This is a genomic window from Pseudomonas sp. B611 (genome assembly GCF_055407965.1).
On sequence record NZ_JBUZST010000002.1, the window covers coordinates 622903 to 676970 of the forward strand.

The following is a 54068-nucleotide window of genomic DNA, read 5'->3' on the forward strand; positions in this document are numbered from 1 at the left end:
TAACCCAGCGAGTCGAGGTTAGCCAGCATGGCGGCGGACAGGGGCAAAGTATTAAAAGCGGTGGCGATGGTGGTCACGGGGCTGGCTCTGCAAAAACAAAATGTCGCGCAGTGTACCAGCCCTGTGGGATTTTCCCCGCAAGTTCTAGACGAGAAGCCGCTTAATGCTCGATGTGCTGCTCCGGGCTGGCCACGCGTTTGCCGTCTTTTGGCGACAATTGCAGGAAGATCGCCGCCGCCAGCATGGCCATGATGCCCACGGTAAGGAAGGTCAGCTGGAAGGCGCCAAGTACGCTTTCCACGCCGTCGTTACCCGTTTCAGCAGTAAACCCGCCGAGCAACGCACCGGCACAGGCTACCCCAAGGCTCAGGGACAATTGCGCCACCACCGACAGCAGGCTGTTGCCGCTGCTGGCCTGGGCGTCGTCGAGGTCGATCAGGGTCACGGTGTTCATCGCGGTGAATTGCAGCGAGTTGATCGCCCCCAGCACCGCCAACATGCCCAGCAGCAGCGGGTAGGGCGTGTGTTCCGTGACCAGGCCCATGCTCGCCAGCATGATGCCCAGCGCCAGGGTGTTGCCGGTCAGCACGATGCGGTAACCCAAACGCTCGATCAGCGGCCGCGCGATGGACTTGGCAAACATCGCCGCCGCCGCCAGCGGCAGCATGCTCATCCCCGCTTCCGACGGTGAATAACCCAGCGCCACCTGCAATAGCAGCGGCACCAGGAACGGCAACGCGCCGCTGCCCAGGCGCGCAAACAGGTTGCCGAGGATGCCCACGGCAAAGGTGCGGGTCTTGAACAGCACCGGCGAAAACAGCGGGTTATCGATGTGCCCGGCGCGCAGCCAGTACGCCGCCAGGCACGCCAGCCCGCCGAACAGCAGCAACATCACCCGCAGGTGCGGCAGGTGCAGTTCGCCCAGGCCTTCCATGGCGATGGTGATCAGCACCATCGCCGCGCCAAACAGCAAGAAACCGATCCCGTCGAAGCGCGTGCGCTCGCTGCCGCGCAGGTCGGGGATGAACTTCCACACGGCGTAGCAACCGATCATGCCCACCGGCAGGTTGATCAAAAAGATCCAGTGCCACGTCAGGTACTGCACCATCCAGCCGCCCATGGTCGGGCCGAGCAAGGGGCCGAGCAGGCCGGGGATGGTGATGAAGCCCATGATCCGCACCAGTTCCGAGCGCGGGTAGGCACGCAGCACCACCAGCCGCCCGACCGGCAGCATCAGCGCACCGCCCAGGCCTTGGATCACACGCGCGCCGATCAGCATGCTCAGGCTGCTGGACAACGCACAGAGCAGCGAACCGATGCTGAACAGCATGATTGCGCCAAAGAAGATTTTCTTGGTGCCGAAACGGTCGGCGATCCAGCCCGACGCCGGGATCAGCAAGGCCACGGTGAGCATGTAGGCGATCACCACGCCTTGCATGCGTAGCGGGTTTTCTGCGAGGTCGCGCGCCATGGCCGGTAACGCAGTGTTCAGAATCGTCCCGTCCAGCGACTGCATGAAGAAGGCAATCGCCACCACCCAGGGGAGCCAGCGGGCGGTCTTGGCATCGAGCGGGACGCGATTCGGCATAGAAAACCCTTTTTGTTAGCAGGCTATGTGTTGGCGATTATGCGCCATCCGTCGCGCCTTTTCCCACCAGGAAATCCAGCAACGCAGCGTGCACGGCCACGGCGGCTTCGCTGGATTCAAGATCGAGCAAGTGGCCGGTATGTTCGGCCACGGCAAAGCTGCTGCGCCCTACATACTCCTTGAACAACTGCGCTTCGGCGGCCGGCGTGTATTCGTCCAGGGTGCCGTTGAGAAAGTGCACCGGTGTTTCAATCCTCTTGAGCGCTGGCAGGTAATTGCCATCGCCCAAGGCCAGCACCTGATGAATATGAAAACGCGCCTGGCGGTATTCGGTGGTGGCCATTGTGGACAGGTGCCGATGGTTGTTGCGCTTGAGCCGAGGCGACAGGTATTTGCCCACCGTCTCGTTGAGCAAATCGCCAACCGCAGACTTGTCATCCGCCTCGATCAACACCCGCACGCGCTCCACGTAATCGAGCATGGCCGGGTTGAGGTTGGGCGCCAGGGCCATCACCACCGAGCTTTGGATCGACGGCGGGTTATGGGCCAGGGTCAGCAGCGTGGAGATGCCGCCCCAGGAGGCCGACACCAGATGGTTGACCTCGAAGCGCTCCACCAGGGCACGCAGCATCTGCACTTCGTCGTCCTTGGTCACCAGGTCGAGATCGGTGTTGTGCTCGCGGGAATAGCCCGAGAAGGGCAGGTCGAACAGCAATACATTGAAATGCTCGGCCAGGCACTTGCTGGTGCGGGCGAACGAGCGGGTGGTGGACAGCGCGCCATTGACCATCAGCACGGTGTTTTTTTGCGGGTCGTCGCCCAGTTGCTCGACGTGAACGTTGTAGTGCTTGAACAGCTTGTTGATGACGAAACTACCGTGGTCCATGTGAACGCTCACTTCCTGTGGGTGGCGGTATGCCACTAACCGTTATAGCGAGGTTTTTTGCGGGGGACAACAGAGCACAGGGGAACAAGTGCGAGATGGGATTTCCCGGTAGGAATATGGGAATTAAGCGACCTGAAAACACCGCAAAACTAATGTGGGAGTGGGCTTGTGTGGGAGCGGGCTTGCTCGCGAATACGGTGGGTCAGTCAACTCATTCAGTGACTGACACACTGCTTTCGCGAGCAAGCCCGCTCCCACACAAGCCCGCTCCCACAGGGGGATCTGCTGGGTTTAGAGGGTCAAGGTCAGGCGTTTGACCAAGGCGCCTGGCAGCAAGTTGGATGAGGTATTGCGCTGGCTGTAAGTACTCGCCGACAGCAGCAACTCCCGCTCCGCCGTCAGCGCTTCCAACTGCGAACCCAGCAGGCTGAACACACTGTCATCAAAGCGCATCGTACTCACCGGCGCCTTGATCTCGCCGTCTTCCACCCAGAACGTGGCAAAGCGCGTCATGCCGGTGAGGCGTGCGGCCGGCAGGTCGGAGTAGTTCAGGTACCACAGGTTGCTGATGTACAAGCCCGTGCCCAACTGTTTGAGGATGTCGGCCTGGGCCAGGCTGCCCGCCGCCATCTGCAAGGCGCTCGGCGCTTCGTCACTGCTGGCGCCGTTGGTGCTCAGGCCGTATTCGGCGGCGCTGCGGGAGTTGATCAATTCGCCCGCAGCCTTGCCGGCATTGATCAGCGTCACGTCGCCGCGCGGGTAGCCTTCGCTGGAAAACGCTTCGCTCAACGAGCCGCTGACTTGCTCGCTCACCGTCACCAGCGGGCTCAGGGACTGTTCACCCCCATACAGCTTTTGCAGCGAACTGCTTTTGCTGGCGATGGCCTGGGCGGAAAAACCACCCCAGGTGATGAGGTCGATGATTTCTTCCAGCGCCGCCGGTGCGAGGTAGGCGCGGTAGTGCCCCGGCGCCAGTTTATGTAGCGGGCGGCCGAGGAATTCGAGCTGCTCGCGGGCTTGCTGGAAGCGCGCGGCAAATTCGCGGCTGTCCCAGGTGTGCCCGGCGTAGCTGGCTTTTACCGCTTCGCCATTGGCGTGGAACAGGCTGAAGTCGAAGTTGAAACTATTGGCCTGGTGCCAGCCGAACGCCCCCGATGAACTGGCGAAGCCACGGCTGATGGGCCCGGCGGCGTAGAAACCGACCAGATCGACACCTTCTGCGGCGCGACTGATGTCTTCCAACACCTGGGCCAGCTCCGGCAACGGCTGGGCCTGTTCGTTGCTGCTTTGCCAAGCGTTGTGGTTGAGCAGCAGGTACGGGTCTTGTGGCAGCAGCGGCAACGTTTCGCGCAACTGTTGCAGGCCATCGGCGAGGCGCTGGCGATCCAGGGCCGGCTCGCCAGCCAGGGTGATGCCGAGGTCGGCGTGGCGCCCGTCGTTGATCAACTTGAGGTTGATGCTGGCCTGCTGAACCTGCCCGGCCTGGCGCACCTTGGCGTGGTTGAAGCGCACAAACTCGGACGCTTCTGCGGCGTAGCCCAGGTGAAATTGCTCGTTGTCGGTGATGGCCTGCTTGAGCCATTGCACCAGTGCCTTGAAGTTGTCCATCAGGCATCCCCTCCAAATACATCGACGTTGCTGAACACACACGCAGGCGAGGCATGCCCCACGCGGATCACCTGATTGGGTTCGCCTTTACCGCAGTTCGGCGTGCCCAACACCTCGAAGGTGCTGGCATCGCCGACGGCGCTGAGGTTGCGCCAGAACTGCGCGGAAATCGCCCGGTAGTTGGGGTTTTTCACCACGCCTTTGAGCTCGCCGTTTTCGATCAACTGGCCCCATTCGCAGCCGAACTGGAATTTATTGCGCGCGTCATCAATGGACCACGAACGGTTGGTGGACATCAGGATGCCGTTCTCGATATCGCCCACCAGTTGCTCGAAGCTCTGGTCGCCGGCCTCGATATTCAGGTTGGCCATGCGGTCGATCGGCGCGCGGTTCCAACTGCTGGCGCGGCTGTTGGCGACGCCGCCCATGCCCGAACGGAACTGCGACAACGCGCCGCCCAACGGTTTGAGCAACAGCCCTTCGCGAATCAGGAATTGTTTGCTGGCGGCGCTGCCGTCGTCGTCATGGCCGTAGCTGGCGAGCTGCTCGGGGATCTCGGGGTCGAAGGTCACGTTGAGCAGCGGTGAGCCGTATTGCAGCTGGCCGAAGTCGCTGGCTTTGACAAAACTGGTGCCGGCGTAATTGCGCTCATCGCCCAAGATGCGGTCCAGTTCCAGCGGGTGGCCGATGGATTCGTGGATCTGCAGGATCATCTGGTCGGGCATCAGCAACAGGTCGCGCGGGCCGTTGGGAGTGTTCGGCGCCAGCAGCAATTGCAGGGATTCGTCGGCAATGCGCGGCGCGGCGCCGGCCAGGCCGAAGCGGCTGATCACGCCAAAGCCGCCTTGCTGGCCGAAATTGCTGCCGCCCAGGGTGCGGGTCTGGCTGTCATGGCCGTCGTAGGCGGTGACGTTGACGCCGGGGAACACAAAACGCTGGGCCTGGCGCAGTTCGGCGCCGGCACTGTTGAGGTAGATCTGTTCGACGTGGGTCAGGCCGAGGCTGACTTCCCAGTTCACCAGGCGCTCGTCTTTGGGCACGGCGGCCGACTCGTCGCCCAGCAGTTGGTAGCAGTCGCTCAAGGACGGGAAGGCTTGCTCGAGATCGGGGGACAGGTAATCAGCCACATCGCTGGACACTGGCTGGTCGCGCAGGTCGAGCAGGGCGTGGGGTTTGATCAGCCGTGCTTGTTGCTCGGCGCGCTCAAGGGCGGCTTGCAGGCCAGTCAGGGAAATGTCGTTGGTCGCGGCATAGGCTTCCACACCGTTGAGACGCACGGTGAGCATGGCGCCCTCGTCGTGGTTCAGGTGCGGCGGTTCGGCGACGTTCTTGCGCACGGCCAGGTAGTGGCCGGATTCGCGCACGTAGCGCAGGGAGAAGAATTCGGCGCGGGTGCGCAGGGCACTGAAGTGCTGTTTGAGTGTGGCGTGGGCGTCGAACATCGGGACCTCCTTGAGGGCAGCGCAGCCGCAGAGGCTAGCATAGGTGATCGTCCCCACGCTCTGCGTGGGAATGCCGCCTTTGACGCTCTGCGTCTGCTCTGGAAGGTCGTGACGCGGAGCGTCACCGGATGCATTCCCACGCGGAACGTGGGAACGATCCGTTGCAGTTACTGCGCGGTAGGGCCCACTTCACGCATCGGCTTGCCACGCACCGGTGCATCGCCCGCCACGTAGTAGTCGGCGGTGCTGCGCGGCAGCGGCTGGCGGCCACGGATCTTGTCGGCGATTTTCTCGGCGATCATGATCGTCGGCGCGTTCAGGTTGCCGGTGGTGATGATCGGCATGATCGACGCATCGACAACACGCAGGCCTTGCATGCCATGCACGCGGCCTTCGCCGTCCACTACCGCCATGTCGTCGGTGCCCATCTTGCACGAGCAGGACGGGTGGAACGCGGTCTCGGCGTGTTCACGGATGAACTTGTCGAGTTGCTCGTCGGTTTGCACGTCGATGCCCGGGCTGATTTCGCGGCCACGGTATTGGTCCAGCGCCGGCTGTTGCATGATTTCCCGGGTCAGGCGGATGCCGTCGCGGAATTCCTGCCAGTCCTGCTCGGTGGCCATGTAGTTGAAGAGGATGCTCGGGTAGTCCCGTGGGTTCTTCGACTTCAATTGGATGCGACCACGGCTTGGCGAACGCATGGAACCCATGTGCGCCTGGAAACCGTGCTCTTTCACACCGTTGCTGCCGTTGTAGTTAATCGCTACCGGCAGGAAGTGGTACTGGATGTTCGGCCACTCGAATTCTTCACGGGTACGGATAAAACCGCCCGCTTCGAACTGGTTGCTGGCGCCGATACCGGTGCCGTTGAACAGCCATTCGGCACCGATGGCCGGCTGGTTGTACCAGAGCAGCGACGGGTACAGCGACACCGGTTGGGTGCACGCATATTGCAGGTACAGCTCAAGGTGGTCCTGCAGGTTTTCGCCGACGCCGGGCAGGTCGTGGACCACGGGGATGTCGAGGCTTTCCAGCAGTTTGGCCGGGCCAACGCCGGAGCGTTGCAGCAGTTGCGGCGAAGCGATTGCGCCGCTGCACACCAGCACTTCTTTACGGGCGCGGGCTTCAACGCGCTCTTCGGCAGCGCCGATCAGGTAACGCACGCCAACGGCACGTTTGCCTTCAAACAGCACTTTGTCGGTGAGGGCGTGGGTGACGATGGTCAGCGTCGAGCGCTTCTTGGCCGTGTCCAGGTAACCGCGCGCGGTGCTGGCGCGCCGGCCTTTAGGCGTGACGGTACGGTCCATCGGGCCGAAGCCTTCTTGCTGGTAGCCGTTCAAGTCCACGGTGCGCGGGTAACCGGCCTGTACGCCGGCTTCAACCATGGCGTGGAACAGCGGGTTGTTGCCGGCTTTTGGCGTGGTCACGCTGACCGGGCCATCGCCGCCGTGCCAATCGTTGGGGCCGATATCGCGGGTTTCCGCTTTGCGGAAGTACGGCAGGCAGTCGAGGTAGGTCCAGTTTTCCAGGCCTGGCAGTTTTGCCCAGCCGTCGTAGTCCATCGCGTTGCCACGGATGTAGCACATGCCGTTGATCAGCGAGGAACCGCCCAGGCCTTTGCCGCGACCGCATTCCATACGGCGGCCGTCCATGTGTGGCTCTGGATCGGTTTCGTAGGCCCAGTTGTAGCGGCGACCTTGCAGCGGGAACGCCAGTGCCGCCGGCATTTGCGTGCGGAAGTCGAAGCGGTAGTCGGGGCCGCCGGCTTCCAGCAGCAGGACGGTGACGCCTTCGTCTTCGGTGAGACGGGTCGCCAGGGTGTTACCGGCGGAGCCGGCACCCACGATGATGTAGTCGTATTCTTGGGACATTGGATGCACCCTCTTTGGAGATAGTCAGGACAGGCGAGTGCTTCGCACTCATCGCAGGCAAGCCAGCTCCCACATTTGATCGGGTTCACATAGAACAAAATGTGGGAGCGGGCTTGCCCGCGAAGGCGGCCTCGCAGGCAATACAGGACTCGGGTCTTAGAACACCGAGGCGTAATCGCCCAGCTCAACCTGTACCGATTTGATGCGGGTGAAGTTGTTCAGCGAGCTGATGCCGTTCTCACGGCCCACACCCGACTGCTTGTAGCCGCCCACCGGCATCTTCGCGTCGGACTCGCCCCAGGCGTTGATCCAGCAGATACCCGCTTCCAGCTGATGAATCACGCGGTGCGCGCGGTTCAGGTCCTTGGTCACCAGGCCAGCGGCCAGGCCGAAGTCGGTGTCGTTGGCGCGGCGGATCACTTCTTCTTCGGTTTCGTAGGTCAGGATCGCCATAACCGGGCCGAAGATTTCTTCACGCACGATGACCATGTCGTCGGTGCAGTCGGTGAACACGGTCGGGGCCACGAAGGCGCCTTTGGCGAAGTCGCCGTCGGTCAGGCGGTCGCCGCCGCACAGCAGGCGTGCGCCTTGCTCTTTGCCCTTGGCGATGTAGCCCAGCACGCTTTCCATGTGTTGGAAGCTGACCAGCGGACCGAAGTTGGTGTTTTCGTCTTCCGGGTTGCCGACGCGAATGCGCGCAACACGCTCAGCGATCTTGGCTTCGAACGCCGCTTGCAGGTGCTTGGGTACAAACACGCGCGTGCCGTTGGTGCAGACCTGGCCGGAGCTGTAGAAGTTGGCCATCATCGCGGTGTCGGCGGCGCGGTCGAGGTCGGCGTCGTCGAAGATGATCAGCGGGGACTTGCCGCCCAGTTCCATGGTCACGTCTTTCAGCGAAGAGCTGGAAGCGCTGGCCATGACCTTCTTGCCGGTGTCGGTGCCGCCGGTGAAGGAGATTTTTTCGATGCGCGGGTGCTCGGTCAGCCAGGTGCCGACTTCACGGCCGCTGCCGGTCAATACGTTGAACACGCCTGCTGGAACACCGGCTTCGGTGTAGATCTCGGCCAGTTTCAGGGTGGTCAGCGAGGTGACTTCGCTTGGCTTGAAGATCATCGCGTTACCTGCCGCCAGGGCTGGCGCGGATTTCCACAGGGCGATCTGGATCGGGTAGTTCCACGCGCCGATACCGGCGACTACGCCCAGCGGCTCGCGGCGGGTGTAGACGAAGGCAGTGTCGCGCAACGGGATCTGCTCGCCTTCGATCGCTGGCACCAGGCCGGCGTAGTATTCCAGCACGTCGGCGCCGGTGACGATGTCGACGTATTTGGTTTCGGAGAAGGCTTTACCGGTGTCCAGGGTTTCCAGGGCGGCCAGTTCGTCGTTGCGCTCGCGCAAGATGTCGACGGCACGACGCAGGATGCGCGAACGCTCCATGGCGGTCATGGCGGCCCAGATTTTCTGGCCTTTTTCGGCGCTGACCACGGCACGTTCAACGTCTTCCTTGGTAGCGCGTTGCACTTGGGCGAGAACTTCACCGTTAGCCGGGTTGATGGCTTCGAAGGTGGCATCGCTGCCAGCGTCGCTGTAGCCGCCGTCAATGTAGAGTTTTTGCAGTTCGAAACGGGCCATAAAGTCCTCGCAAGTGCATAAGTGGTTGGCGTTGACCGCCGCACCGTAGGCCGGTGCGGCAGCGTTCAGGGGTTGAGCGGTTTATGTGTGCTCTAACTCACCTGCTTGGCCAATTGGAAATCCATGTATTCGTAAGCGATCCGTTGCGCCTGCGCTGTGTCGAAAGCGTCTCCCGACAGGGCGCCGCGCAACCACAAACCGTCGATCAGGGCCGCCAGCCCTCGGGCTGCTTTGCGTGCGTGCGGCAACGGCAGCACTCGGCGGAACTGGCAGCACAGGTTGGAATACAGACGTTGATCGTTGATCCGCTGCAACCGGTGCAATGACGGGTGGTGCATGCTGGTGGCCCAGAAGGCCAACCAGGTTTTCATTGCCGGGCCGTTGACCTGGCTGGCGTCGAAGTTGCCCTCGATGATCACCTGAAGGTGCGCCCGTGGGCTGTCGTCCGTCAGGGCCAGTCGGCGTTCGTGGACGTTGTCGATCAGCGCGTTCATCAAATAGCGCATCGTCGCTGCAATAAGGCCGTTCTTGTCCTTGAAGTAGTGACTGATGATGCCGTTCGAGACGCCGGCCAAACGGGCGATCAGCGCAATGCTGGCATCTCCCATCCCGACCTGATCGATGGCCGTCAAGGTGGCTTCGATCAATTGCTGGCGGCGTATGGGTTGCATACCGACCTTGGGCATGTAGCACCTCTCCTTAGGCCTGCCGACGGGCGATGAACGTCTGTCGGCTTGATGGCCAGTCTATTTTGTTTTGATTGAACGTTCAATCAACAAAGAATAAGATCTGCGACAAATGGTCGCTGCCTACAGAAGTTTCCTGCCTGGGAGCCGCGACAAATGACACCTGCAAAAACCCTTGAAACGCCCTGTCTACCGGTTCGGTAGGGGGCCAGGGATTTTCGGGGTGTCTTTATAACACCCGTCCGTCGCCTGCCCATAAAGCGATGTCCCGGGATAACCGCTGCCTTGTGTTTCTCTCTCGCACTGCCCGGAGCATCTGCGCCATGAGTTCTGCCTCTCTTATAAAGACCCCGCCAGAAAAGGTGCGGGTCAACGGTTGGGTGTTCTACACCTCCACCGCGTTGATTCTGTTGTTGACGGCCATCCTGATCATCGCCCCGCAGGAGGCCGGGCGCATGCTCGGCGTCGCGCAAGCGTGGCTGTCGAAAAGCTTTGGCTGGTACTACATGGTGGTCATCGCCGCCTACCTGGTGTTTGTGGTCGGCCTGGCGTTTACGTCCTACGGCAAATTGAAACTGGGCAGCAAGGACGACACCCCGGACTTCAGCTACGGCGCCTGGGCCGGCATGTTGTTCTCGTCGGGTATCGGCATCTCGCTGCTGTACTTCGGCGCCTCGGAGCCGTTGGATCACTACTTCAACCCGCCCGAAGGCGCGGCCGCCAGCAATATGGCTGCACGCCAGGCGTTGCAACTGACGTTCCTGCACTGGGGCCTGCACGGCTGGGCGATCTACGCCTTGGTCGGCCTGGCCGTGGCGTACTTCGCCTACCGTCATAACCAGCCGCTGGCCTTGCGTTCGGCGCTGTACCCGCTGGTGGGCGAGCGTTGGGTGAAGGGCGCGGCCGGCCACGCGGTGGACGGTTTCGGCATGTTCGTGACCCTGCTGGGCCTGGTGACCAACCTGGGGATTGGCGCGATGCAAGTGTCGTCCGGGTTGGAAAACCTGTTCGGCATGGAGCACAACAACACCAACCTGCTGATCGTGATCATCGTGATGAGCACCGTGGCGACCATCGCTGCCGTGTCGGGTGTGGAGAACGGCATTCGCCGCCTGTCCAACCTCAACATCGTGCTGTTCAGCGGTTTGCTGATCTTTGTGCTGTTGTTTGGCCCGACCCTGCACCTGCTCAATGGCTTGGTGCAGAACACCGGTGACTACCTCAACGGTATCGTGCTGAAAACCTTCGACCTCTATGTGTACGAAGGCGACGCGGCGAAGACCGAAGGCTGGATGGGCCTGTGGACCCTGTTCTATTGGGCGTGGTGGATTTCCTGGGCGCCATTCGTCGGTATGTTCATCGCGCGGATTTCCCGTGGTCGCTCGGTGCGCGAACTGGTGGCCGGCGTATTGCTGATCCCGCTGGGCTTCACCCTGGCGTGGCTGTCGATCTTTGGTAACTCGGCGTTGGACCTGGTGCTCAACCACGGTGCCGTGGAGTTGGGCAAGACGGCGCTGGAACAGCCGTCGATGGCCATTTACCAACTGCTTGAGTACTACCCGGCGTCGAAAGTCGTCATCGGCGTGTCGATCTTTGTCGGCTTTGTGCTGTTCCTGACCCCGGCGGATTCCGGCGCGGTGATGATGGCCAACCTGTCGTGCAAAGGCGGCAACGTGGATGAAGACGCGCCGCACTGGCTGCGGATCTTCTGGTCGGCCGTGATCACCCTGGTGACCATTGGCTTGCTGTTTGCCGGCAACTTCCAGGCCATGCAAACCATGGTGGTGCTGGCGGGGCTGCCGTTCTCGGTGGTGCTGGTGTGCTTTATGTTCGGTTTGCACAAGGCGATGCGCCAGGACGTGGCCATCGAACAAGAGCAGGCGCAATTGGCTGAACGTGGCCGTCGTGGTTTCAGCGAGCGCCTGACCGCGCTGGACCTGCAACCGAGCCAGGGCACGGTGCAGCGTTTCATGGACAAGCACGTAACGCCGGCGTTGGAAGAAGCCGCTGTTGCGCTGCGTGAGCAAGGGTTGGAAGTGCAGACGCTGCTGGGCAAATCCAAGCGCTGCATCGGTGTGCGCATCGAGATGGAAGAGGGCAATCCGTTTGTCTACGAAGTGAGCCTGGACGCTTACTCGTCGGCCTCGACCGACTTGCCTGAAGAAGAGCGCACCCGCTACTACCGTGCCGAGGTGTACCTGCACAACGGGCCTCAGGAATATGACCTGATGGGCTTCGCCCAGGAACAGATCACCCGGGACGTGCTCGATCAGTTTGAAAGCCATCGGCAGCTCCTTGGCCGGGTCTATAGCTGATAGTTAAAGCCTGGCAGTGTCCTCACTGACACTGCTGGGTCTAAATGTGGGAGCGGGCTTGCTCGCGAATGCGGTGGGCCAGTCAACACATCTTTGGCTGACCCACCGCATTCGCGAGCAAGCCCGCTCCCACATTGACCCCATTTCTTCAGTGGGGTTTGTGGGGTGGCTTACCCCAGGTTCTTGCCTAGCAGGGCATGGTACAGCTCGCTATCCCCCAAGATCCCCACCACCTTGTTGTTGTCATGCAACACCAGCTTGTTCCCGGTTTGATACCGAATCTGCAACGCATCGCGCATGCCGATATTCGAATCCACCAGCGTCGGCACCCGGCCCAAACCTTCCACCGCTTGCCCCGGTGCCCAGTTCTGCAAGTTCATCACCGCGCCATTCTGGCGGGCACCCTTGATGGTGTTGCCTTCGGCCAGGTCCAGCCACGAATCGCCGCCCGGATCGAGGCACACCGAACCGTTGATGCGTTTGCAGTTGTCCAGGGTGCGCATCAGGCTGCGTCCGCACAGCACATTCAGCGGGTTGGTATGGGCGACGAAGGTGCGCACATAGTCATCCGCCGGGTTCAGCACGATCTCTTCCGGCACGCTGTACTGGATGATCTTGCCGTCTTTCATGATCGCGATGCGGCTGCCCAGTTTGAGCGCCTCGTCGAGGTCGTGACTCACAAACACGATGGTCTTGCTCAGCTTGCGTTGCAGCTCCAGCAGCTCGTCCTGCAAGCCTTGGCGGATCAGCGGGTCGAGGGCGGAGAAGGGTTCGTCCATCAGCAGGATATCGGCGTCCATCGCCAAGGCGCGGGCCAGGCCGACGCGCTGCTGCATGCCGCCCGACAGCTCGTCCGGCTTCTTGTTGCGCCATTGGGTCAGGCCCACCAGCTCGAGTTTTTCATCCACCAGCTTGCGTCGGTCTTTTTCCGGGCGGCCTTGCATCTCCAGGCCGAAGCTGATGTTTTCGCGCACCGTGAGCCAGGGCATCAGGGCGAACTTCTGGAACACCATGGCGATGCGTTTGGTGCGCATCATTTTCAGCTCGGCCGGGGTGCAAGAGGCGATGTCGATCTGGCGACCTTCATGCTCCACGAACAGCTGGCCACGGCTCACGGTGTTGAGGCCGTTGATGCAGCGCAGCAAGCTGGATTTGCCCGAGCCCGAGAGGCCCATCAGCACGCAGATCTCGCCTTTCTCGATGTCCAGGCTGGCTTTTTCTACGCCGACAATCTGCCCGGTCTTTTTCAGGATTTCGTTACGGCTCATGCCCTGGTCCAGCAGCTTGAGCGCTTCGCGTGGGTCTTTGGAGAAGATCACGTCGACATTGTCGAATCGGATAATGCTCATGCATCACCCCCTACTTTGGCGTCGGGTTGTTTGCAGATGCGGTCGAGCATGATGGCCAGCAGGACGATTGCCAGGCCGGCTTCAAAGCCCAGGGCGATGTCAGCGGTGTTGAGTGCGTTGACCACGGGTTTGCCGAGGCCGTCGGCGCCCACCAGGGCCGCGATCACCACCATCGACAACGACAGCATGATGCATTGGGTAATGCCGGCAGCGATGCTCGGCATGGCGTGGGGCAGTTCAATGCGTGAGAGCAGTTGACGGCGCGAGCAGCCAAAGGCTTTGCCGGCGTCGAGCAGCTCTTGGGGAACGTCGCGGATACCCAGGTAGGTCAGGCGGATCGGCGCGGCAATCGCGAACACCACCGTCGAGATCAAGCCAGGCACCACACCCAGCCCGAAGAGGGTCAGGGTAGGGATGAGGTAGACGAAGGTCGGTACGGTCTGCATCAGATCGAGCACCGGCCGCATCATTGTGTAGAACAACGGTTTGTGCGCGGCAACAATGCCCAGCGGCACACCGATGACCACGCAGACCAGGGTGGCGAACAGCACTTGCGCCAGGGTCTCCATGGTTTCCTGCCAGTACCCCAGGTTGAGGATCAGCAGGAAGGAGGCGATGACAAAGACGGTCAGGCCCCATTTGCGTTGAATAAAGTGAGCCAGCAGCGCAATCAGACCGATCAATGCCAGCGGATTGAACCAGGTCAGCGCAAATGTCACGCCGTGGATCATCGTTTCCAGGGTCGATGCGATTGCGTCGAAGTAGTTGGCGCCGTGTTGGGTCAACCATTCAACGAAGGCAGCGATGTACTGGCCTAGTGGGATTTTCTGTTCAGTCAGCATGGTAGTGAATGTCCACATGCGAAGAGGGAAAACATCCCGGGGCAGCGTACCGCCCCGGGGACAACGGTGTTACTTGGCGAGATAGGCTTTAACGGCGTCCAGTCCAGGTTTGCCATCCACAGTGGTAACACCGGCGAGCCAGGTGTCGAGGACTTGCGGGTTCTTCTTCAGCCAGGCTTTCGCCGCGGCGTCGGGCTTCATCTTGTCGTCCAGGACGTTACCCATCAGGGTGCTTTCCATGTCGAGGGTGAACACCAGGTTTTTCAGCAGCTGGCCAACATTGCTGCATTCCTCGGAGTAGCCCTTGCGAGTGTTGGTGTAGATGGTCGCCTGGCCGTAGTTGGGGCCGAACGAGTCGTCACCGCCGGTCAGGTACTTCATCTTGAAGCGGGTGTTCATCGGGTGCGGTTCCCAGCCGAGGAACACGATGGCCTGGTCACGCTTGGAGGCGCGCTCGACCTGGGAGAGCATCCCGGCTTCGCTGGATTCGACCACTTTGAAACCGGCGGTTTTCAGGCCGAAGGCGTCTTTGTCGATCAGCGTCTGGATGGTGCGGTTGCCGTCGTTGCCCGGCTCGATGCCGTAGATCTTGCCGCCCAGCTCGTCCTTGAATTTGGCAATGTCGGCGAAGTCTTTAAGGCCTTTGTTGTACAGCGCCTCGGGGACCGCCAGGGTGTACTTGGCGTTCTCCAGGTTGGCGCGCACGGTTTCCACGGTGCCGGCATCACGGTACTGCTTGATGTCGTTTTCCATGGTCGGCATCCAGTTGCCGAGGAAGATATCCATGTTCTTGCCGTCGGCCAGGGACTTGTAGGTCACCGGTACCGAAATCATCGTGGTGCGCGGTTTGTAGCCCAGGCCCTTGAGGACTTCGCTGGTGGTCGCGGTGGTGACGGTGATGTCGGTCCAGCCGACATCGGAGAAGTTGACGGTCTGACATTGTGCCGGTTCTGCAGCGTGCGCCAGGACTGGCAGACTCAACATGGCGGCCAACAACAACTGGGGTGAACCTTTCATAGGGCTAGACTCCTGTGTTTTTTCTGGCGGCCTTCGCCGCGCTTTATATGTGTTGCGGTTGGTACGTGCGACAACAGCTCTGGCACGGTGCCTTGCAAACGAGTCGAGACTGATCATGTACCAGTGAAAATCTGACGCCTACAGGGGGCGTCGTATCCAGTACAGGGATGGTCGTATCCAGTGTCGGTGACGTCGCTTACAGATTTTTCCAGAGGTAAAACTGCTGTTTTTACCCATCTGCACCGCAAAAAACGGCCAAAACCAGGGATCGCACGGCAGCGACGCTGGTGAGCATGGTCACGTCGGTGTGAGACGCCGTGATGACGAACAAAAGCTTGATGATGCCGCCATCTGGGCGATCTGAGCGTAGCACCTCGTTCAAGCCTGGCCGTGCTTATCGAGGAGTTCTACCGCAATGGCTATCAGCGTTTTCGACCTGTTCAAGATCGGCATCGGGCCTTCGAGTTCTCACACCGTCGGCCCCATGCGTGCCGCGGCGTTGTTCGTGCAAGGCTTGCGCGAACGCGAGTGGCTGGAGCAAGTACGGCGCGTCGAAGTGCAGCTCTATGGCTCGCTGTCGGCCACCGGCATCGGCCATGGCAGCGACACCGCCACCATCATGGGCCTGATGGGCGAGTGGCCCGACGCTATCGACCCGTCGCAAATCGGCATCCGCATCGCGACCCTGCGCGAAACCGACACGTTATTGCTCGACGGACGCCTGCCGGTGCCCTTTGTGTGGGCCCGCGACATGCAACTGCTCGACGAAAACCTGCCGTTCCACCCCAATGCCATGACCCTCGTGGTGTACGGCGACAACGGCGAGCTGCACCGCGACACCTACTATTCGGTGGGTGGCGGTTTTGTGGTGGATGAAGCCCAGGCACAAAGCGGCGTGGCCGACATGGACCGCACCGAGCTGCCTTACGACTTTTCCAGCGCGGTGGAGCTGTTGCAGCTGTGCAAGACCCACAATCTGCGCGTCGCCGAGCTGATGCTGGCGAACGAAAAGGTCTGGCGCTCTGAAGAAGAAATCCGCAGCGGCCTGATGAAGCTCTGGCGCGCCATGCAAGATTGCGTGGAGCAGGGCCTCAAGCACGAAGGCATCCTGCCCGGTGGCCTCAACGTACGCCGCCGCGCGGCCAAGTTGCACCGCAGCTTGCAGGAGCTGGGCAAGCCCAACGTGATCGGCTCGACCTTGAGCGCGATGGAATGGGTCAACCTGTTCGCCCTCGCGGTGAACGAGGAAAACGCCGCCGGTGGACGCATGGTCACCGCACCCACCAACGGCGCGGCGGGGATCATCCCGGCGGTGCTGCACTACTTTATGAAGTTCAGCGAAGAAGTCACCGAAGCCAACGTCGTGGACTACATGCTCGGCGCAGCGGCGGTGGGCATCCTGTGCAAGAAGAACGCGTCGATCTCCGGCGCCGAAGTGGGTTGCCAGGGTGAAGTCGGTTCGGCCTGCGCAATGGCCGCTGCCGGGTTGGCGGAAATCCTCGGCGCGACGCCTGAGCAACTGTGCAACGCCGCTGAAATCGGCCTGGAGCACAACCTCGGCCTGACCTGTGACCCGGTGGGCGGGCTGGTGCAAGTGCCATGCATCGAGCGCAATGCGATTGCGGCAGTGAAGGCGATCAACGCGGCGCAGATGGCTTTGCGCGGGGATGGCCAGCACTTTATCTCGCTGGACCGGGTGATCCGGACGATGCGCGATACCGGGGCGGATATGCATGACAAGTACAAGGAGACATCGCGGGGTGGGTTGGCGGTGAGTGCTGTCGAGTGTTGAGACCGAGTCGCCTGCATTCGCGAGCAAGCCCGCTCCCACATTTGACCGAGTTCCAACATGAGAATGCGGTCAAGTGTGGGAGCGGGCTTGCTTGCGAATGCGATAGTCCAGACAACACTGCTCACAAAGTGAACGCCCAAGCCAAAAGCGCCACCTTTTGGCGCGTCGCAAACAGATAAGTAGCTCCCAAACGATTTCCTGCCTAACCATCCGTTACCCGTGCCAGCGGTGACAGACTCGTCCCACGCCCGCAAAGCGCCTTCCCACAAGTGCTACCGATCTGCTCACACCCCTTGAGTAGGCCTTCTCCTACGTCCTTTTTCGGCCATACGCGCACTTGCGACACGGGCTTATATAGACGCGTCAAAACGTCGTTTTTAGGAGTTATTGGACGGCCATTCAATTTTAGGCATGGCAATTGCTCTATCAATTCAAAGCCTCTCGCCTCGCCGGTTGAAGAGCGCAATAACAAGAGCCTCGCCTGAGGCCATCACCCGCTTTGTGTGAGGAGATACTGTGATGACGTCGTTCAACTCCGGGGCTCAACCCCAGAACCGTGCGCCTCAATCCATCGGCTTTTTGCTGCTGGACAATTTCACGCTGATTTCCCTGGCGTCCGCAGTCGAACCCCTGCGCATGGCCAACCAGCTGTCCGGCCGCGAGCTGTATCGCTGGACAACCCTGAGTGTCGATGGCAACCAGGTGTGGGCCAGCGACGGCCTGCAAATCACCCCCGATGCCTCCATGCACAAAGCCCCGGCCCTGGACACCGTGATCGTCTGCGGCGGCGTGGGGATCCAGCGCACCGTCACCCGGGAGCACGTGTCGTGGCTGCAAAGCCAGGCGCGTCAATCGCGCCGCTTGGGCGCGGTCTGCACCGGCAGTTGGGCCCTGGCGTGCGCCGGCCTGCTCGACGGCTTTGATTGCAGCGTGCACTGGGAGTGCCTGGCGTCGATGCAGGAAGCCTTCCCCCGAGTGGCCATGAGCACACGCCTGTTCACCCTGGACCGCAACCGCTTCACCAGCTCCGGTGGCACCGCGCCGCTGGACATGATGCTGCACCTGATCAGCCGCGATCACGGGCGTGAATTGTCCGCCGCGATCTCCGAGATGTTTGTGTACGAACGTATCCGCAACGAACAGGATCACCAGCGTGTGCCGCTCAAGCACATGCTCGGCACCAACCAGCCGAAGCTGCAGGAAATCGTCGCGCTGATGGAAGCCAACCTGGAAGAACCAATCGACCTCGACGAACTGGCGGTGTACGTCGCCGTGTCGCGGCGCCAGTTGGAGCGGTTGTTCCAGAAATACCTGCACTGCTCGCCGTCGCGTTACTACCTGAAGCTGCGCCTGATCCGTGCGCGGCAGTTGCTCAAGCAAACGCCGATGTCGATCATCGAAGTGGCGTCGGTGTGCGGGTTTGTCTCCACGCCGCACTTCTCCAAGTGCTACCGCGAATACTTCGGCATTCCGCCGCGGGATGAACGCGTGGGCTCCAACACCACCCAGCAGGTGGCGATGATGCCGATTCCGCAGGCACTGGTGTTGTCACCGTTGTCGGGGCCGTTGTCGGCGTTGAGCCAGGCGCGCAATGAGTCGACTTTCGCGAGCGTAAGGCTCTAGACCTTGTGGCGAGGGAGCTTGCTCCCGCTGGAGTGCGCAGCGCTCCCAAGTTTTTTGGGGCCGCTTCGCAGCCCAGCGGGAGCAAGCTCCCTCGCCACACAGTCAGTCTTCAGGCTTGAGAGTTCTGCTTGAACTGCACCAACGCGGGCAACAACTGCTTATCAATCGCCTGCCGCACCGCCGGCAAGATCGTCGCACTGCCGGTGTACATCTGCTCGACCATCCCTTTCAGCGCCTTGGCTCGCGCTTCGCTCAAACCGCGTACCGCACACTCGCAAGCCTGCTCGGCGGTAGAGCCGCTGGAAACCTCAAAACCCAGTGAGCGCAGTTGGCCCAGCAGGTCATCCTGATCAATCAAATCCGCATGCATCATGACGTTTTATCCTGGTGAAGGGAGCGGGGTCTGACCTGGATTCTGGTAGCCGCTCAACCGGTCGGCAAGGGCAGATTGCGCGAATGCCTCAGATGGCTATGGGCATGTCGTTTTCGGGCCATTTGCCGACAGAAGTAATAGGCACACTGAGCTCAAGCAAGCAGCTTGAAGGTTTGGTCACCCTCGGGATGTACAGCTCACACAAACATTCTGCCTCGATCTTGTCACGGCTTGATCGGGGCTTTTTTTATGCCGATGACCCGGCCGAGCAGGGCAGGGCGCGGCAGCTCGGCCTGCTCCTGGCTGATCGCCAAAAGGCGTTGCAATGACGCCTCGGTAAACGGCGCCGCATGCGGCCCGGCGAGGTCGACGTGGAGCAGCATCTGCTCGTTGCCGGCCAGCTCCTTTTCATCCCCGACTAAATGCAGGCTGTGATAGAGGTGCAGGCGCTTGGCGTCATGGTCGATCAGTTGGGTATGCACCTCGACCTCGGCGCCGAGTTTCACTTCGTGCAGGTAGTTCAGGTGCAGTTCCAGGGTGAACAGCGAATGGCCGCTGGCTTCGCGGTTTTCGCTGTCGAGGCCGAGGGTGTCCATGAGGGCGTCGGTGGCGTAGCTGAAGATCAGCAGGTAGAACGCGTCGCGCAGGTGGCCGTTGTAGTCGACCCAGTCGGGGTGGATGTTGGTGGTGTAAGTCGTCAGTGCAGGCATGTCTGGGGTCCCGGATATTTACTCGGTCAAATGTGGGAGCTGGCTTGCCTGCGATTGCGATGGTGAATTCAAAACCGCTATCGCAGGCAAGCCAGCTCCCACACAGATCAAAAGCTGTTATTCAGCGAAAGTCATACCGTGTTTGGCCTTGGTGGTTTTCACCGCCTCCAGCACCGCCAGCAGGCAATCATCACGATAGCGCTCCAGCGCCGAAATGCTGTGTTTGCCTAGCTGATCGCTTGTGCCCTCCACCACATCGTCAATCAACTTGTCGGTCAGCTCTGGCGCCGGCAAATACGTCCACGGCAACTGCAAGGCCGGGCCGAACTGTGCCATGAAATGGCGCATGCCCGCATCGCCACCGGCCAGGGTGTAGGTAAGGAAGGTACCCATGAACGACCAGCGCAGCCCGGCGCCAAAACGGATGGCGTCGTCGATTTCGCCGGTGGTCGCCACGCCGTCGTTCACCAGGTGCAGCGCCTCGCGCCAGAGGGCTTCGAGCAGACGGTCGGCGATAAAACCAGGGACTTCCTTGCGCACATGCAGCGGGCGCATGCCGAGGGATTCGTACACCTTGATCGCCGCCTGAATCGCCTCCGGCGCGGTGTTTTTACCGCCCACCACTTCCACCAGCGGCAACAGGTAGACGGGGTTGAACGGGTGACCGACCACGCAGCGTTCCGGGTGGGTCGAGCCTTCGTAGAATTCACTCGGCAACAGGCCGGAGGTACTGGAGCCAATCAGTGCGTTCGGCTTGGCGGCGGCGCTGATCTTGCTGTGCAGTTCCAGCTTCAACTCCAGGCGTTCCGGGGCGCTTTCCTGGATGAAGTCGGCGTCTTTTACGCACTCCTCGATGGTGGCGACGAAGCGCAAGCGGTCCTGGGAGGCACCGGGTGCCAGGCCTTGCTTCTCAAGGGCGCCCCAGGCGTTGGCGACGCGTTTGCGCAGAGCGGCTTCGGCGCCGGGCGCGGGGTCCCAGGCGATTACATCCAGGCCGTGGGCGAGGGCGCGGGACACCCAACCGCTGCCGATGACACCGCTGCCAAGGGCGGCGAAGGTTTTGATTTCGGTGATAAAGCTCATGACGACGTTCCTGAATAATGTGATGTACCCCTGTGGGAGCGGGCTTTGTGGCGAGGGAGCTTGCTCCCGCTGGGCTGCGTAGCGGCCCCAAGATTTTGGGAGCGCTTCGCACTCCAGCGGGAGCAAGCTCCCTCGCCACAAAGCCCGCTCCCACAGAGTTTTGTGGTGTTTTGGGGGTTAGCGGCGTTTGGTGAGGCCCATCTTCACGCGGCCTTCGGCTGGGGTCAGAACCCGAGCACCCAAACGGCTGAGGATTTCACTGGCGCGTTCCACCAGTTGCCCATTGGTCGCCAAAACGCCTTTGTCCAGCCACAGGTTGTCTTCCAGACCGACCCGCACGTTGCCGCCCAGCAGCACCGCTTGCGCGGCCATCGGCATTTGCATGCGGCCGATGCCAAAGCCGGCCCACACGGCGTCGGCGGGCAGGTTGTCGACCATGGCTTTCATGGTGGTGGTGTCGGCCGGCGCGCCCCACGGGATGCCCAGGCACAGTTGGAACAGCGGGTTGTCGAGCAGGCCTTCCTTGATCAGCTGCTTGGCAAACCACAGGTGGCCGGTGTCGAAGATTTCCAGCTCGGCCTTCACGCCCAGCTCCTGGATACGTTTGGCGCCTGCCCGCAGTTGGGCCGGGGTGGATACGTAAATGGTGTCGCCATCGCCGAAGTTGAGGGTGCCGCAGTCCAGGGTGCAGATTTCCGGTAGCAACTCTTCGACATGGGCCAGGCGCGTCAGCGGGCCGACCAGGTCAGTGTTGGGGCCGAACTCCATCGGGTTCTCGCCGGCGCCGATCTCCAAGTCGCCGCCCATGCCCGCCGTGAGGTTGACGATGATGTCGATGTCGGCCTCGCGAATGCGCTCCATCACTTCGCGGTACAGGGCGACGTCGCGGCTGAACTTGCCGGTTTCGGGGTCGCGCACGTGGCAGTGCACAACGGTGGCGCCAGCCTTGGCGGCTTCCACCGCAGCGGCGGCGATTTGCTTGGGAGTGACCGGCACGTGGGGGCTGCGGCTGGTCGTGTCGCCAGCACCGGTGAGTGCGCAGGTGATGATGACGTCATGGTTCATGGGGCGGTTCCTTACAGGCGTGGTGATGCCGTTCGCAGCCGTATCTGGCTGCGAGGCGGTGATGGAAAGTGAGTTACTGACGGGTCAGTTGCAGGTTGGCCGCAGCCGGTTTGCCGTCGAAGGTGGTCACGCCTTCAAGCCAGCGCTGCTGGTCTTGCGGGTGATCCTTGAGCCACTGCTTGGCGGACTCGATCGCGTCCTTGTGGTCCAGCAACGGCTGCATCATCCGGCTCTCGTCGGCGGCGGTGAAGGTCAGGTTGGTCAGCAATTTGTGGACGTTGGGGCACTGCTCGGCGTAGGTCGGCGACGTGACGCTCCACACGGTGGCCATGCCTTCGTTCGGGCCCAGGGCGTCGTCGCTGCCGCTGAGATAGGTCATTTCGACGTTGACGTTCATCGGGTGCGGCGCCCAGCCGAAGAACACCACGGCTTCCTTGCGCCGCACCGCGCGGTCCACGGCGGCGAGCATGCCGGCCTCACTGGACTCCACCAATTGGAATTTGCCCAGGCCGAACTGGTTCTTGGCGATCATCGCCTTGATTTGGGTATTGGCGCCTGAGCCTGGCTCGATGCCGTAGATCTTGCCGCCCAGTTCCTTGTCGAACTTGGCGATATCGGCGAAGGTTTTCAGGCCCTTGTCCGCCAGATACGTCGGCACGGCGAGGGTGGCGCGCGCGTCTTCCAGGCTGGGTTTGTCGAGGACCTTGACCTGCTTGGCGTCGACGAACGGCGTGATGGTCTGGGTCATCAGCGGGTTCCAGTAGCCCAGGAACAGGTCCAGGCGCTGGTCGCGGATACCGGCGAAGATGATTTGCTGGGACGCGCTGGTCTGTTTGGTCTTGTAGCCGAGGCCGTCGAGCAACACTTGGGTCATGGCGCTGGTGGCGATCACGTCGGTCCAGTTCACCACGCCCATGCGCACGTTCTGGCACGAAGCCGCGTCGGCCGCCATGACGTTGGTACTGAAAATGGCGCTGGCGCTGAGTGCGAGTAACAGTCGGTTCATGGTGGGTCCCTCGGCAGGTCGTTATTGTGGGGGCCGGTGTCTTTGTGCACCGTGACGCCACGTTACGCAGCTTGCGGGGCGGTAAAACGCACGGCGGCGACCGACTCTTGCACTGCAGCGACCTGTCCTCTTGAAACCCGTTGCGAACGGGAGTATCACAGTGCCACGCTGCCCGCCCGACGAGAGCGCCACCATGTCCCAGGATTTCTACTTTCTGCTGATGCCAGGCTTCTCGGCCATCGGTTTTATCTCCGCCCTTGAACCGCTGCGGGTGGCCAATCGCTTTCGCGGCGAACTGTACCGCTGGCACGTGCTGAGTGCCGATGGCGGCGCGGTATTGGCGAGCAATGGCATGTCGGTCAACGCCGATGCGGCGCTGGAGCCGCTGAAAAAGGGCGCGACCTTACTCGTGGTCGCTGGCTTTGAACCGTTGAAGTTCGCCACGCCTGCGCTGGAACACTGGCTGCGTCGCCTCGACCACGACGGCGTGACCCTCGGCGCCATCGACACCGGCGCCTGCGTCCTCGCCGAAGCGGGCCTGCTCGACGGCTACCGTCTGACCCTGCACTGGGAAGCCATCGACGCGTTCAAGGAATCCTACCCGCACCTCACCGTCACCCAGGAACTGTTCGAGATCGACCGCCGCCGCATCACCTGCGCCGGCGGCACCGCGTCCATCGACCTGATGCTCGACCTGATCGCCCAGGCCCACGGGCCTGAGCTGGCGATCCAGGTCTCTGAACAATTCGTACTCGGCCGCATCCGCCCACGCAAAGACCACCAGCGCATGCAGATCGCCACGCGCTACGGCATCAACAACAAGAAACTGGTGCAAGTGATCGGCGAGATGGAACAACACACCGAACCGCCGCTGACCACCCTGGCGTTGGCCGAAACGATCAAGGTCACGCGGCGCCAGTTGGAGCGCCTGTTTCGCCTGCATTTGAACGATACTCCGAGCAACTTCTACCTCGGCCTGCGCCTGGAAAAAGCCCGGCAGCTCTTACGCCAGAGCGACATGAGTGTGCTGGAGGTGAGTATTGCGTGTGGGTTTGAATCGCCGTCGTATTTCACCCGTAGTTACCGGGCGCGGTTTGCGAAATGTCCGAGGGAGGATCGGCGACGGGAGGTGGTTTGACGAGCAATTATAGTCAATTATACTCGCAACTATAATTTATAGTCCTTCCTATAATTGGGTATAAAAACATGTCCAAGAACAACGGCTTCGTGTTCCGCCGTCCCACCCTGGCCAGCAGCATTGCCGACGGCTTGGTGGGGGCTGGTATTCAGGATTTCACGTCTGGCCTGTTTCTCGCGGCGCCGCGTCGTACCGGCAAAAGCACCTTTTTGCGCGAAGATCTGATCCCGGAATGCCAGCTTCGGGGCTGGATGACGGTGTATGTCGATCTGTGGGCCGATAAAGAAAAAGACCCCGCAGAGTTGATTGCCAGCGCGATTGCCGCAGCGCTGGTTCCCTATGAAAAGGGCATTCGCAAGCTGGCGAAGAACATGGGAATCGAGAAGCTAAGCTTTCTGCGTACCCTGTCCTGGGACTTTAGCAAACCACAATTGCCGGTCGGCGCAACGCTGACCCAGGCGTTGGAACTGCTCCACAGCGCAGCAGAAAAAACCGTCGTGCTGGTGATAGATGAAGCGCAGCACGCACTCACCAGCGAGTCTGGTATCAACGCGATGTTTGCGCTGAAGGCTGCCAGGGATCAGCTCAACCAAGGCCGCGACGAGGAAGGCAACGGCTTGTATCTGGTGTTCACCGGCTCCAATCGCGACAAGCTGGCCCATTTGGTCTTAGGCAAAAGCCAGCCATTCTTCGGTTCCAGCATCACGCCTTTCCCGCTGCTGGGCAGGGAGTTTACTCAGGCGTACACGGTGTATATCAACGCACTGTTGGCCGAGACCAACCAGTTCAACGCAGCTGACATTGATGAAGTCTTTGAGCGGGTGGGCCGTCGCCCAGAGATGTTGCGCACCATCCTGGGTGAAGTGGCGCTTGAGTTGGGTGAGGCGAGTAACCTGGGTCAGTTGCTGCACAGTCGCGCCGAATCGCTGCGTGCTGGCGTGTGGACCGAATTCGAAAGTGCCTGGAATGCCCTGACCATCCCTCAGCGTGCGGTGCTGGAAGTGATGGTGGAGCGTTCGCAAAGCAACGAAGCCTTCGCACCGTTTACCGACAGTACTGTCACGGCGGTGAGCAAGGCGCTGGAAGACATGGGCAGTGACGTGGTGCCGGGCACCCAGACTATTCAGGCCTGTATCGATGCGCTGCGCGACAAGGAGCTGGTCTGGAAGTCGAGTCGGGGAGGCTATGCCCTGGAAGACAAGTCTTTCGGTGACTGGCTGCTGCACAAGCGCCAGAGATCCATCTAAAAGGCAACGCAGGACAAATGTGGGAGCTCGGTGTGGCTTTGATCGTTCCCACGCTCTGCGTGGGAGTGCCCTCTGCGTCACGCCTTCAAGAGCGGACGCAGAGCGTCCAGGGATGCATTCCCACGCAGAGCGTGGGAACGATCATCGCAGGCAAGCCAGGTCCCACATTGATACCTGGTGTGGCTTATTTCTTCAGCAGGGCCGAGCAGGCGGCTTTGTAGGCTTCATGCTGGTATTTGTTCAGGCTGGCCGGCAGTTCAACGTTGTGCTTCTTGTTCTGCGCATTGATGGTCTGCGGCGACAACAACGTTACCTCCACACCCTCCAGCAACTGAAACACGCCCTCAATCTTGAACGTGGTCGGGCCACCGGCGAACTCGCCCTTCTTGCTGCGCTTCTTGATCGCAATACGCTCGATGCCGTTGGCCTGCACAAACGCCTTCACCTGCGCGGCGAAGGCTTTGACGTTGGCCGCTTCATCGTCGTCTTCGAGGGCGATTTTCTTGGTGGCCAGGGCGATGTGGGTCAGCGCCTGGTTGTCCAGGGAGGCGACGGCGATGATGGCTTCGCTGCCTTTGATTTCGATGCCGCAGATAGTCATGAGTGGCCTTGGTTCAGAAAGAAAGTGCCGGGGATTGTCGCTTATTCCTGCCCAATCGACTCCAAAAACTCCGACCGCTCATCACTCATCCGCGCCAGGCAATCATTGACCGCAATCGCATACGCCTTGGTGCCGGTCACCGCTGGGAAGGTGTCCACGGCGCAATCGGCATCCCGCAGTTTTTCCCACTTCTGCTGGGCATCCTTCAGACGAGCGGTAATGTCCGCCAGCTGGGTCTTGTCGCTGCCGTAGGTCGCGGCCATGCGTTCCAGCAGGCCCTGGTAGTTATCCTTGAGCAGTTGTTCGGCGGTGGTTTTGTTGTAGGTGGCGCATTCCAGGGTTTGCTTGTCGTTTTCGATGCCGTCGCAGGGCGTGCTGTCGGTGTCTTCGGCCGCATGGGCGGTGGTTGCGATGAGTGCCAAAGCCAGGAAAATCGATTTCATTGCGCCGTCTCATATCAGGTGATGCGGGAATTCTGGCCCAAGAGTAGGACAAAGAACAGCCGCCAGTCAGAGCTGTCATAGCAGCCTTTGTCGTGGATTGACGCTTTCGGCAATTCCCCTGTCGTTTTTGCACCCGGCTCGGGTTGTCCCTGGGCATATGCTGGCCCCAAAGCGCCGGCAGACGATTCGGCGCATGAATCGCCAATAAGGGGACGCCTGATGAGCCCAGCCGAATTGCACGCCGACAGCATCGTTATCGACGGGCTGATTATTGCCAAGTGGAACCGCGACCTGTTCGAGGACATGCGCAAAGGTGGCCTCACCGCCGCCAACTGCACCGTGTCGGTGTGGGAAGGGTTCCAGGCCACCATCAATAACATCGTGGCCAGCCAGACCCTGATCCGTGAAAACAGCGACCTGGTGATCCCGGTGAAAACCACCGCCGACATCCGTCGCGCCAAGGAACTGGGCAAGACCGGCATCATCTTCGGCTTCCAGAACGCCCACGCCTTCGAAGACCAACTCGGCTACGTCGAGATCTTCAAGCAGCTCGGCGTTGGCGTGGTGCAGATGTGCTACAACACCCAGAACCTGGTGGGTACCGGTTGCTACGAGCGCGATGGCGGCCTGTCGGGTTTTGGCCGTGAGATCGTCGCCGAGATGAACCGCGTCGGCATCATGTGCGACCTGTCCCACGTCGGCTCCAAAACCTCCGAAGAAGTCATCCTCGAATCGAAAAAACCGGTGTGCTACTCCCACTGCCTGCCGTCCGGGCTCAAAGAACACCCGCGCAACAAGTCCGATGAAGAGCTTAAGTTTATTGCGGACCACGGCGGTTTTGTCGGCGTGACCATGTTCGCGCCGTTCCTGGCCAAGGGCATCGATTCGACCATCGACGACTACGCCGAAGCCATCGAATACACCATGAACATTGTCGGCGAAGACGCCATCGGCATCGGCACCGACTTTACCCAGGGCCATGGCCAGGATTTCTTTGAAATGCTGACCCATGACAAGGGCTACGCCCGCCGCCTGACCAGCTTCGGCAAGATCATCAACCCACTGGGCATCCGCACCGTGGGCGAGTTCCCCAACCTCACCGAAACCCTGCTCAAGCGCGGCCACAGCGAACGCGTGGTGCGCAAGATCATGGGCGAGAACTGGGTCAACGTCCTCAAGGACGTCTGGGGCGAATAAGCCAGCGCAACACTGCGCAATACCTACATAAAAATTTTTCTGGAGTTAAGTTTCCATGGCCAAGATCGCCCCGCAATTACCTATCGAAGTCGACAGCGAGACCGGTGTCTGGACTTCCGACGCCCTGCCAATGCTGTATGTACCGCGGCATTTCTTCGTCAACAACCACATCGGTATTGAAGAAGTCCTGGGCGCCGATGCCTACGCCGAGATCCTCTACAAAGCCGGCTACAAATCCGCCTGGCACTGGTGTGAAAAAGAAGCCGAATGCCACGGCCTGGAAGGCGTCGCCGTATTCGAGCACTACATGAAGCGCCTGTCGCAACGCGGCTGGGGCCTGTTCAAGATCCAGGACATCGACCTCGACAAAGGCACCTGCAGCGTCAAGCTGGAGCACTCCGCATTTGTCTACGTGTACGGCAAGGTCGGGCGCAAAGTGGACTACATGTTCACCGGCTGGTTTGCCGGCGCCATGGACCAGATTCTGCAAGCGCGCGGCAGCCAGATCCGCACCGTCGCCGAACAAGTCTACGGAGGCTCCGAAGAGGGCCACGATGACGGCCTGTTCACCGTCAAGCCGTTGTAAGCCGAGGACCGTGCCATGGCTTTCGAAGCAATGTTTGCGCCGATCCAGATCGGCAAACTGACCATCCGCAACCGCGTGCTCAGTACCGCCCACGCCGAGGTGTATGCCACCGACGGCGGCATGACCACCGAGCGCTACATCCGTTATTACGAAGAGAAAGCCAAGGGCGGCATTGGCCTGGCGATCTGTGGCGGTTCTTCCGTCGTGGCCATCGACAGCCCGCAGGAGTGGTGGAGCTCGGTGAACTTGTCCACCGACCGCATCATCCCGCACTTCCAGAACCTCGCCGACGCCATGCACAAGCATGGCGCCAAGATCATGATCCAGATTACCCACATGGGCCGTCGCTCGCGTTGGGACGGCTTCAACTGGCCGACCCTGATGTCGCCGTCCGGCGTGCGTGAACCGGTGCACCGTGCGACCTGCAAGACCATCGAGCCGGAAGAAATCTGGCGGGTGATCGGCAACTACGCCGCCGCTGCTGGCCGCGCGAAAGCCGGTGGCCTCGACGGCGTGGAACTGTCGGCGGTGCACCAGCACATGATCGACCAGTTCTGGAGCCCACGGGTCAACAAACGTACCGACGAATGGGGCGGCAGCTTCGAAAACCGCATGCGTTTCGGCCTGGAAGTGCTGAAGGCTGTGCGCAAGGAAGTTGGCCCGGATTTCTGCGTGGGCATCCGCCTGTGCGGTGACGAGTTCCACCCGGACGGCTTGTCCCACGAGGACATGAAACAGATCGCCAAGTACTACGACGACACCGGCATGCTCGATTTCATCGGCGTCGTGGGGTCGGGTTGTGACACCCACAACACCCTGGCCAACGTGATTCCCAACATGAGTTATCCACCGGAGCCATTCTTGCACTTGGCCGCCGGGATCAAGGAAGTGGTCAAGGCCCCGGTGCTGCACGCGCAGAACATCAAGGACCCGAACCAGGCCACGCGCATTCTGGAAGGCGGCTACGTGGACATGGTCGGCATGACCCGTGCGCACATGGCCGACCCGCACCTGATCGCCAAGATCAAGATGGGCCAGATCGACCAGATCAAACAGTGCGTCGGCGCCAACTACTGCATCGACCGCCAGTACCAGGGCCTGGATGTGCTGTGCATCCAGAACGCCGCGACGTCCCGTGAATACATGGGCGTGCCGCACATCATCGAGAAAACCACCGGGGTCAAACGCAAGGTCGTGGTGGTCGGTGCCGGCCCGGCCGGGATGGAAGCCGCACGCGTCGCCGCCGAGCGTGGCCATGATGTGACCCTGTTCGAGAAGAAAGAATTTATCGGTGGGCAAATCACCACCGCGTCCAAGGCGCCGCAGCGTGACCAGATTGCCGGGATCACCCGTTGGTTCCAGTTGGAGCTGGCGCGCTTGAATGTCGACCTGCGTCTGGGCGTGGCCGCCGATGCGGCGACCATCCTCGACCTGCGTCCGGACGTGGTGGTGCTGGCCGTGGGCGGGCATCCGTTCATCGAGCAGAACGAACACTGGGGCGCCGCTGAAGGCCTGATCGTCAGCAGCTGGGACGTGCTCGACGGCAAGGTTGCACCGGGCAAGAACGTGCTGGTGTACGACACCATCTGCGAATTCACCGGCATGTCGGTGGCGGATTTCCTTGCAGACAAAGGCAGCCAGGTGGAGATCGTCACCGACGACATCAAGCCCGGCGTGGCCATCGGCGGTACGTCGTTCCCGACTTACTACCGCAGCATGTACCCCAAGGAAGTGATCATGACCGGCGACATGATGCTGGAAAAGGTCTACCGCGAAGGCGACAAGCTGGTGGCGGTGCTGGAGAACGAATACACCGGCGCTAAAGAAGAACGTGTGGTGGACCAGGTGGTCGTCGAAAACGGCGTGCGCCCGGACGAAGCGATCTACTACGCCCTCAAGGAAGGCTCGCGCAACAAGGGCCAGATGGACGTCGAGGCGCTGTTCGCGATCAAGCCGCAGCCGTGCCTGAGCGAGGCGGGTGACGGTTACTTGCTGTTCCGCATCGGCGACTGCGTGGCGCAGCGCAACACCCACGCTGCGATCTATGACGCCCTGCGCCTTTGCAAGGATTTCTGAGCCGACACCGAACCAAAGTGGACTCGGTCTGAAAATGTGGGAGCGGGCTTGCTCGCGAAGACGGTGTGTCAGTCGATGCATCTGGTGGCTGACACACCGCATTCGCGAGCAAGCCCGCTCCCACATTTGGGGCCAGTTTCACAGTAGACCTGTGTGGTCTTTGGGAGCTTCACCATGTTGAACACCCTGCTTCCCATTTTATTGTTTGCCGCCCTGGGCCTTGCCGTCCTCGGCGCCCTGCGCCGGGTAAACATGTGGCGCCGTGGCCGTGCGTCCAAAGTCGACCTGCTGGGCGGCCTGCTGGCCATGCCCAAACGCTATATGGTCGACCTGCACCACGTGGTCGCCCGCGACAAATACATCGCCAACACCCACGTCGCCACGGCGCTGGGCTTTGTGCTGTCGGCATTGCTCGCCATCCTGGTCCACGGCTTCGGCCTGCAAAGCCGTATCCTCGGCTACGCCTTGCTGCTGGCCTCGGTGCTGATGTTTGTCGGTGCGACCTTCGTCTACCTGCGTCGGCGCAACCCGCCGGCGCGCCTGTCGAAAGGCCCGTGGATGCGCCTGCCGAAAAGCCTGATGGCGTTCTCGGTGAGCTTCTTCCTGGTGACCTTGCCGGTGGCCGGGATCCTGCCGGCGGACTTCGGCGGCTGGCTGCTCGCGGCGTTGCTCGGCGTGGGTGTGTTGTGGGGCGTGAGCGAGATGTTCTTCGGCATGACCTGGGGCGGCCCGATGAAACACGCCTTCGCCGGTGCCCTGCATCTGGCCTGGCACCGCCGCGCCGAGCGTTTTGGCGGCGGGCGTTCCACCGGTTTGAAGCCGCTGGATCTGAGCGACAAGAGCGCGCCCCTGGGCGTGGAAAAACCCAAGGATTTCACCTGGAACCAACTGCTGGGTTTCGACGCCTGCGTGCAGTGCGGCAAGTGCGAAGCCGCGTGCCCGGCCTTTGCTGCCGGCCAGCCGCTGAACCCGAAAAAGCTGATCCAGGACATGGTCGTCGGCCTGGCCGGTGGCACCGATGCCAAGTTCGCTGGCAGCCCTTACCCAGGCAAAGCGATCGGTGAACACAGCGGCAACCCGCATCAGCCGATCGTCAATGGTTTGGTGGACGCCGAGACCCTGTGGTCCTGCACCACCTGCCGTGCCTGCGTGGAAGAGTGCCCGATGATGATCGAGCACGTGGACGCCATCGTCGACATGCGCCGCCACCTCACCCTGGAAAAAGGCGCGACGCCGAACAAGGGCGCCGAAGTCCTCGAAAACCTCATCGCCACCGACAACCCCGGCGGCTTCGCTCCGGGCGGCCGGTTGAACTGGGCGGCGGACCTGAACCTGCCGTTGCTCAGCGAAAAAGGCAGCTGCGAGGTGCTGTTCTGGGTCGGCGACGGTGCCTTCGACATGCGCAACCAACGCACCCTGCGCGCCTTCGTCAAAGTGCTCAAGGCGGCGAATGTCGACTTCGCCGTGCTCGGCCTGGAAGAGCGCGACAGCGGCGATGTGGCCCGCCGCCTGGGCGATGAAGCGACCTTCCAGTTGCTGGCTTCGCGCAATATCCAGACCCTGGCCAAGTACAGTTTCAAGCGCATCGTCACCTGCGACCCGCACAGTTTCCATGTGCTGAAAAACGAGTACGGCGCCTTCAACGGCAACTACGTTGTGCAGCACCACAGCACCTTCATGGCCGAGCTGATCGGCGAGGGCGCGCTGAACCTGGGGCAGCACAAGGGCAATAGCGTGACCTATCACGACCCGTGCTACCTGGGCCGCTACAACGGCGAGTACGAGGCGCCGCGCCAAGTGCTGCGCGCGCTGGGGATCGAGGTCAAGGAGATGCAACGCTCGGGCTTCCGTTCACGCTGCTGCGGCGGTGGTGGCGGGGCGCCGATCACCGACATCCCTGGCAAGCAACGCATTCCCGATATGCGCATGGAAGACATCCGCGAAACCGGTGCCGAACTGGTGGCCGTAGGTTGTCCACAGTGCACAGCGATGCTTGAGGGCGTGGTCGAACCGCGTCCACTGATCAAGGACATCGCGGAACTGGTGGCCGATGCGTTGCTGGAGGACGCTGCACCCGCCAAAGCCCCCATAAAGCGTGAACCTGCGGAGGTGCACTGATGAGCGACATTATCCGCCGCGACCCACGCGCTGAGTGGATCGCCCGCAACCGTCTGCACCCGCTGCATGCGGCGATGCAACCGGTGCAACACAGCTGGATGGGGCCCAACGGCGTCATCCGCAAGAACGTACATGGTGTCGGTTTTATCGGCCCCAACGGCATCAAGCGCATCGACCGCAGCGGCGCCCAGCAGGGCGGCGCGGCCAAGCGCACGGCGGCGGTGGAAGTGCAGTTGCCGCTGCATCAGATTGCCACGCCGGCGTTCTACATCAACGTGGTGCCGGACATGGTCGGCGGCCGCCTGAGCAGCCACGACCGCGACTTGCTCGGCCTCGCCCGGCAACTCGCGGGCAGCGACGGCGCGGTGCTGGCCGTGGTGTTTGGCGAGCACAAGGAAAGCGCGTTTGCCACGGCCGGTGTCGATCGGCTCCTGGTGCTGGAGGGCCACGAGTTCGACGGTTATGCACCGGAACAACGGGTGCAAGGTTTGCGGGCTGTGGATAACCAGTTCAATCCACGCCACTGGTTGCTGCCGGACAGCCGCAGCGGTGGCGGCGAATTGGGCCGGCGCTTTGCTGCCAGCCTCAAGGAACGCCCGGCCACGCGCGTATGGCAGATCAAGGGTGACGAGTGCATCGGCCGCGCCGGTGCGGGCCAGGAAGACTTGGCCCGGCCATTGCCGCGCCTGATCCTCGCTGCCGTGGAGTGCGCGGAACCGGTCAGCGAAACCCGCCACGAAGAGTTGCCTGTAGAGTTATCCACACCCCTGGCGCGCAGCCTGCCGCGCATCGAAGACCTCGGCGCGGTGGCGGTGGACCCGGCGGCGATTCCAATGGCGGAAGCAGAATTCATTTTCTCCGGCGGCAACGGCGTGAAGGACTGGGCACTGTTCCACCAGACCGCCGCCGCCCTCGGCGCCACCGAAGGCGCGTCACGGGTGGCGGTGGACGACGGCTTTATGGCCCGCGACCGCCAGGTTGGCGCCAGCGGCATCTGGGTCACCGCACGGGTGTATGTGGCGGTGGGTATTTCCGGGGCGATCCAGCACCTGCAAGGCATTGGTGCCTGCGACAAGGTGGTGGCGATCAACCTCGACCCAAGCTGCGACATGATCAAGCGTGCCGACCTGTCGGTGATCGGCGACAGCGCCGCGATTCTGCAAGCCTTGATCGTGGCGGTCGAGACCTACCGCAACGGCGCCAAGCGCGATGCGGCTTAAGGAAATGGCTATGAATACGAACGTAATCAGCCTGGTGTCCATCGGCGCCCACCCGACTTCCGGGCGCCCGCGCCGCGCCGAGCAAGACGCGCGCGCGGTCGAGCTGGGTTTGCAGATGGCTGGGGATAAGTTGCAGGTGCTGCACGCTGGCAACATCAACGAGCCGACCCTGCGCAGTTACCTGGGCATGGGCCTGCCGCAATTGCATGTGCTGGAACAACCGGCCGGCAGCGATGCTTTACCGGTGCTCAGCGACTATCTGCGCGATGCCGGTGCCCACGTGGTGCTCGCCGGCAGCCAGGCGGAAACCGGCGAAGGCTCGGGCATGTTGCCGTTTTTGCTCGCCGAGCAATTGGGTTGGCCGTTGATTGTCGGGCTGGCGCAGGTGGAGTCCATCGACGGCGGCGTGGCGCATGTGCTGCAAGCCTTGCCACGGGGGCAGCGGCGGCGGTTGAAGGTGCGCTTGCCGTTCCTCGCGACGGTGGACAACGCCGCGCCGAAGCCTCGGCAAAGTGCCTACGGGCCGGCGCAGCGGGGTGAGTTGGCGGCCCATGAGGTCGAGGTTGAAGAGGATGGTTTGTTCGTCGATGCGGTGCTGCAACCAGCCAAGCCTAGGCCCAAGCGCTTGAAGGTGATCAAGGCCAAGAGCGGTGCGGACCGGATGAAGGCGGCGACGGCCAAGGCCAGCGGTGGTGGCGGGCAAGTGCTCAAGGGCGTGAGCGCGGAAGAAGGCGCGCAGGCGATTCTCAAGTTGTTGGTGGAAGAGGGCGTGGTCCGCTAACCCCAAAACACCACAAAACCCTGTGGGAGCTGGCTTGTGTGGGAGCTGGCTTGCCTGCGATAGCATCGCCTCGGTCTGGCTGATAGACCCAGGTGTCTGCATCGCAGGCAAGCCAGCTCCCACAGTTGATCTTCATTGTGTCTGGGGTTGCGGTGCTGGTGCTGGCTTGGGCACCAGCTCCAGTAATGGCTCCCAAGGCGGCGCCGGAGCCTTCATCAACTTCGGCCGTGCGGATCAGCCCTGAGACCACCTGGGTTTCGTTGTTACTCGCCGTTGCTGCGGTTACCCACAATCGCTGTGTGCGTGGCTGTGGATAAGGTGTTTGTGGCTGTCCACAGGCCACGTGAATCAACGGTTACAGGGGCTTGTACGAAAAATGACCAGGCTAAGTGACGGTTTTTAGGGAAGTTTTCGTGTGGATAAGGCCGTCGAGCGATCTGGAGTTGCCCCCAAAGTCTGTTGGCGCTTCTGTGGATAAGATGTTCGCTATCGTCTACAGGCCTTATGGATAAAGGCTTTCGCTGATATGGCTAAAAAGTGATCAATTTGTCTGTAAATGCGAATGAAAGCTCTGAAAGCCTTGGTTTATGAAGCTTTGGCGTGGTTTTCCACAGCGCAGGCAAAGTTACACCCAAAGTCTGTTGGCCGTTCTGTGGATAAGGTGTTTGCGTACCGCTAGAGGCCACGGTTTAAGCTGCTTTCAGGGTTATGGTTAAAAATTGACCAGTGCCTGCTTAAAACCGGCTAGTTGAATAAGTCACGGATTTTCTTCAGTTAATTGTGGGAGGCGAGCACAGTTGCCCACAATTGCTGTGGGTGTCTTTGTGGATAAGTTGTTGGGTAAAGGCTGGAGGGCAGGGCGGGAGGGGGCTGCAAGGGTGTTGCTCAAATCTTGAACACTGAGAGGGGGAATGTGGGAGCGGGCTTGCTCGCGAAGGCAGTGTGTCAGTCAATGCATTTTTAACTGATCCACCGCTTTCGCGAGCAAGCCCGCTCCCACACAAGCCCGCTCCCACATTTTTATTCGTGTACGGCAACACCCTTGAGGTATGGCGCTGGCGCCGCACCCAGGTTGCTGAGCATGCGCTCGCTGTACCAATCCACAAAGTTCACCACGCCGAACTCATACGTCTTGGAGTACGGGCCAGGTTGGTAGGCCGTGGAGTTGATGCCGCGCTGGTTTTCTTCGGCCAGGCGACGGTCCTGGTCGTTGGTGGCATCCCACACCTGGCGCATGCGTTCCACGTCGTAGTCCACGCCTTCGACGGCGTCCTTGTGCACGATCCACTTGGTGGTAACCATGGTTTCCTGGGCGCTGATCGGCCACACGGTGAACACGATGATGTGGTCGCCCATGCAGTGGTTCCACGAATGGGGCAGGTGCAGGATGCGCATAGAGCCCAGGTCGGGGTTCTTGATGCGGCCCATCAATTTTTGGCAACCCTGCTTGCCGTCCAGGGTCATCGATACAGTGCCCTTGAGCAGGGGCATACGCACGATGCGGTTACGCAGGCCGAAGCTGGCGTGAGCGTAAGGGATTTTCTCGGCGTCCCAGGCCGCAGCGGAGGCGGCGACGTGGTCCTTGAACGCCTGGTCGGCACGCGGGTCGGTGACGTCGTCCCATTCCAGCAGGGTTTTCAGCAGCTCGGGGTGCGACGCGTTGCAGTGGTAGCACTCGCGGTTGTTTTCCAGCACCAGCTTCCAGTTGGCTTTTTCGAACAAGGTGGTCTGGATCGCCACCTTGGTGTTCTCCATGTCATACGGTTCCATGTAATGGTTCAGCGTCGACAGGAAGTCATCGATGGCCGGCGGGTTCTCGGCCAGGCTGATGAAGATGTAGCCGCCGGCGGTCTTCACGTTCACCGGTTTCAAGCCGTATTGCTTCATGTCGAAGTCGGCACCCATCTCGGTGCCGGCGAACAGCAGGCGGCCGTCCAGTTCGTAGGTCCACTGGTGGTAGTGGCAAACCAGCTTGGCGACCTTGCCCTTGTCGCTGGTGCACAGACGCGAACCGCGGTGGCGGCACACGTTGTGAAACGCATGCACCACGCCTTCGGCGCCACGGATCACGATGATCGGGTTCTTGCCCACTTGCAGGGTCAGGTAGTTGCCCTTGGCGGGGATCTCGCAGGTCATGCCGGCGATCAACCACTCTTTCTGGAAGATCTCCTGCATGTCGATATCGAACAGCCGCTCATCAGAGTAAAACGGCTGTGGCAGCGAAAAGGTACGCTCGCGCTCTTGCAGCATTTGCGCGGTGGCCTTGCGTGCGGGTTCCAGCGGATCGCCCAAGCTTAAGGTTGCGGTGACGTCCATCGTGTGTGTCCTCATGGCCATTCTGTGTGGCCGGCGAATAGTGGCTACGGTTGTTGCAGTGCAAGGCGTAAAGAAAGCGTCGTTGTTGGGAGCGAGTGTGGGGCCGCCGATGCGTCGAACCTTATCCATGGGCGACATGGCCCAATCTGATCCCGACGCTTAACCCTAGGTCGTTGGGGCCTGGTCGCGATAAGTATGTGAATGTCGCAGATAGGTAAATGGGCGCATTCGGCGTTACGCAGAATCGCCACCATAAGGCCGACGTCGGCGGTGGAGAACAACATGTCTAACAATTTCCTGAATCCGGTAACCACCCAGACCTGGGCCAATGGTCGGCACATTGTCCGTTGCGTCAAAGTCATCCAGGAAACCTGGGACGTGCGCACCTTTTGTTTTATGGCTGATCAACCGATCCTGTTCTTTTTCAAGCCTGGGCAGTTCGTCACCTTGGAGCTTGAAATCGAAGGCCAGCCGATCATGCGTTCGTACACTATTTCCAGCTCGCCGTCGGTGCCGTATAGCTTCTCGGTAACCATCAAGCGTGTACCGGGCGGCAAAGTCTCCAACTGGTTGCACGACACGCTGCATGAGGGCCAGGAACTGGCGGTGCACGGGCCGGTGGGGTTGTTCAACGCCATCGACTTCCCGAGCCCGAAAGTGCTGTACCTCAGCGGCGGCGTCGGGATCACCCCGGTGATGTCCATGGCGCGCTGGTTCTACGATACCAACGCCAACGTCGACATGACGTTTATCCACAGCGCCCGCTCGCCCAAGGACATCATCTACCATCGCGAACTGGAGCACATGGCGTCGCGGATCGACAACTTCAGCTTGCACCTGATCTGTGAGAAGCACGGCTTGGGTGAGCCTTGGGCGGGTTATCGCGGTTACCTGAACCACAAGATGCTGGAGCTGATGGTGCCGGACTTCCTCGAACGCGAAGTGTTCTGCTGCGGGCCGACGCCGTACATGAACGCGGTGAAGCGCTTGCTGGAAGTCGCCGGTTTCGACATGGCGCGGTATCACGAGGAATCCTTCGGCGCGACGCCACCGGAAGCCCGTGCCGATGCGGTGGAACAAGCTGAACAAGCGGCGGATGCGCCGGAAGTCGATCTGGCGGATCTGCACCAGGTGGAGTTCATCGCGTCGGGCAAAAGCATTCGCGTCGCCCCTGGGGAAACCGTGCATGCCGCGGCCGCCAAGCTTGGCCTGTTGATCCCGAAAGCCTGCGGCATGGGCATCTGCGGGACGTGCAAGGTGATGAAGCTGGGTGGTGAAGTCGAGATGGAGCACAACGGCGGGATCACCGAGGAAGACGAAGCCGAGGGTTACATCCTGTCGTGCTGCAGCGTGCCGAAAGGCGACGTACGCATCGAGTTCTAACAGCGAGCGCATGATCGTTCCCACGCTCCGCGTGGGAACGCCTCCTGGGACGCTCCGCGTCGCGCGTGACGCAGAGCGTCACGGGCTGCATCCCCACGCGGAGCGTGGGGACGATCATTGCGCTCCGGGTTACCCCTGATCGTCCCTGATCGTACCCACGCTCCGCGTGGGAATGCCTCCTGGGACGCTCCGCGTCCCACCTCATTAATACCAGCGCTGGATATCGATCAGCCCCTCCACTCCCGCATAGTTACGCGCACTGGAATACCGCCAGTGTTCTGCCAAATCCACGTAACCGCGTTTAACCGGATTGTGGTGGATGTATTCGAGCTTCTGTCGCATCACAGCCTCGCTGTACACCATCTCGGCATGTGAGCCTTCTTGCCAAAGTTGATAAACCCGATCCGTCTTGTGTGCGCGTTTGCTGAAGCGCAGGCGTTGCAGAACGCGTTCGGCGCCCTTGTTTTGCAGGTCATCAATGATGGAGCGGGCGGTGAAAGATTTGAATTGGCGCAGGCACTTGTTCAGGTCAGGTGCCTGGGCAACGAAATGCAGGTGGTTTTCGAGGATGACGTAGCCGTAAAGGTTTAAGTCTTTATGGCGTTGCTGGTAGCGCCAGCAATTCAAGAGATGGGCAACGAGGTAGTCTCGGGTGAACAACGGTAGCCACTCCATGACGGTACATGTCAGGAAGTGCGGTTTTTCAGGTTCGGTGATGATGTAGCGGCTTCTGCCCATGCATTCTTCCTTGAATGGGACGCGGAGCGTCCTGGGATGCATTCCCACGCAGAGCGTGGGAACGGTCATCAGTGTGGGAAGGGTTACTGGGCGTAGATGTGTACGACGAAGTTCTGGCCTGATGCTGTCAATTCATAGACTTTATCGTAGATCCGCAGCGTCCTGGATGGCTCGCGGATGGTGTCGCCGACTTTGGCGGATGTCCTGAACTCATCCCAGTCGATGACTGTGGTGCTGACGCCGTCGTCGCTTTGCAGGGTAGTGCCGTTGCTTAGATATTCCATGGTTTAGCTCTCTGCTGGATTTCCGTTTCCGGCCGATGATTCGGCAGGCAGTTGGGCCCGAAAGGTGGCCGCTGCAGCGGCCTTTTCCTTGCGGGTTCCAAGAGGCTAGTCAATGAAAATGCAGTGTGCTGCTGTCAGAAATATCAAATAACAGACTCGGCATTACGCCAGTATCAGGCGCCCATCACTTCGCGAATATCCGCCGCTAATTCTCTTACACGCTCTTCCTCGGTATCCCACGCACACATGAAACGCGCGCCGCCTTTGCCGATGAAGGTGTAGAAGCGCCAGCCCTTGGCCGTCAACGCGGCGATGGCCGGTTCTGAGAGCTGTAGGAACACACCGTTGGCCTGCACCGGGAACATCAGATCCACACCAGGAATGTCCGCCACCAGGCTGCTCAGCAATTGCGCGCAATGGTTGGCGTGGCGTGCGTGTTTGAGCCAGGCGTCGTTTTCCAGCAGGCCCACCCATGGCGCGGACAGGAAGCGCATTTTCGACGCCAATTGGCCCGCCTGTTTGCAGCGGTAGTCGAAGTCTTCGGCCAGTTTGTGGTTGAAGAACAGGATCGCCTCACCCACTGCCATACCGTTCTTGGTGCCGCCAAAGCACAGCACGTCGACGCCGGCTTTCCAGGTCAGGTCGGCGGGTGAGCAGCCGAGGAACGCGCAGGCGTTGGAGAAGCGCGCGCCATCCATGTGCAGGTTCAGGCCCAGCTCTTTGCAGGTGGCGCTGATGGCGCGGATTTCGTCCGGGGTGTACACGCTGCCCACTTCCGTGGCCTGGGTCAGGGTGACCACGCGGGGTTTGGGGTAGTGGATGTCCTGGCGCTTGAGGGCGATCTCGCGGATCGACTCCGGGGTCAGCTTGCCGTTTTCAGTGCGGGCGGTGAGCAGCTTGGAGCCGTTGGAGAAAAACTCCGGCGCGCCGCATTCGTCGGTTTCGACGTGGGCCGTTTCCGAGCAAATCACGCTATGGTAGCTCTGGCACAGCGAGGACAACGCCAGGGAGTTGGCGGCGGTGCCGTTGAAGGCGAAGAACACTTCGCAGTCGGTTTCAAACAGGTTGCGGAAACCGTCGGCGGCGCGGTGGGTCCATTCATCATCGCCGTAGGCACGTTGATGGCCCTGGTTGGCTTGTTCCATGGCGGCCCAGGCTTCCGGGCAGATGCCGGAATAGTTGTCGCTGGCGAATTGTTGGCTCTTGTCGGTCATGGCCCATTCCTGTGGTCGATGTTGGTGCGCACTGTAACCAAGATTGTCGGGGGTGCGCACGCACTGTAAATGCAAAGTCGTTGGGGAATTATGCACGCTACTGACACCTTGCCTGTCGGACCTGTCCGAGACGGCGCTTTGGACTTGCTCAAATGGCTGGCGCTGCTGTGCATGGTGCTTGATCACCTGCGGTATGTCGGGTTGAGCCTGGATGGCTTGCATGTACCGGGGCGCCTGGCGTTCCCGTGGTTTTGCCTGGCGATTGCGGCGAACCTGCACCGGGTTAAAAACGCTTCGGTCAGTTGGCGTTACCTGGGGTGGCTGCTGCTGTTCAGCGTGATCAGTGAGGTGCCGTATCGGATGTTTATCGAGGATGCCGATACGTTGAACGTATTGCCGACCTTGGCGCTGGGCCTGCTGGTTGCGCGAGGATGGCAGCAGAAGGCGCTTTTTGATCGAGGATTGGCGTTGATTGCCGTCGCGATAGCCGCGGTGTTTTCCTCGCAGTTGATGTTCGGTTTTTTCGGCGTATTACTGCCGTTGGCGATGCTGTTGGTGTTCAGTCGTCCGTGGTATTTCAGCTTATTGCCGGGGTTGGTGTGTGTGGCCGCCAATCAATGGCAGGTTTTGCTCAATAGCGACACGCTGGTGGCGACGTTGGGGCTGGCCGCATGCCTGATTGCGCCATTGGCGGGTTTGTTCTTGTTGCGACATGCCAAATACGTCTCGCCACCGGCCATGCGGCGCTGGGCTTATACCCTTTATCCGCTGCATTTCCTGCTGCTGCTAATCGTCCGCAAGATCATCGCCTAACCCCTGTGGGAGCTGGCTTGCCTGCGATGCAGGCACCTCGGTGTGTCAGTTGCACCGAGGCGATGCCATCGCAGGCAAGCCAGCTCCCACAGGGGGCGGTGCACAATATTCCGGCAATGTCGTAAACGCACCTTTGCGTGGCGCGCGTAGGCATTTGATCTACAAGCGCCAGCCCTACCATCGCATCAAAGGGCCCTGCACCGGGCCTCAACAATACGAAAGGCTGGGAGAGACGCGATGTTCAGCAAACAAGACCAGATCCAGGGATATGACGACGCACTGCTGGCGGCCATGAACGCCGAGGAGCAGCGCCAGGAAGATCATATCGAGCTGATCGCGTCAGAGAACTACACCAGCAAACGTGTGATGGAAGCGCAAGGCAGCGGCCTCACCAACAAATATGCCGAAGGCTACCCGGGCAAGCGCTACTACGGTGGCTGCGAGCATGTGGATAAAGTCGAAGCCCTGGCCATCGAGCGCGCCAAGCAACTGTTCGGCGCCGATTACGCCAACGTGCAGCCGCACTCTGGTTCTTCGGCCAACAGCGCGGTGTACCTGGCCCTGATCAACGCCGGCGACACCATCCTCGGCATGAGCCTGGCCCACGGCGGCCACCTGACCCACGGCGCCAAGGTGTCGTCCTCGGGCAAGCTGTACAACGCGGTGCAATACGGCATCAACACCGACACCGGCCTGATCGACTACGACGAAGTCGAGCGCCTGGCGGTCGAGCACAAGCCGAAAATGGTTGTGGCCGGTTTCTCTGCCTACTCCAAGACCCTGGATTTCCCACGCTTCCGCGCCATCGCCGACAAGGTGGGCGCGCTGCTCTTCGTCGACATGGCCCACGTCGCCGGCCTGGTTGCCGCCGGCCTGTACCCGAACCCACTGCCGTACGCCGACGTGGTCACCACCACCACCCACAAGACCCTGCGCGGTCCACGCGGTGGCCTGATCCTGGCCAAGGCCAACGAAGAAATCGAAAAGAAACTCAACGCTGCCGTGTTCCCCGGCGCCCAGGGCGGCCCGCTGATGCACGTCATCGCCGGCAAGGCCGTGTGCTTCAAGGAGGCGCTGGAGCCGGGCTTCAAGGCGTACCAGCAGCAAGTGATCGACAACGCCCAGGCCATGGCCGAGGTGTTCATCAAGCGCGGATATGACGTGGTGTCCGGCGGTACCGATAACCACCTGTTCCTGGTCAGCCTGATCCGTCAGGGCCTCACCGGCAAAGAGGCGGACGCCGCCCTCGGTCGAGCCCACATCACCGTCAACAAGAACGCCGTGCCGAATGACCCGCAGTCGCCCTTCGTGACCTCGGGCCTGCGCATCGGCACCCCGGCGGTGACCACCCGTGGTTTCAAGGTGCCGCAATGCATCGAACTGGCTGGCTGGATCTGCGACATCCTCGACAACCTCGGCGACGCCGATGTCGAGGCCAACGTGGCCAAGCACGTGTCTGCCCTGTGCGCTGATTTCCCGGTTTATCGCTGAGCGCGGTTTTGGAGTAATGACTATGCAACGCTACTCGGGCTTCGGCCTCTTCAAGCACTCCCTCAGCCACCACGAAAACTGGCAGAAGATGTGGCGCACGCCGACCCCTAAAAAGGTCTACGACGTGGTCATCGTCGGCGGCGGCGGGCATGGTCTGGCGACCGCCTACTACCTGGCCAAAGAGCACGGCATCACCAACGTGGCCGTGGTCGAGAAAGGCTGGCTGGGCGGCGGTAACACCGCGCGCAACACCACCATCGTGCGTTCCAACTACCTGTGGGACGAGTCGGCGCACCTGTATGAACACGCGATGAAACTGTGGGAAGGCCTGTCCCAGGACCTGAACTACAACGTGATGTTCTCCCAGCGTGGCGTCTACAACCTGTGCCACACCCTGCAAGACATCCGTGATTCCGAGCGCCGCGTGAGTGCCAACCGCCTCAACGGCGTGGACGGCGAGCTGCTCAACGCCAAACAAGTGGCCGACGAGATCCCGTACCTCGACTGCTCCAAGAACACCCGCTACCCAGTCCTCGGCGCCACCGTGCAACGGCGCGGCGGCGTGGCCCGTCACGATGCCGTGGCGTGGGGCTTTGCCCGTGCTGCCGACGCCCTCGGCGTGGACTTGATCCAGCAGACCGAAGTGATCGGCTTCCGCAAGGAAAACGGCGTGTGCATCGGCGTGGAAACCAACAAGGGCTTTATCGGCGCCAAGCGCGTCGGTGTGGTCACCGCCGGTAACTCCGGGCACATGGCGTCGCTGGCGGGCTTCCGCCTGCCGATCGAATCCCACCCGCTGCAAGCGTTGGTGTCGGAGCCGATCAAGCCGATTATCGACAGCGTGATCATGTCCAACGCCGTGCACGGTTACATCAGCCAGTCCGACAAGGGCGACCTGGTGATCGGCGCCGGTATCGACGGCTACAACGGCTATGGCCAACGTGGCTCGTACCCGGTGATCGAACACACCATCCAGGCCATCGTCGAGATGTTCCCGGTGCTGTCGCGCGTGCGCATGAACCGTCAGTGGGGTGGCATCGTCGACACCACGCCGGATGCGTGCCCGATCATCTCCAAGACGCCGGTACCGAACATGTTCTTCAACTGCGGTTGGGGCACCGGTGGCTTCAAGGCCACACCGGGCTCAGGCAACGTGTTTGCCGCCAGCCTGGCCAAGGGTGAAATGCACCCGTTGGCCGCACCTTTCTCCATCGACCGTTTCCACAACGGTGCGTTGATCGACGAACACGGCGCTGCGGCCGTCGCCCACTAACAGGAGAAATTTCCTATGTTGCATATCTTCTGTCCTCACTGTGGCGAACTGCGCTCCGAAGAGGAATTCCACGCGTCCGGCCAAGCGCACATCCCGCGCCCGCTGGACCCGAATACCTGCACCGACGAGCAGTGGGGCGACTACATGTTCTTCCGCGACAACCCGCGCGGCCTGCACCACGAACTGTGGATTCACGCCGCCGGTTGCCGCCAGTACTTCAACGCGACCCGCGACACCCTGACCTACGAAATTCTTGAAACCTACAAGATCGGTGAGAAGCCACAATTCACCGCCAAGGCCTCTGGAGAGAAGGTATGAGCCAGACCAATCGCCTGTCCAACGGTGGCCGGATCGACCGTAACAAAGTCCTCACGTTTACCTTCAACGGCCAGACCTACAAGGGCTTTGAAGGCGATACGCTCGCCGCCGCCCTGCTGGCCAACGGCGTCGATATCATCGGCCGCAGCTTCAAGTATTCGCGTCCTCGCGGCATCTTCGCCGCCGGCGCCGAAGAGCCGAACGCGGTGTTGCAGATCGGCGCGACCGAAGCCACCCAGATCCCCAACGTGCGTGCCACGCAACAGGCGCTGTACCAGGGCCTGGTCGCCACCAGCACCAACGGCTGGCCGAACGTCAACACTGACGTGATGGGCATTCTTGGCAAGGTCGGCGGCAAGCTGATGCCGCCGGGTTTCTACTACAAAACCTTCATGTACCCGCAATCGTTCTGGATGACGTACGAGAAGTACATCCGCAAGGCCGCGGGCCTTGGCCGCTCGCCGACCGAGAACGACCCGGACACCTACGACAACTTCAACCGTCACTGCGACGTGCTGGTAGTCGGCGCAGGCCCTGCCGGTTTGGCCGCTGCACTGGCCGCCGCACGCAGCGGTGCCCGCGTGATCATCGCCGACGAGCAGGAAGAGTTTGGCGGTTCGCTGCTGGACTCCCGTGAAAGCCTCGACGGCAAGCCGGCCGCGGAATGGGTCGCCAGCGTCATTGCTGAATTGAAAGCCTTGCCCGACGTGGTGCTGCTGCCCCGCGCCACCGTCAACGGCTACCACGACCATAACTTCCTGACCATTCACGAACGCCTCACCGACCACCTTGGTGACCGTGCGCCGATTGGTGTGGTGCGCCAGCGTATCCACCGGGTGCGCGCCAAGCGTGTGGTGCTGGCGACCGGTGCGTGCGAGCGTCCGCTGGTGTACGGCAACAACGACGTGCCGGGCAACATGCTCGCCGGTGCGGTTTCGACCTACGTGCGTCGCTACGGCGTGGCACCGGGCAAGAAGCTGGTGCTGTCGACCAACAACGACCACGCCTACCGCGTTGCGCTGGATTGGCTCGACGCCGGTCTGCAAGTGGTCGCCGTGGCCGATGTACGCCACAACCCTCGTGGTGCGCTGGTGGAAGAAGCCCGTGCCAAAGGCATTCGCATCCTCACCGGCAGCGCCGTGATCGAAGCCCGTGGCAGCAAGCACGTGACTGCCGCTCGCGTCGCCGCGATTGATGTGAAAGCACACAAAGTCACCAGCCCCGGCGAGTGGCTGGACTGCGACCTGGTGGCCAGCTCCGGCGGCTACAGCCCGGTGGTCCACTTGGCCTCGCACCTGGGCGGCAAGCCGACCTGGCGTGAAGACATCCTCGGTTTTGTTCCGGGCGAAGCACCGCAGAAACGGGTGTGCGTCGGTGGCATCAACGGCGTCTATGGCCTCGGCGATTCCCTGGCCGATGGTTTTGAAGGCGGCGTGCGCGCGGCCAGTGAAGCCGGTTTTGCGCCGGTCGAAGGCACCTTGCCAAAAGCCTTGAGCCGCTTGGAAGAGCCGACCCTGGCCGTGTACCAAGTGCCCCACGACAAGCCAACCGCACGGGCACCAAAGCAATTCGTCGACCTGCAAAACGACGTGACCGCCGCCGCCATCGAACTGGCGACCCGCGAAGGTTTCGAGTCGGTCGAGCACGTCAAACGCTACACCGCGCTGGGCTTTGGTACTGACCAGGGCAAGCTGGGCAACGTCAACGGCCTGGCGATTGCTGCCCGTTCGTTGAACGTGACCATTCCGCAGATGGGCACCACCATGTTCCGCCCGAACTACACGCCGGTGACCTTTGGCGCCGTAGCCGGTCGTCACTGTGGGCACATCTTCGAACCCGTCCGCTACACCGCCCTGCAAGCCTGGCACGTGAAGAACGGCGCCGAGTTTGAAGACGTCGGCCAATGGAAACGCCCGTGGTACTTCCCGCGCAACGGTGAAGACCTGCACGCTGCGGTGAAACGCGAATGCCTGGCCGTGCGCGACAGCGTCGGCCTGCTGGATGCCTCCACCCTGGGCAAGATCGACATCCAGGGCCCGGATGCCCGCGAGTTCCTCAACCGCATCTACACCAACGCCTGGACCAAGCTCGATGTGGGCAAGGCGCGCTACGGCCTGATGTGCAAGGAAGACGGCATGGTCTTCGACGACGGCGTCACCGCCTGCCTCGCCGACAACCACTTCCTGATGACCACCACCACCGGCGGCGCTGCTCGCGTCCTGCAGTGGCTGGAAATCTACCAACAGACCGAGTGGCCAGACCTCAAGGTGTACTTCACCTCGGTCACCGACCACTGGGCCACCATGACCCTGTCCGGCCCCAACAGCCGCAAGCTGCTGGCCGAAGTGACCGACATCGACCTGGACAAGGACGGCTTCCCGTTCATGACCTGGAAAGAAGGCCTGGTGGGCGGCGTACCGGCGCGGGTGTTCCGGATCTCGTTTACCGGTGAGCTGTCGTACGAAGTCAACGTGCAAGCCGACTACGCCATGGGCGTGCTGGAAAAAATCGTCGATGCTGGCAAGAAGTACAACCTGACCCCGTACGGCACCGAAACCATGCACGTGCTGCGGGCCGAGAAGGGCTTCATCATCGTCGGCCAGGACACCGACGGCTCGATGACCCCGGACGACCTGAACATGGGCTGGTGTGTGGGGCGTACCAAGCCGTTCTCGTGGATCGGCTGGCGCGGCATGAACCGTGAAGACTGCGTGCGTGAAGAGCGCAAGCAACTGGTGGGCTTGAAACCGGTGGACCCGAAAGTGTGGCTGCCGGAAGGCGCGCAGTTGGTGTTCGATCCGAAGCAGTCGATTCCGATGAAGATGGTCGGTCACGTCACGTCCAGCTATGCGCACAACTCCCTCGGCTATTCGTTCGCGATGGGCGTGGTGAAGGGTGGCTTGAAGCGCATCGGCGAGCGGGTGTTCTCACCACAGGCGGATGGCAGCGTGATCGAGGCGGAGATTGTGTCTTCGGTGTTCTTCGATCCTAAGGGCGATCGCCAGAACATTTAACACCTGATCGTTCCCACGCTCTGCGTGGGAATGCATCCCGGGACGCTCCGCGTCCCAAGAGCGTCCATGGCGGCATTCCCACGCAGAGCGTGGGAACGATCAATTCAGAACAGGTGCTTTATGACAGCAGCCAATGTTTACCAACAACGCCCAACCACCGGGGCCAAGGCCGAGTCGTCGCTGCACCATGCCGACCTCGCCAGCCTGGTCGGCAAGGGCCGCAAGAACGCCGGCGTGACCGTGCGGGAAAAGAAACTCCTGGGCCATCTGACCATCCGTGGTGATGGCCATGACGCAGCCTTTGCTGCCGGCGTACACAAGGCCCTGGGCATCGAGTTGCCAGGTGCCCTGAGCGTGATCATCAAGGGCGACACCAGCCTGCAGTGGCTCGGCCCGGATGAGTGGTTGCTCATCGTGCCAAGCGGTGAAGAATTCGCTGCAGAGAAAAGCCTGCGTGACGCCCTGGGTGAGCTGCATATCCAGATCGTCAACGTCAGCGGCGGCCAGCAGATTCTGGAACTGAGCGGGCCGAACGTACGCGATGTGCTGATGAAGTCCACCAGCTACGACGTGCACCCCGACAATTTCCCGGTGGGCAAGGCGGTGGGCACGGTGTTCGCCAAGTCGCAACTGGTGATCCGCCACACGGCCGAAGACACGTGGGAACTGCTGATTCGCCGCAGCTTCTCGGACTACTGGTGGTTGTGGTTGCAGGATGCGTCCGCCGAATTCGGCCTGAGCGTCCAGTCGTAATGATCGTTCCCACGCTGATCGTTCCCACGCTCTGCGTGGGAATGCATCCCGGGACGCTCCGCGTCCAAAGAGCGGACGCAGAGCGTCCATGGCGGCATTCCCACGCAGAGCGTGGGAACGATCTAGGAGTCACTAATAATGAGCCGCGCACCTGATACATGGATTTTGACCGCCGACTGCCCCAGCGTGCTCGGCACGGTGGACGCGGTCACCCGCTACCTGTTCGAGCAGGGCTGCTACGTCACCGAGCACCACTCGTTTGATGACCGGCTATCGGGCAGGTTTTTTATTCGCGTGGAATTCCGCCAGCCCGACGGTTTTGACGAGCAGGGTTTCCGCGACGGCCTGGCCACACGCGGTGAAGCGTTCGGCATGATCTTCGAGCTGACGGCACCGAACTACCGGCCAAAAGTGGTGATCATGGTCTCCAAGGCCGATCACTGCCTCAACGACCTGCTGTACCGCCAGCGCATCGGCCAACTGTCGATGGATGTAGTCGCGGTGGTGTCCAACCACCCCGACTTGAAACCGTTGGCCGACTGGCACCAGATTCCCTACTACCATTTCCCCCTCGACCCTAACGACAAACCGTCCCAGGAGCGTCAGGTGTGGCAGGTGGTGGAAGACACCGGGGCGGAATTGGTGATCCTTGCGCGCTACATGCAAGTGCTGTCGCCGGAGCTGTGCCGCAAACTTGATGGAAAGGCCATCAACATTCACCACTCGTTGTTGCCTGGGTTCAAGGGCGCGAAGCCGTATCATCAGGCGTACAACAAGGGTGTGAAATTGGTCGGCGCCACGGCGCATTACATCAACAACGATCTGGACGAAGGCCCGATCATCGCCCAGGGCGTGGAGGTGGTGGATCACAGCCACTATCCCGAGGATTTGATTGCCAAGGGGCGGGATATTGAAGGGCTGACGTTGGCCCGGGCGGTGGGGTATCACATTGAGCGGCGGGTGTTTCTCAACGCCAATCGCACGGTCGTTCTTTAGATCGCTATCGCAGGCAAGCCAGCTCCCACATTTTTGGCCGTGTGAACCCGATCAAATGTGGGAGCTGGCTTGCCTGCGATGAGGCCCTGACAAACAACGCAAAAACAGCATCTGTAACCCGAGCACTTAAACGCGCTGCCCAACCAACGGGCAACGCAGTTCCATAAAAACAACAGCGAGGTGAAAGCATGTCTGGTAATCGTGGTGTCGTGTATCTCGGCAACGGCAAGGTCGAAGTACAGAAAATCGACTATCCCAAAATGCAGGACCCCCGTGGCAGGAAGATTGAGCACGGCGTCATCCTGCGCGTGGTCTCCACCAATATCTGCGGCTCCGACCAACACATGGTGCGCGGCCGCACCACTGCCCAGGTCGGCCTGGTGCTCGGTCACGAGATCACCGGCGAAGTGATCGAGATGGGCAGCGGCGTCGAAAACCTGAAAATCGGCGACCTGGTCTCGGTACCGTTCAACGTCGCCTGCGGTCTGTGCCGCTCCTGCAAAGAACAACACACCGGCGTGTGCCTGAGCGTCAACCCGGCCCGCGCGGGCGGTGCCTACGGCTACGTCGACATGGGCGACTGGACCGGCGGCCAAGCCGAATACGTGCTGGTGCCATACGCCGACTTCAACCTGCTGAAACTGCCGGATCGCGACAAGGCCATGGAGAAAATCCGCGACCTGACTTGCCTCTCCGACATCCTGCCTACCGGCTACCACGGCGCCGTGACTGCCGGCGTTGGCCCAGGCAGCACCGTCTACATCGCCGGCGCTGGCCCGGTCGGCCTGGCCGCTGCCGCCTCTGCCCGCCTGCTTGGCGCGGCCGTGGTGATCATCGGCGACGTCAACCCGATCCGCCTGGCCCACGCCAAGGCCCAGGGCTTCGAGATTGCCGACCTGTCCACCGACACCCCGCTGCACGAACAGATCGCCGCGCTGCTGGGCGAGCCGGAAGTGGACTGTGCAGTGGACTGCGTGGGCTTCGAGGCTCGCGGCCACGGGCATGACGGCGTCAAGGCCGAAGCGCCGGCCACCGTGCTCAACTCGTTGATGGGCGTGGTGCGGGTGGCGGGCAAGATTGGTATTCCTGGCCTGTACGTCACCGAAGATCCGGGTGCCGTGGATGCCGCCGCGAAGATGGGCAGCCTGAGCATTCGCTTTGGCCTGGGCTGGGCCAAGTCCCACAGCTTCCACACCGGCCAGACGCCGGTGATGAAGTACAACCGTCAGCTGATGCAGGCGATCATGTGGGATCGTATCAACATCGCCGACATTGTTGGCGTCGAGGTGATCAGCCTGGATCAAGCGCCACGTGGCTACGGCGAGTTTGATGCGGGTGTGCCGAAGAAGTTTGTGATCGATCCGCACAAGCTGTTCAGCGCGGCGTAACCCCTAGCGCCTGAAAAAAGCGACCGAGAGGTCGCTTTTTTTTGCCGGTCATTTCGATGTTGAGAGCCGCAGATAGGGGGTTGAGGTCACGCCGTTTTTATTCACAGTCTTACCGCCGTAATCGCAATAAATCCTGCCGTCCCGTTCGTGGATCTGTTCGGGCTGGAGTTCGTACTCCTTGCTCAGGTAGTCGTCGTCAGTCCCGGCAGTTTGCCCCACCCATGTCTTGCCGTTGGCGGTGACGGTGTATTGGTAACCGTCGCCGAAGGGGAAAGGGATATCCGGGTCGGTATAGGGCTCTGAGCGGATATCGCGAGTGGTCGGGCATTGGCGGGTATTGATGCTTTGGGAGGCAGGCGCGGGTGATTGCTGGCTGCCCAGGGCGCTGAGCACCGCAAAAAAGTTGGGTATTAATCCGATCATAAACCTCACAGCTCCTTGTTTTATGGCTGAGCCTCCACGCTACGGGTTAGTGAAGAGGCTGCCTTGGGTGGGCTGTGAGGTGGGTTCAGTTCCGTTCGCGCGTGGGCAAGCCCCGTAGGATTATGATCGCCAATTACCGGAGTGATTTGCGGCGTGTGCGTCGTATATCAACGAATGGCCAATGCGCCCTGATACACCGTCGGCCCCGTTGGCTGCTTGCTCACTGAGCCGCCTTTGGTTTCCGAACTCACCATCAGCGCCACTGGCTTCTTGATGGTTTCCTGCTGGCGCGGGTTGAGGCCGATGATGCCTTTGCCATCTTCCGGCAACAGGCCAAGGGACACCGGCACGCCGTCCTCGGGGATCGCCCACAGCTCCAGGCTCTGGTCTGGCGCGACGGCGCTGGCAGCAATCGGTTGCACTTCCAGGTAGTCCTTGTGGGCCATGATCTGCGCCGCAGGCTGCTGGGCCGTGGTCACCAGGGTGGCGGCGGACTTGACCGAGTCCTGTGTGTACAGGGCGCCGCCGACACCGGCGAGCACCACAAGGCAAACACCCACGAAAAGACGCGGGCGGGTCCAGAATGAGGGCTTGTACTCAATCACTTGGGGGTCGATCGTAGTCATAGGTCTCTTCCTGACAAATTTTGTAGTTGATTTATGGACCTTGCGCGCGGCGATGGGTTCCTGAGCCCATCAGCCGTGATCTTCGTTAAAGTGATGCCAAATGGCCTTGATATAGCACTGGGCCAGTAGGCTGGCCGGTCGGCGAACCGCCGCGTGGTTCCAGGCTGACGGCCAGGGTCAGCGGCTTGATAAGCAGGGCTTGCTGCGCCGCGCTCAACTCAATCCGACCTTTTCCGCCAGCAGGCACCAAGCCCAGGGATATGGGTTTGCCGCCGCTGGGAATTGCCCACAGCTCCAAGTCCCGCACCGGTTCCACCGCGGCCAACGCCAGCGCCTCGATTTGCAGGTGATCGCCCACTGCCTGCACCCGCAGTGCCGGCTGCTGGCTGGCGTTGAGCAGGGTGGCGTTGTACGTCACGCCCGGATCGCGCGGGTACAACACGCCCACCAACAGCGCCACGCCCACCGCGCAGGCGGCCGCCAGCAGGCGCACATTGCGCCACATCGGTTTCTTCACCGGCAGGTGCAGCACCTGCGGCTCGATGCGCGCCTGGATGCCTGCCCACACGTGGTCTGGCACCGGGTGTTCCGGTAGCCCGCCGGACAGGCTGGCGAGGGCGTCCTGCCAGTGGCCGAGTTCCACGCGCAGCGCCGCATCGTCCAGCAGCAGGCTGTCAAAACGCCGACGGGCGGTAGCCGGCATCAGCCCAACGGCATAGTCGGCAGCGAGGGCGCGGCGCAGGGTAGGGGTCTGGTAGTTCATGATTCAAGGCACCTGCGCAGGCGCTCCATGCCGCGACGGATCCAGGATTTCACCGAACCCAGCGGCGCCGCCATGTGTTCGGCCAGCTCCGCGCACGACAGGCCCTTGAAGTACGCCACGCTGATCGATTGGCGTTCCACGGTGTCGAGGCTGTCGAGGCAACGGTTCAGCGCATGGGCGCCACGTTCGCGATCGAGCTGTTCGTGGGCGCTGGGGCCGTCGTCGAGCAGGGCCTCTTGTTGGCCATCGGCCAGAGGCTGTTCGCGGCGCTTGCGTAATTGGTCGATGGCCAGGTTGCGGGTGATGTTGACCATCCACGTCATCGGTGCCGCCAGGTGGGCCTCGTAGCGCGAGGCGTTGTACCAGATGCGCACGAAGGCTTCCTGCAGCACCTCTTCAGCCAGGTCCGAGCGCCCCATGAACCGCAGGGCGACGCCGTGCAAGCGCGGCGAAACACTGCGGTAGAGCGCCTCGAACGCCTGGCGATTGCCAGAGGCAGATTGGGCCAGCAGGGCGCGCAACGGGTCTGCATCGTGAGTCGAAATAAGGCTTCTCCAGATCACCGAGCGAGGGCTGCGTGACTGCGCTCGGTAAGAGGGTAGTTCAGCGATGGCATTCATTCCATGCAACTCCGGTCGGCGCATGGGAGATATACGCGCAGGCGGATCATTCGGATGCAGCCTTTTCTGAACTAATCTGCGTATGGGAACAATCCTTCGGAACGGTCAGTCAAACAGCTGCTTTTAGCTCCTACATTCAGAGGTTGTCTTGATGAAGATTTCACGCGGTTTTGCCCTGTCCTGCCTGCTGAGCGTAGCGGCCAGCCCGGTGTTTGCTGCCGGTTTCAGCCTCGGCGACGTGGCCAATGCCGTTTCCGGCGCCCAGGGCAACAACAAGGCTGCGGCAGCGGCGCCGAGCTCGCAGACCGCCGGCCTGCTGAGCGCATTGACCTCGCAACTCAATGTCACCCCGGAACAAGCGGTCGGCGGCACCGGCGCCATGCTTGGCCTGGCCAAGAACCAATTGAGCGGCAGCGATTATTCGCAATTGGGCAAAAGTGTGCCCGGCCTGGACCAACTGTCGGGCAACAATGCCCTGGGCAGCCTCGGGGCCTTGAGCGGGATGCTCGGCCAAGCGGGCGGCAGCAAGACCAGCGGCCTGGACGGCCTTCTGGGCAATGTGAAAAGCACCAATGACCTGAACACCGCATTCAGCGCCCTGGGCATGGACAGCGGCATGATCGGCCAGTTTGCGCCGGTGATCCTGCAATACCTGGGTGGCCAGGGGGCTAGCAGCTCGGTGCTGGGCAAGTTGGCCCAGGCTTGGGGGACTGGTGGTTGAGCGTGCTTGCCTGAGGTTGATGTATGCAGTTTCTACAGCGCTATTGGTGTTGTCTTTTTTCGTTAGCGGGGGATTGTCGGTGTAATAACTTGTAGCGAGGTCAGAGGAACTGTAGGAGGTTGGAGGGCCACGTAGTAGTACCTTTCACAGCTATGTAATTAGGTGCTGGTGTGAGGGATAAATCAACTGACACAGTGGTGATCGAATGACTTCTCTCAATCCTCTGCATACAACGATGCAGAACATTTACAACCAACTCAGCAACCAAGTGCAGAGCACTAAACCTGGTTGGGCTGACGCAGATGTAGCCCAACGCTTGGGGGTTCCGGCGGGTTTAGTGCAGGACTTGCGTAATGACGTGAAGGCCGCGGTTGATGGACATGATCCAGAAAAGACAGCTGCTAACCTGCTAAAAGGCCTGCAAAAACTCCAGACATTTGTTGGCTCTCAAGGCTTGTACGGCAATGCCGATGCAAAAGAGCTGCCTGCCGACCTAGGTCCGGATCGCGATGGTATTTCTTTGGTGATGGGAAAGGACGGCCGGCCAGAACAGGTCAAGATGGCAAAAGAACTGCCTGCCGACTCAGGTCCGGATCGCGATGGTATTTCTTTGGTGATGGGAAAGAACGGCCAGCCAGAACA

At 61.3% G+C, this 54068-nt stretch carries 48 protein-coding genes (1 of these 48 running past the window's edge); 22 read left to right on the plus strand and 26 right to left on the minus strand.

Annotated elements, in window-relative coordinates:
• The 8 genes from dbpA to betI form a co-directional block, all read right to left on the minus strand.
• Positions 1-29, minus strand: partial view of an ATP-dependent RNA helicase DbpA gene (dbpA, locus tag ACZRMO_RS07885; protein ID WP_235865629.1) — the start only. 1309 nt of this gene lie to the left of the window's left edge; only the first 29 of its 1338 coding nucleotides appear in the window; it begins with the start codon at positions 27-29; its stop codon lies off the left edge, out of view.
• Between the two features lie 131 nt (positions 30-160).
• A complete protein-coding gene (gene mdtD / locus ACZRMO_RS07890) occupies positions 161-1588 on the minus strand; it encodes a multidrug transporter subunit MdtD (RefSeq protein WP_124527223.1) in 1428 nt (475 codons plus the stop codon).
• Positions 1589-1625: 37 nt separating this feature from the next.
• A complete protein-coding gene (locus tag ACZRMO_RS07895) occupies positions 1626-2474 on the minus strand; it encodes an alpha/beta fold hydrolase (protein WP_463972454.1) in 849 nt (282 codons plus the stop codon).
• A 291-nt stretch (positions 2475-2765) separates the two neighbouring features.
• Positions 2766-4082: a TldD/PmbA family protein gene (locus ACZRMO_RS07900; protein ID WP_463972455.1), complete on the minus strand. Its 1317-nt coding sequence runs from the start codon at positions 4080-4082 to the stop codon at positions 2766-2768.
• A complete protein-coding gene (locus tag ACZRMO_RS07905; protein ID WP_463972456.1) occupies positions 4082-5524 on the minus strand; it encodes a TldD/PmbA family protein in 1443 nt (480 codons plus the stop codon). The genes ACZRMO_RS07900 and ACZRMO_RS07905 overlap by 1 nt, the downstream gene beginning before the upstream one ends.
• Positions 5525-5691: 167 nt before the next feature.
• Positions 5692-7395 (minus strand): choline dehydrogenase, encoded by a 1704-nt coding sequence (betA, locus tag ACZRMO_RS07910; protein ID WP_463972457.1) that lies wholly within the window; start codon positions 7393-7395, stop codon positions 5692-5694.
• Positions 7396-7551: 156 nt separating this feature from the next.
• Entirely contained in the window at positions 7552-9024 is a 1473-nt protein-coding gene (gene betB / locus ACZRMO_RS07915; RefSeq protein WP_463972458.1) for a betaine-aldehyde dehydrogenase, read from the minus strand.
• Positions 9025-9116: 92 nt separating this feature from the next.
• On the minus strand, positions 9117-9710 hold the full coding sequence (gene betI, locus ACZRMO_RS07920) for a transcriptional regulator BetI (protein WP_015886274.1): 594 nt from the start codon (positions 9708-9710) through the stop codon (positions 9117-9119).
• Positions 9711-10090: 380 nt separating this feature from the next.
• Between betI and ACZRMO_RS07925 the strand changes: the two genes are divergently transcribed.
• A complete protein-coding gene (locus tag ACZRMO_RS07925) occupies positions 10091-12025 on the plus strand; it encodes a BCCT family transporter (protein ID WP_463972497.1) in 1935 nt (644 codons plus the stop codon).
• A 170-nt stretch (positions 12026-12195) separates the two neighbouring features.
• Here the strand turns inward: ACZRMO_RS07925 and choV are convergent, their stop codons facing one another.
• From choV to ACZRMO_RS07940, 3 genes are all read right to left on the minus strand, one after another.
• Positions 12196-13374 (minus strand): choline ABC transporter ATP-binding protein, encoded by a 1179-nt coding sequence (choV, locus tag ACZRMO_RS07930; RefSeq protein WP_463972459.1) that lies wholly within the window; start codon positions 13372-13374, stop codon positions 12196-12198.
• On the minus strand, positions 13371-14216 hold the full coding sequence (gene choW, locus ACZRMO_RS07935; protein ID WP_017735985.1) for a choline ABC transporter permease subunit: 846 nt from the start codon (positions 14214-14216) through the stop codon (positions 13371-13373). The genes choV and choW overlap by 4 nt, the downstream gene beginning before the upstream one ends.
• Before the next feature lie 69 nt (positions 14217-14285).
• Positions 14286-15233 carry a choline ABC transporter substrate-binding protein gene (locus tag ACZRMO_RS07940; RefSeq protein ID WP_207040524.1) on the minus strand — a complete coding sequence of 316 codons (948 nt, stop codon included), beginning with the start codon at positions 15231-15233 and terminating at the stop codon, positions 14286-14288.
• Between the two features lie 415 nt (positions 15234-15648).
• On the opposite strand from ACZRMO_RS07940, the gene ACZRMO_RS07945 reads away from it, so the two are divergent.
• Positions 15649-17025, plus strand: coding sequence for an L-serine ammonia-lyase (locus ACZRMO_RS07945; protein WP_463972460.1), 1377 nt, complete (start codon positions 15649-15651; stop codon positions 17023-17025).
• A gap of 519 nt (positions 17026-17544) precedes the next feature.
• A complete protein-coding gene (gbdR, locus tag ACZRMO_RS07950) occupies positions 17545-18648 on the plus strand; it encodes a choline metabolism transcriptional regulator GbdR (protein ID WP_003216915.1) in 1104 nt (367 codons plus the stop codon).
• Between the two features lie 109 nt (positions 18649-18757).
• Here gbdR and ACZRMO_RS07955 read toward each other — a convergent pair whose 3' ends face one another.
• The 5 genes from ACZRMO_RS07955 to ACZRMO_RS07975 form a co-directional block, all read right to left on the minus strand.
• Entirely contained in the window at positions 18758-19021 is a 264-nt protein-coding gene (locus tag ACZRMO_RS07955) for a hypothetical protein (RefSeq protein ID WP_463972461.1), read from the minus strand.
• 224 nt (positions 19022-19245) lie between these two features.
• Entirely contained in the window at positions 19246-19731 is a 486-nt protein-coding gene (locus ACZRMO_RS07960) for a thioesterase family protein (protein WP_463972462.1), read from the minus strand.
• Positions 19732-19848: 117 nt separating this feature from the next.
• Positions 19849-20814, minus strand: coding sequence for an L-carnitine dehydrogenase (locus ACZRMO_RS07965; RefSeq protein WP_463972463.1), 966 nt, complete (start codon positions 20812-20814; stop codon positions 19849-19851).
• 177 nt (positions 20815-20991) lie between these two features.
• Positions 20992-21879, minus strand: coding sequence for a 3-dehydrocarnitine:acetyl-CoA trimethylamine transferase CdhC (gene cdhC / locus ACZRMO_RS07970; protein ID WP_463972464.1), 888 nt, complete (start codon positions 21877-21879; stop codon positions 20992-20994).
• 73 nt (positions 21880-21952) lie between these two features.
• Complete coding sequence (locus tag ACZRMO_RS07975; protein ID WP_463972465.1) at positions 21953-22885, minus strand: choline ABC transporter substrate-binding protein; 933 nt, start codon at positions 22883-22885, stop codon at positions 21953-21955.
• 193 nt (positions 22886-23078) lie between these two features.
• Between ACZRMO_RS07975 and ACZRMO_RS07980 the strand changes: the two genes are divergently transcribed.
• Together ACZRMO_RS07980 and ACZRMO_RS07985 are read left to right on the plus strand one after the other, a co-directional pair.
• Positions 23079-24023 (plus strand): GlxA family transcriptional regulator, encoded by a 945-nt coding sequence (locus ACZRMO_RS07980; RefSeq protein WP_463972466.1) that lies wholly within the window; start codon positions 23079-23081, stop codon positions 24021-24023.
• Positions 24024-24091: 68 nt separating this feature from the next.
• A complete protein-coding gene (locus ACZRMO_RS07985) occupies positions 24092-25270 on the plus strand; it encodes an AAA family ATPase (RefSeq protein ID WP_463972467.1) in 1179 nt (392 codons plus the stop codon).
• A gap of 184 nt (positions 25271-25454) precedes the next feature.
• On the opposite strand, the gene ACZRMO_RS07990 is transcribed toward ACZRMO_RS07985, so the two are convergent.
• Both ACZRMO_RS07990 and ACZRMO_RS07995 read right to left on the minus strand, forming a co-directional pair.
• Positions 25455-25871 (minus strand): DUF3010 family protein, encoded by a 417-nt coding sequence (locus tag ACZRMO_RS07990; RefSeq protein WP_463972468.1) that lies wholly within the window; start codon positions 25869-25871, stop codon positions 25455-25457.
• A gap of 41 nt (positions 25872-25912) precedes the next feature.
• Positions 25913-26314, minus strand: coding sequence for a lysozyme inhibitor LprI family protein (locus tag ACZRMO_RS07995; protein ID WP_463972469.1), 402 nt, complete (start codon positions 26312-26314; stop codon positions 25913-25915).
• A 219-nt stretch (positions 26315-26533) separates the two neighbouring features.
• On the opposite strand from ACZRMO_RS07995, the gene ACZRMO_RS08000 reads away from it, so the two are divergent.
• The 6 genes from ACZRMO_RS08000 to etfB all read left to right on the plus strand — a co-directional run bounded on the left by ACZRMO_RS08000 (position 26534) and on the right by etfB (position 34292).
• A complete protein-coding gene (locus ACZRMO_RS08000) occupies positions 26534-27511 on the plus strand; it encodes a dipeptidase (protein ID WP_207046292.1) in 978 nt (325 codons plus the stop codon).
• A gap of 55 nt (positions 27512-27566) precedes the next feature.
• On the plus strand, positions 27567-28097 hold the full coding sequence (locus ACZRMO_RS08005; RefSeq protein WP_033898043.1) for a DUF5943 domain-containing protein: 531 nt from the start codon (positions 27567-27569) through the stop codon (positions 28095-28097).
• Between the two features lie 15 nt (positions 28098-28112).
• The gene (gene dgcA / locus ACZRMO_RS08010) at positions 28113-30173 is read left to right on the plus strand and encodes a dimethylglycine demethylation protein DgcA (protein ID WP_257783304.1); all 2061 of its coding nucleotides are present in this window, start codon (positions 28113-28115) and stop codon (positions 30171-30173) included.
• Between the two features lie 174 nt (positions 30174-30347).
• On the plus strand, positions 30348-32291 hold the full coding sequence (gene dgcB, locus ACZRMO_RS08015; protein ID WP_463972470.1) for a dimethylglycine demethylation protein DgcB: 1944 nt from the start codon (positions 30348-30350) through the stop codon (positions 32289-32291).
• Positions 32291-33511 (plus strand): electron transfer flavoprotein subunit alpha, encoded by a 1221-nt coding sequence (gene etfA / locus ACZRMO_RS08020; RefSeq protein ID WP_463972471.1) that lies wholly within the window; start codon positions 32291-32293, stop codon positions 33509-33511. Before dgcB ends, etfA begins: the two co-directional genes overlap by 1 nt.
• A gap of 10 nt (positions 33512-33521) precedes the next feature.
• Positions 33522-34292 carry an electron transfer flavoprotein subunit beta gene (etfB, locus tag ACZRMO_RS08025; protein WP_463972472.1) on the plus strand — a complete coding sequence of 257 codons (771 nt, stop codon included), beginning with the start codon at positions 33522-33524 and terminating at the stop codon, positions 34290-34292.
• 1020 nt (positions 34293-35312) lie between these two features.
• Here etfB and gbcA read toward each other — a convergent pair.
• On the minus strand, positions 35313-36608 hold the full coding sequence (gbcA, locus tag ACZRMO_RS08030; protein WP_463972473.1) for a glycine-betaine demethylase subunit GbcA: 1296 nt from the start codon (positions 36606-36608) through the stop codon (positions 35313-35315).
• Between the two features lie 282 nt (positions 36609-36890).
• Between gbcA and gbcB the strand changes: the two genes are divergently transcribed.
• On the plus strand, positions 36891-37991 hold the full coding sequence (gene gbcB, locus ACZRMO_RS08035; RefSeq protein WP_124527192.1) for a glycine-betaine demethylase subunit GbcB: 1101 nt from the start codon (positions 36891-36893) through the stop codon (positions 37989-37991).
• A gap of 204 nt (positions 37992-38195) precedes the next feature.
• Here the strand turns inward: gbcB and ACZRMO_RS08040 are convergent, their stop codons facing one another.
• The 3 genes from ACZRMO_RS08040 to ACZRMO_RS08050 form a co-directional block, all read right to left on the minus strand.
• A complete protein-coding gene (locus ACZRMO_RS08040; RefSeq protein WP_463972474.1) occupies positions 38196-38729 on the minus strand; it encodes an REP-associated tyrosine transposase in 534 nt (177 codons plus the stop codon).
• A gap of 83 nt (positions 38730-38812) precedes the next feature.
• Positions 38813-39013 carry a hypothetical protein gene (locus tag ACZRMO_RS08045; protein ID WP_463972475.1) on the minus strand — a complete coding sequence of 67 codons (201 nt, stop codon included), beginning with the start codon at positions 39011-39013 and terminating at the stop codon, positions 38813-38815.
• A 173-nt stretch (positions 39014-39186) separates the two neighbouring features.
• Positions 39187-40227: a threonine aldolase family protein gene (locus ACZRMO_RS08050; protein WP_463972476.1), complete on the minus strand. Its 1041-nt coding sequence runs from the start codon at positions 40225-40227 to the stop codon at positions 39187-39189.
• 90 nt (positions 40228-40317) lie between these two features.
• On the opposite strand from ACZRMO_RS08050, the gene ACZRMO_RS08055 reads away from it, so the two are divergent.
• The 8 genes from ACZRMO_RS08055 (at position 40318) to fdhA (ending at position 50273) form a co-directional block, all read left to right on the plus strand.
• Positions 40318-41040 (plus strand): TraX family protein, encoded by a 723-nt coding sequence (locus ACZRMO_RS08055; RefSeq protein WP_463972477.1) that lies wholly within the window; start codon positions 40318-40320, stop codon positions 41038-41040.
• A gap of 237 nt (positions 41041-41277) precedes the next feature.
• Positions 41278-42531: a serine hydroxymethyltransferase gene (gene glyA, locus ACZRMO_RS08060; protein ID WP_124527189.1), complete on the plus strand. Its 1254-nt coding sequence runs from the start codon at positions 41278-41280 to the stop codon at positions 42529-42531.
• Positions 42532-42553: 22 nt separating this feature from the next.
• Positions 42554-43804, plus strand: a complete 1251-nt coding sequence (locus tag ACZRMO_RS08065; RefSeq protein ID WP_010207084.1) for a sarcosine oxidase subunit beta — start codon at positions 42554-42556, stop codon at positions 43802-43804.
• A gap of 15 nt (positions 43805-43819) precedes the next feature.
• Positions 43820-44122: a sarcosine oxidase subunit delta gene (locus tag ACZRMO_RS08070; RefSeq protein WP_017738445.1), complete on the plus strand. Its 303-nt coding sequence runs from the start codon at positions 43820-43822 to the stop codon at positions 44120-44122.
• A complete protein-coding gene (locus tag ACZRMO_RS08075) occupies positions 44119-47136 on the plus strand; it encodes a sarcosine oxidase subunit alpha (RefSeq protein WP_463972478.1) in 3018 nt (1005 codons plus the stop codon). Before ACZRMO_RS08070 ends, ACZRMO_RS08075 begins: the two co-directional genes overlap by 4 nt.
• 120 nt (positions 47137-47256) lie before the next feature.
• The gene (locus ACZRMO_RS08080; RefSeq protein WP_463972479.1) at positions 47257-47889 is read left to right on the plus strand and encodes a sarcosine oxidase subunit gamma; all 633 of its coding nucleotides are present in this window, start codon (positions 47257-47259) and stop codon (positions 47887-47889) included.
• A 138-nt stretch (positions 47890-48027) separates the two neighbouring features.
• On the plus strand, positions 48028-48885 hold the full coding sequence (purU, locus tag ACZRMO_RS08085; protein ID WP_016977808.1) for a formyltetrahydrofolate deformylase: 858 nt from the start codon (positions 48028-48030) through the stop codon (positions 48883-48885).
• Between the two features lie 188 nt (positions 48886-49073).
• Entirely contained in the window at positions 49074-50273 is a 1200-nt protein-coding gene (gene fdhA / locus ACZRMO_RS08090) for a formaldehyde dehydrogenase, glutathione-independent (protein ID WP_463972480.1), read from the plus strand.
• Positions 50274-50321: 48 nt separating this feature from the next.
• On the opposite strand, the gene ACZRMO_RS08095 is transcribed toward fdhA, so the two are convergent.
• The 4 genes from ACZRMO_RS08095 to ACZRMO_RS08110 all read right to left on the minus strand — a co-directional run bounded on the left by ACZRMO_RS08095 (position 50322) and on the right by ACZRMO_RS08110 (position 52705).
• Entirely contained in the window at positions 50322-50696 is a 375-nt protein-coding gene (locus ACZRMO_RS08095; protein ID WP_463972481.1) for a hypothetical protein, read from the minus strand.
• A 167-nt stretch (positions 50697-50863) separates the two neighbouring features.
• Entirely contained in the window at positions 50864-51322 is a 459-nt protein-coding gene (locus ACZRMO_RS08100) for an anti-sigma factor domain-containing protein (protein WP_463972482.1), read from the minus strand.
• An 85-nt stretch (positions 51323-51407) separates the two neighbouring features.
• Positions 51408-52085 carry an anti-sigma factor gene (locus ACZRMO_RS08105; protein WP_463972483.1) on the minus strand — a complete coding sequence of 226 codons (678 nt, stop codon included), beginning with the start codon at positions 52083-52085 and terminating at the stop codon, positions 51408-51410.
• Positions 52082-52705 carry a sigma-70 family RNA polymerase sigma factor gene (locus tag ACZRMO_RS08110; protein ID WP_463972484.1) on the minus strand — a complete coding sequence of 208 codons (624 nt, stop codon included), beginning with the start codon at positions 52703-52705 and terminating at the stop codon, positions 52082-52084. The genes ACZRMO_RS08105 and ACZRMO_RS08110 overlap by 4 nt, the downstream gene beginning before the upstream one ends.
• A gap of 151 nt (positions 52706-52856) precedes the next feature.
• Between ACZRMO_RS08110 and ACZRMO_RS08115 the strand changes: the two genes are divergently transcribed.
• On the plus strand, positions 52857-53426 hold the full coding sequence (locus ACZRMO_RS08115) for a DUF2780 domain-containing protein (RefSeq protein ID WP_463972485.1): 570 nt from the start codon (positions 52857-52859) through the stop codon (positions 53424-53426).
• Between the two features lie 205 nt (positions 53427-53631).
• A partial coding sequence (locus ACZRMO_RS08120) for a hypothetical protein (protein WP_463972486.1) occupies positions 53632-54068 on the plus strand: 437 nt, incomplete at its 3' end.

Coding starts and splice junctions, on each gene's coding strand:
- mdtD (WP_124527223.1), bottom strand. CDS start 1,588: ATGCCGAATCGCGTCCCGCTCGATGCCAAGACCGCCCGCTGGCTCCCC.
- ACZRMO_RS07895 (WP_463972454.1), bottom strand. CDS start 2,474: ATGGACCACGGTAGTTTCGTCATCAACAAGCTGTTCAAGCACTACAAC.
- ACZRMO_RS07900 (WP_463972455.1), bottom strand. CDS start 4,082: ATGGACAACTTCAAGGCACTGGTGCAATGGCTCAAGCAGGCCATCACC.
- ACZRMO_RS07905 (WP_463972456.1), bottom strand. CDS start 5,524: ATGTTCGACGCCCACGCCACACTCAAACAGCACTTCAGTGCCCTGCGC.
- betA (WP_463972457.1), bottom strand. CDS start 7,395: ATGTCCCAAGAATACGACTACATCATCGTGGGTGCCGGCTCCGCCGGT.
- betB (WP_463972458.1), bottom strand. CDS start 9,024: ATGGCCCGTTTCGAACTGCAAAAACTCTACATTGACGGCGGCTACAGC.
- betI (WP_015886274.1), bottom strand. CDS start 9,710: ATGCCCAAGGTCGGTATGCAACCCATACGCCGCCAGCAATTGATCGAA.
- choV (WP_463972459.1), bottom strand. CDS start 13,374: ATGAGCATTATCCGATTCGACAATGTCGACGTGATCTTCTCCAAAGAC.
- choW (WP_017735985.1), bottom strand. CDS start 14,216: ATGCTGACTGAACAGAAAATCCCACTAGGCCAGTACATCGCTGCCTTC.
- ACZRMO_RS07940 (WP_207040524.1), bottom strand. CDS start 15,233: ATGAAAGGTTCACCCCAGTTGTTGTTGGCCGCCATGTTGAGTCTGCCA.
- ACZRMO_RS07945 (WP_463972460.1), top strand. CDS start 15,649: ATGGCTATCAGCGTTTTCGACCTGTTCAAGATCGGCATCGGGCCTTCG.
- gbdR (WP_003216915.1), top strand. CDS start 17,545: ATGACGTCGTTCAACTCCGGGGCTCAACCCCAGAACCGTGCGCCTCAA.
- ACZRMO_RS07955 (WP_463972461.1), bottom strand. CDS start 19,021: ATGATGCATGCGGATTTGATTGATCAGGATGACCTGCTGGGCCAACTG.
- ACZRMO_RS07960 (WP_463972462.1), bottom strand. CDS start 19,731: ATGCCTGCACTGACGACTTACACCACCAACATCCACCCCGACTGGGTC.
- ACZRMO_RS07965 (WP_463972463.1), bottom strand. CDS start 20,814: ATGAGCTTTATCACCGAAATCAAAACCTTCGCCGCCCTTGGCAGCGGT.
- cdhC (WP_463972464.1), bottom strand. CDS start 21,879: ATGAACCATGACGTCATCATCACCTGCGCACTCACCGGTGCTGGCGAC.
- ACZRMO_RS07975 (WP_463972465.1), bottom strand. CDS start 22,885: ATGAACCGACTGTTACTCGCACTCAGCGCCAGCGCCATTTTCAGTACC.
- ACZRMO_RS07980 (WP_463972466.1), top strand. CDS start 23,079: ATGTCCCAGGATTTCTACTTTCTGCTGATGCCAGGCTTCTCGGCCATC.
- ACZRMO_RS07985 (WP_463972467.1), top strand. CDS start 24,092: ATGTCCAAGAACAACGGCTTCGTGTTCCGCCGTCCCACCCTGGCCAGC.
- ACZRMO_RS07990 (WP_463972468.1), bottom strand. CDS start 25,871: ATGACTATCTGCGGCATCGAAATCAAAGGCAGCGAAGCCATCATCGCC.
- ACZRMO_RS07995 (WP_463972469.1), bottom strand. CDS start 26,314: ATGAAATCGATTTTCCTGGCTTTGGCACTCATCGCAACCACCGCCCAT.
- ACZRMO_RS08000 (WP_207046292.1), top strand. CDS start 26,534: ATGAGCCCAGCCGAATTGCACGCCGACAGCATCGTTATCGACGGGCTG.
- ACZRMO_RS08005 (WP_033898043.1), top strand. CDS start 27,567: ATGGCCAAGATCGCCCCGCAATTACCTATCGAAGTCGACAGCGAGACC.
- dgcA (WP_257783304.1), top strand. CDS start 28,113: ATGGCTTTCGAAGCAATGTTTGCGCCGATCCAGATCGGCAAACTGACC.
- dgcB (WP_463972470.1), top strand. CDS start 30,348: ATGTTGAACACCCTGCTTCCCATTTTATTGTTTGCCGCCCTGGGCCTT.
- etfA (WP_463972471.1), top strand. CDS start 32,291: ATGAGCGACATTATCCGCCGCGACCCACGCGCTGAGTGGATCGCCCGC.
- etfB (WP_463972472.1), top strand. CDS start 33,522: ATGAATACGAACGTAATCAGCCTGGTGTCCATCGGCGCCCACCCGACT.
- gbcA (WP_463972473.1), bottom strand. CDS start 36,608: ATGGACGTCACCGCAACCTTAAGCTTGGGCGATCCGCTGGAACCCGCA.
- gbcB (WP_124527192.1), top strand. CDS start 36,891: ATGTCTAACAATTTCCTGAATCCGGTAACCACCCAGACCTGGGCCAAT.
- ACZRMO_RS08040 (WP_463972474.1), bottom strand. CDS start 38,729: ATGGGCAGAAGCCGCTACATCATCACCGAACCTGAAAAACCGCACTTC.
- ACZRMO_RS08045 (WP_463972475.1), bottom strand. CDS start 39,013: ATGGAATATCTAAGCAACGGCACTACCCTGCAAAGCGACGACGGCGTC.
- ACZRMO_RS08050 (WP_463972476.1), bottom strand. CDS start 40,227: ATGACCGACAAGAGCCAACAATTCGCCAGCGACAACTATTCCGGCATC.
- ACZRMO_RS08055 (WP_463972477.1), top strand. CDS start 40,318: ATGCACGCTACTGACACCTTGCCTGTCGGACCTGTCCGAGACGGCGCT.
- glyA (WP_124527189.1), top strand. CDS start 41,278: ATGTTCAGCAAACAAGACCAGATCCAGGGATATGACGACGCACTGCTG.
- ACZRMO_RS08065 (WP_010207084.1), top strand. CDS start 42,554: ATGCAACGCTACTCGGGCTTCGGCCTCTTCAAGCACTCCCTCAGCCAC.
- ACZRMO_RS08070 (WP_017738445.1), top strand. CDS start 43,820: ATGTTGCATATCTTCTGTCCTCACTGTGGCGAACTGCGCTCCGAAGAG.
- ACZRMO_RS08075 (WP_463972478.1), top strand. CDS start 44,119: ATGAGCCAGACCAATCGCCTGTCCAACGGTGGCCGGATCGACCGTAAC.
- ACZRMO_RS08080 (WP_463972479.1), top strand. CDS start 47,257: ATGACAGCAGCCAATGTTTACCAACAACGCCCAACCACCGGGGCCAAG.
- purU (WP_016977808.1), top strand. CDS start 48,028: ATGAGCCGCGCACCTGATACATGGATTTTGACCGCCGACTGCCCCAGC.
- fdhA (WP_463972480.1), top strand. CDS start 49,074: ATGTCTGGTAATCGTGGTGTCGTGTATCTCGGCAACGGCAAGGTCGAA.
- ACZRMO_RS08095 (WP_463972481.1), bottom strand. CDS start 50,696: ATGATCGGATTAATACCCAACTTTTTTGCGGTGCTCAGCGCCCTGGGC.
- ACZRMO_RS08100 (WP_463972482.1), bottom strand. CDS start 51,322: ATGACTACGATCGACCCCCAAGTGATTGAGTACAAGCCCTCATTCTGG.
- ACZRMO_RS08105 (WP_463972483.1), bottom strand. CDS start 52,085: ATGAACTACCAGACCCCTACCCTGCGCCGCGCCCTCGCTGCCGACTAT.
- ACZRMO_RS08110 (WP_463972484.1), bottom strand. CDS start 52,705: ATGAATGCCATCGCTGAACTACCCTCTTACCGAGCGCAGTCACGCAGC.
- ACZRMO_RS08115 (WP_463972485.1), top strand. CDS start 52,857: ATGAAGATTTCACGCGGTTTTGCCCTGTCCTGCCTGCTGAGCGTAGCG.